The following is a 56,394-nucleotide window of genomic DNA, read 5'->3' on the forward strand; positions in this document are numbered from 1 at the left end:
CGGGAGTGTCCATGCCACTCGCGCCCGGGTGGGGCCGGAGTGGGGCTTGGGGTGGGGACACGCCGGAGTGTCCCCGCAGGACGAGCGCGCAACCACCTGGAACATGTCGAAGCACGCCTTCGTGCGCGAGCCGAGGAGACACTCCGGCGGGGCACCGCCCCAAGCCCCGCTCCGGCCCCACCCGGAGGACACCCCCCAGCCCGCCGGCGTTTGAGGCGAACCACACCCCGCCCGGGGAACGGGGCCCGCCCCGGAGAACACCACCCCAGCCCGCCGGCGATTGAGGCGAACCACGCCCCGCCCGGGGGACCGGGGCCCCGCCCCGGAAAACACCACCCCAGACCCGCCGGCGAGTGAGGCGAATCGGGACCCCGCCTCCTAGCCCCGGTACTGCTCCAGCAGCCGCAGCCAGACCTCGCTGATCGTGGGAAAGGCCGGCACCGCATGCCACAACCGCTCGATCGGAACCTCCCCCGCGACCGCGATCGTGGCCGAGTGGAGCAGCTCGGCGGCGCCCGGGCCGACGAAGGTCGCGCCGAGCAGGACCTCGCGGTCCACGTCGACGACCATCCGGGCCCGGCCCCGGTAGCCGTCGGCGTACAGCCCGGCGCCCGACACCTTGGCCAGGTCGTAGTCGACGGCGCGCACCCGGTGGCCGGCCCGTTCCGCCTCGGCCAGGGACAGACCGACGGCCGCCGCCTCCGGGTCGGTGAAGACCACCTGCGGCAGGGCCCGCGTGTCGGCGGTCGCCGCGTACGGGCCCCAGCGGTCCGTGCCGGTTTCGGTGTCCGCCGAGCCGGTGGCGGCCGCCCGGGCGGCGATGGCGGCGCCCGCGATGCGGGCCTGGTACTTGCCCTGGTGGGTGAGGAGCGCGCGGTGGTTGACGTCCCCGACGGCGTACAGCCAGTCGTGCCCCGGCACCCGGCAGCTCTCGTCGACCCCGATCCACTCGCCCGGGGCGAGGCCCACCGTGTCCAGCCCGATGTCCTCGGTCCGCGGCGACCGGCCCGTCGCCATCAGCAGCTCGTCGCCCACCAGGGTCTCGCCGCCCTCCAGCACCACGGTGACGGGCCCGGTCGAGCCGTCCCGTACGACCGCCTCGACGCTCACCCCCGTACGGACCACGGCGCCGGCCTCGCGCAGCGCGTCGGCGACCAGCTCGCCCGCGAAGGGCTCCATCCGGGGCAGCAGCCGCGAGCCGCGCACGAGGACGGTGACCTGCGATCCGAGTCCCTGCCAGGCGGTCGCCATCTCGGCGGCGACGACCGAGCCGCCCACGATCAGCAGGCGGCCGGGCACCTCCTGGGCGGAGGTCGCCTCACGGCTGGTCCAGGGGCGGGCCCCGGCGATGCCGGGCAGCTCGGGGATCACGGCGCGGGAGCCGGTGGCGACCACCACCGCGTGCCGGGCCGACAGTACGTGGTGCTCGCCCTCGGGGCTGGTCACGGCGACCTTGCGGATCCCGTAGAGGCGGCCGTGGCCGCGGTACAGGTGGGCGCCGATCGAGTCGAGCCAGTCGGCCTGGCCGTCGTCCTTCCAGCTGCCGGTCCAGTAGTCGCGGTGCGCGAACACCGCCGCCGTGTCCAGGGCGCCCCGGTTGGCGTCGGCCAGGCCCGGCACCCGGCGGGAGTCGGCCCGGGCCAGCACGGGCCGCAGCAGCGCCTTGCTGGGGACGCAGGCCCAGTACGAGCACTCGCCGCCCACGAGTTCGCTCTCCACCAGGGCCGTGCTCAGCCCGGCGGCGCGGGTCCGGTCGGCGATGTTCTCGCCGGCCGGCCCCCCCACCGAGCACCACGACGTCGTACTCCACGGCTTCGGTCATACGGCCCAGTGTCACCGCCCGGCCGCGCCCGCGTCACGCACTCAGGCCTCCGGCGTGCCGGGCCCCGTGCCGGACTCCCCCGCCGTCTGCTGCCCGGCGGCGATCCTCGCGCGCACCTCGTCCATGTCGATCGCCCGGGCCTGCCCGATGAGGTCGGTCAGCGCGGCCTCCGGCAGCGCCCCGGGCTGGGCGAAGATGGCCACCTGGTCCCGGACGATCATCAGGGTCGGGATCGAGGTGATCTGGAAGGCCCCGGCCAGCTCCTGCTGCGCCTCGGTGTCGACCTTCGCGAAGACCAGGTCGGGATGGGCCTCCGAAGCCTTTTCGTAGACCGGCGCGAACTGCAGGCACGGCCGGCACCAGCCCGCCCAGAAGTCGATCAGCACGAACGGGTTCTCGCTGACCGTCTGGTCGAAGTTTTCCTTGGTGAGCTCGACTGTAGCCACGGTGTCCAGACCTCCTGATTGAGCCGTCTGCTCCTTGAACGAACGACCTGCCCGCATCATTCCGGGAAGGACCGGTACGCCCCTAGAAGGGGTGGTCGGCGGGGGTGGTGCGAGCCGTGGTCCAGCGCAGCTCCGTGAAGGCGTCCAGGTTCGCCTCGCCGCCGAAGCGGGCGCCCGTACCGGAGACGCCGACCCCGCCGAAGGGGGCGACGGCCTCGTCGTTGACGGTCTGGTCGTTGACGTGCGCGATCCCGGTGGGGATCCGCTCGGCCAGGTCCAGCCCGCGCCCCGCGTCACGCGTCACGATCCCGAGGGAGAGCCCGTACGGGCCCGCCGAGGCGAGCTCGACCGCCTCCTCCTCCGTCGCGAAGGACCGTACGGGCGCGACCGGGCCGAAGACCTCCTGCGCGTAGGCGGGGGTGTCGTCGGCGACCGCCGCCAGCACGGTCGGCCGGTAGAAGAGGTCCCGGTGGGTGCCGCCGGCGACGAGTTTGGCGCCCTGCTCGGTGCTCGCCTCGACGAGGGCGTGTACGCGCTCCAGCTGGCCGCGGTCGATCAGCGGGCCCAGGTGGACCTGCTCGCGGTACGGGTCCCCCACCACCAGGGCCTCGGCCCGCGCGGCGAGCCGTTCCACGTACTCGTCGTACAGCGAGGCGTGCACGAGGTGGCGGCCGGCGGTCATGCAGATCTGGCCCTGGTGGAAGAAGGTGCCCCAGGAGGCCTGGGCGACGGCGGCCCCGACATCGGCGTCCCGGAGCACGACGAGGGCGGAGTTGCCACCCAACTCCAGGTGTGCGCGCTTGAGGTGACGGCCTGCCAGTTCGCCGACCGCGCGGCCGCTGGCGGTGGATCCCGTGAAGGACACCACCCGGACGCGCGGGTCGGCGACCAACGCGGCACCGGTCTCGGCGTCCCCGGGCAGGACCTGCAGCAGCCCGCCCGGCAGACCGGCGGCGGCGAGGACCGCGGCGAGGGCGAGCCCGCCGCAGACGGCGGTACGGCGGTCCGGCTTGAGCAGCACCGCGTTGCCGAGCGCCAGCGCCGGCGCGACCGAGCGGATCGAGAGGATCAGCGGGGCGTTGAACGGGGCCACGACCCCGACCACCCCGGCCGGCACCCGGCGCGTGAAGGACAGCCGGGGCGCCTCGCTGGGCAGCACCTGCCCGGTGGGTCGTGAGGCGAGCGCGGCGGCCTCGTAGCACTCCTGCGCGGCGACGTGCAGCTCGAAGGCCGCCTTGCCGGGTATCGCCCCGGACTCGCGGACCAGCCATTCGCGCAGCTCGTCGGCGTGCGCCGCGAACAGGTCCCCGGCGCGGCGCAGCACGGCCGCCCGCTCCAAGTGGGTGGCGCGCGCCCAGTCACGCTGGGCGGCCCGGGCCCGTACGGCGGCCTCCGCGACATCGGCGGGCGCGGCCAGGTCGATGGTGGCGAGGGTACGGCCGGTGGCGGGTTCGACGACCGGGGCGGCGCCGCCGGTGAGGGTGGGTCCGTCCTGCCAGAACGTCGGGTCGAGGAGCGGCATGACGCGGGGCCTCCGGGTGGGGATGGGCGTGGCGGGGGGCGGCAGCACGCGCCATCGTGCCAGACCGAAGGCACCACTTCTGTTCAGTTATTGGGCAGTTGACAAGCGGAAGTGACCGGAAACGATCGACGCCCTCCCTGTCGCTGCCGTTCGCCCCCTGAGGAGCGGCTCAGCGCTCCAGGACGAGCGCGATGCCCTGCCCGACGCCGATGCACAGCGCCGCCATGCCGGTACCGGAACCCGCCGCGGCCAGCTGGTGCGCCACCGCCCCGGCCAGCCGGGCCCCGGAGGCGCCCAGCGGGTGGCCGATCGCGATGGCGCCGCCGCGCGGGTTGACCACGGCCGGATCGAGCTCCGGCCAGGCGGCCAGACAGCCCAACGCCTGGGCGGCAAAAGCCTCGTTGAGTTCGAAGGCGGCCAGGTCGCCGAGCGAGCGCCCGGCCTTGTCCAGGGCGCGCTGGACGGCGTCCACCGGGCCCAGGCCGAACAGCTGCGGCTCGATCCCGGTGACGGCCGAGGCGCTGATCCGGGCGAGCGGCTCCCGGCCCGTGGCTGCCAGCCCCGCCTCGTCGGTCAACAGCAGGGCGGCGGCCCCGTCGTTGAGCGGGGAGGCGTTGCCGGCCGTCACCGTGCCGCTGCCGTCCGTCCGGAAGGCGGGCTTGAGGCGCGCCAGGGCCTCGGGGGTGGATCCCTCGCGGATGCACTCGTCGCGGCCCAGGTCCACCCCGGGGTACGGCACGACCTCGTCGTCGTAGAGCCCCGCGGCCCAGGCGGCCGCCGCCTTGTGGTGGCTCTGCAGGGCGAAGGCGTCCTGCGCCTCGCGCGTGATCGCGTGCTTGTCGGCGATGAGTTCGGCGCCCTCGCCGAGCGAGCCGGTCCACTCCGCGGGCATGCGCGGGTTGGTCATCCGCCAGCCGAGGGTGGTGGACCACATCTGCTGGTGGCCCGCGGGGAAGGCCCGTTCGGGCTTCTGCACCACCCAGGGGGCGCGGCTCATCGACTCGACGCCCCCCGCGATGGCGACGGAGGCGTCGCCGAGGGCGATGGCACGGGCCGCCTGGACCACGGCTTCCAGGCCGGAGCCGCAGAGCCGGTTGACGGTGACCCCGGGGACGCTCACCGGAAGCCCGGCCAGCAGCACGGCCATGCGGGCGACGTCGCGGTTGTCCTCGCCCGCGCCGTTGGCGTCGCCGAAGACCACGTCGTCGATGCGCGCGGGATCGAGGGCCGGCGTACGGTCCACCAGCGCGCGCACCACGTGTGCGGCGAGGTCGTCCGGCCGGACCCCGGCCAAGGCCCCGCCGAACTTGCCGATCGGGGTGCGGACGGCGTCGACGACGTACACGTCGCGGACGGTGCGGATGCTCATGGGGTCTCTCCTGCGCGGATCCGTACGGGCGGTGGCGCACCGGTGCCGATGTGCGCACCGGGAGACGCCGCCGGAAGCGCCCGGTGGGGCGCGCCCGCAGTCTCCGTCCGCACGTCGCCGCCTGTCAACGGCCCCCGGGGCGCCGGCGCCGTGGGAGCACCGGCTCAAGGCCCGGGCGAGGCACTCGGAAAACGGCCGCGGCGCCGGGGCCGGGGCCGGGCGCCGGGGCACCTGAGCCGAACCGCGACCCCCCGGACCGGCCCCCGGCCGTATCAGGTCGACTCGCGGCCGATGGCGGTGGCCGCCATCAGGTCGTGCCGTTCCGTGACCTGCGAGGGCTCGCGCACCGCGTGGTCCACCAGCGACGCCAGGTGGTCACCCGTCGGCAGCTCGATCTGCACCGTGCTCAGGCGCGGCCGCAGCAGCCGGCCGAGGAGCAGGTCGTCGGCCCCGATGACGGCCACGTCCTCGGGGACGCGCAGCCCCTCGTCCTGGAGGGCCCGCATCAGCAGCATCGCGTACTCGTCGTTGTACGCGAAGGCCGCGTCCAGTCCCAGCCCGCGCCAGCGGGCAGCGAGCGCCGCGGCCGACTCCTCCGAGTACGCCAGCGGCAGCGCCTCGACCTCGGCGCCGGGCACCGAGCGGGCACCCGCCAGCCGGGGCGCGGAGAACAGCTCCAGCCCCTCCTCCTCCGGCACGACCACGCCGATCCGCCGCCGGCCGCGCTCGACCAGGTGGGCGGCGGCCCGTACGCCGACCTCCTCCTGGTTCATGACCAGCGCGTGCGCCCCCGGGACGCCGACCGGACCCATGGTGATGACCGCGCGGGCCCCGGCCCGCTTGAGGGTGGCGACGTGCTGCGCGGAGAGCGTGATCTGGCCGAGGGAGATCACCGCCACCGGTCGCAGCTCCGCCCAGGCCCGGGCGGCCTCGTCACCGGTGAGTCCGAGGCTCCCGTACTGCACCACCGTGTAGCCGAGGCGGCGCAGGGCCCGCTCGAGCTCGTTGAGGAAGCTGCCGTACAGCGGCCCGATCGGCACATGCGAGGTGGGCAGCAGCACGATCCGGGTGTGCCCGGCGCGCAGACTGCGGGCGGCCGCGTGCGGGACGTACCCGAGCTCCTCGGCGGCCTCGCGGACCTTGCGCCGGGTCGGCTCGCTGATGCGGACCGCCTCCGCGTTGTTCAGGACGTACGAGACCGTGGCGCGCGATACGCCCGCCAGTCGGGCCACGTCGGCGCTGGTGGGCACCGGGGGCGGCGGTGCGGCGGTCCCGGAGGCCGGTGCGGGCGACTTCGTCGATTTCGATGACTGAGACATTGCCGTGGCATCTTTCCAGACCGGTTGCGCCCGGGGGCTAGCGGATGGCCGGAAACGGGTGCTACACAGTGGTTACACGATTCATTGACACGTGTCACCACGGCGTCACCACCTCCGCATCCGGGGTCGCCGCACGTGTCCCGTCGTGCGCCGCCCTGTCGCGCTCCGTCGCACCCCCGCCGTCGCGACAGGGCGGCGTGCACCCTCCCGCCGGTCCGCCGGCCCTGCCAGTCCGTACCTCCCGCACCTCCCCCGCAGGCACCCCTCATCCGCACGCACCCGCCCAGGAGGGCACCGTGGCCCTTTCCTCCCCCGGCACCGGCAACGCCACCGCCGCCACCACCGACGCGACCGCGCGGTCCGGCCCCGGACGCGGGCTGCTCCCGCTGCTGCTGGTCGGCAATTCCGCGATGTACGCGCTCTACGTGGGCGTCGCCGGCGTCCTGCTCGCGCTCCAGGTGGAAGACATCGATCCCGCGAACAAGGTGTCGAACTTCGGCGTGATCGCAGGGGTGTCGGCGATCTTCGCGACGGTCTTCAACCCGGTCGCCGGGGCCCTGTCCGACCGCAGCGGACGGCGCAACCCCTGGATCCTCGGCGGCGGTCTCGCCGCCGTCCCGGCGATGTTCCTGCTCGGCTTCGCCGACACGGTCCTGCTGATCACGATCGCCTGGTGCCTCGGCCAGGCCGTCATGAACGTCTACCAGGCCGCCATCACCTCCGTGGTGCCCGACCGGGTGCCGATGAGCGCCCGCGGCAAGGCCTCCGCGGCGGTCGGCCTGGGCCTGCCGTTCGGTTCCACCCTGGGTGCGCTGATCGGTGCGGCCTTCTCCGAGGACTACCGCACCGGCTACCTCGTCTTCGGCGCGCTCGTGGCGGGGGCCGCGGTCCTGTTCACCACCTGCACCCGCGAGCAGCGCCTCCCGGCCCGCGCGCCCCTGCCCGTCAAGGCCCAACTCGCCGCCTTCGCAAGCGCATTGCGCGACCACGACTTCCGCTGGGCCTTCATCGGGCGGGCGCTCCTGGTCCTCGGCTACTTCGCCGTGAGCGGGTACCAGCTGTACATCCTCCAGGACCACACCCTGCTGCCCGACGGCATGGAGCCGGAGGCCGCGGTCGCGGTGATGATGCCGCTGACCAGCGTGGCGATGGTGGTCTCCACCGTCCTCGGCGGTTACCTCTCCGACCGGTTCGACCGCCGCAAGCTCTTCGTCGGCGCCTCCGCCCTGCTGTCCGCGGTGGCGCTGGTGATCCCGGCCGTGTCGACCGGCTGGAGCGCGATGCTGGTCTTCTCGGTGGTCAACGGGCTCGCGTTCGGCTGCTACATGGCCGTGGACACGGCGCTGGTGACGATGGTGCTCCCCAAGGCCGAGGACGCGGCACGTGACATGGGCGTGCTCAACATCGCCAACGCCGGGCCGCAGATCATCGCTCCGTTCATCGCCTCGGTCGTCGTCTCGCTCAGCGGCGGGTACACCGCCCTGTTCGTGGTCGCGGCCGTACTGGCGGTGGCGGGCGCCCTGGCCGTGAAGCCCATCCGCGGCGTCCGCTGACGCGGGCCGCCGCCGCCTCCGAACCCGCCGAACCGACCACACCGACAGCTCAGACAACACCGACAGCACCGACAGCACCGACAGCACCGACAGCACCGACAGAGCAGAGAAGGGCACCACCGTGCAGCTGCACACCCACACCTGGGGCGAGGGCGACCGCATCGCCCTGCTGATCCACGGCATCATGGCCGACCACCGGACCTGGCGCCGGGTCGGTCCCGCCCTCGCCGACCGCGGCTACCGCGTCATCGCCGTGGACCTGCGGGGCCACGGGGCCAGCGGCCGCGGTGAGTACGGCCCGGAGATCTACGCCGACGACGTGGTCGACACGCTGCCCGTCGGTGCCGAGCTCGCCCTCGGCCATTCCCTGGGCGGGCTGACCCTGTCGCTCGCGGTGGACCGGCTGAAGCCGAAGCGGGCGGTGTTCTCCGACCCGGCCTGGTACCTCGCAGCTCCCGCCGAGGGCTTCGGGCCGGAGTTGTTCGCCCGGTTCAAGGCGGCGCCCAAGGAGCAGATCCAGGCGATGAACCCGCGCTGGGAGGAAGCGGACGTCGACATCGAGCTGGAAACCCTGGCGGTGTGGGACGAGACGACGGCACTGGGCCTCACCGCGCTGATGGGATCGGACCTGATGCCGGCCGCGCCGGTGGTCCCCTCGCTGGTGCAGCTCGCCGATCCGAGCCACCTGATCACGCGGGAGCGGGCGGAGATCCTCAAGGACCGCGGTTTCGAGGTGCGTTCGGTCGCCGGTGCCGGACACACCATCCACCGCGATGACTTCGACGGGTTCATGTCCTCTCTCGAGGGCTGGATCTAGGTCGGGCAACCCTGGTCACTCGCGGCCACTCCCCATTACGGTTTAGCTACCAAGCGGTAACCGGTCATGGGGAGTGGTCGCGGTGTCGGATTCTTCGGTGAGGGCAACGACGTCGGCGGCCGGGACGGCGGCGGCCGGCGCCGACGGGCCGGACGGCCTGGTCGAGATGGCCGCCGCACTGGCCGAAGGCCTCGTTTCGTCACGGCAGTTGACGGAGCGCTCGCTGCGCCGGATCGCGGCCGCGCAGCCGGAGCTCAACGCCTTCCGTACCGTGCGCGCCGAGGCCGCCCTGGCGGAGGCGGACGCGGCGGACCGGCGGCTGGCGGCCGGGGAGCGGCGGCCGCTGCTGGGCGTCCCGCTCGCCGTCAAGGACGACATGGACGTGACCGGTGAGCCGACCGCCTTCGGCTGCGCGGGGGACTTCGCCCCGAAGACCGCCGACAGCGAGGCGGTCCGCAGGCTGCGCGCGGCCGGCGCCGTGATCGTCGGCAAGACCCAGACCCCGGAGCTGGGGCAGTGGCCCTTCACCGAGGGCGGGGCCTTCGGCGAGACCCGCAATCCGTGGAACCCGGCCCACACGCCCGGCGGTTCGTCGGGCGGCTCCGCGGCCGCCGTGGCGGCGGGGCTGGTGCCGGCGGCGCTCGGTTCGGACGGAGCGGGATCGGTACGGATCCCCGCGGCCTGGACCCACCTGATAGGCGTGAAGCCGCACCGCGGGCGCATCTCCACCTGGCCCGAGCCGGAGTCGTTCCACGGGCTCACCGTCAACGGGGTGCTGGCCCGCACGGTCGCCGACGCGGCGCTGCTGCTGGACGCCGCGAGCGGCCCGCACCCCGAGGACCTGCACCGGCCGGCCCGCATCTGCGCGGTCGAGGCGGCCGGACGCGCCCCGCGCCGGCTGAGGATCGCCCTCTCCTTCGCGATGCCGTTCACGGCGACGGCCAAATCCCTGGACCCGGAGGTCCGTTCGGCAGTGGAGCGGCTGGCCGGGCGGCTGGAGTCGCTGGGCCACGAGGTGGTACCGCGGGACCCCCGTTACGGCCCCATCGGCCTGACCTTCGTCCCCCGCGCGACGACGGGCGTACGGGACTGGGCGTCCCGGGTGCCGGATCGGGCGCTGCTGGACCCGCGTACGCACGAGGCCGTGCGGACGGGCCGGATCCTGGGCGGTCTGCCGCTGCGGGTGTCCCGCCGGGCGGAGTCGGTGCTGCGGCGGCGGGTCGGCGAGATCTTCGGCCGTTTCGACGTGGTCCTGACTCCGACGACGGCCACTCCCCCGCTGCGGATCGGCGCGCTGGCCGGTCTCGGGGCGATGGCCACGGACCGGGCGATGATCGCCGCCTGCCCGTACGCCTGGGCGTGGAACGTCCTGGGCTGGCCGGGGGTGAACATCCCGGCGGGATTCACCAGGTCCGGACTTCCCCTGGGCGCCCAGCTGTTGGGGCCGGGCGAGTCGGAGCCGACGCTGCTGGCGCTGGCCGCACAGGTGGAGGCGGTGGAGGGCTGGGCGGCGAAGCGGCCGGGCTGAGGTCCGTCAGCCGCCGATCAGGCGCACCGGGTCGCCGACGCGGACCCGTCCCGGGCGGGTGACCGTGGCCAGGGCGTCCAGCCGCGTGTCGTGCGCCCGCGCGATGGCGCGCAGGATGAGCGGGGAGTGCGGCAGGCCGGGCTGGGCCTCGTTCGTCATCACGCACCGCTCGCTGGAGCGCTCGAACCGCACCCGCAGGTCCTCGCCGATGCGCGCAGCGCTGCCGAACCATTCGTCCTCCACGAACGGCCGCGTGCCCGGCGGTGTCCGCACCAGCAGGTTGGGCCGGAAGCGGCGCTCGTCGACGGGCACGCCGGGCACGGCGGTACGGACCCAGTCGAGGGTGGCGGTGGTCAACAGGCTCAGCGGGAGCTGGTCGAAGTGCGAGACGGCGCCCTCGCGGGCCAGTTCGACGTCCTCGCGTCCGAGGTGGCGCCGCAGGTGGGCGGTGGGGTCGGGAACCGGCTCTCCGTCCGGGTCCAGCAGCTCGGGTGCCTCCCCTTGCCCGCGGTACCGGGACGCCAGTCGCAACAGGCCCGGCATCCGCCGGAACCGGCGCGTGTTCTTCCCCGACCCGAACCTGCCGTCGCCGTCGCGCACCGCGTAGAGGCGGTCGCCGACGAGACCCCGGCGGTCGACGGCGGCCTCCTCCAGCCGCTCGCCGCCGGTGGACTTGATGGGGTACCGCCAGATCCGCTCGATGGTGCCGAGCACCGTACCGCCCGTGTCCGCCATGTTCCTCAGTCCGTGACGAGGGCCATGACGAGGCCGTCGTACCCCTTGCTGCCGACGGTCTGCAGGGCGGTGGCCGTCAGCCGGGGGTGCTCGGCGATCAGCTCGGTGAAGCGGCGCACGCCCCGCACCCGGGGGTCGTCACTGGCGCCGTCGACCACGGCTCCCTCACGGACGACGTTGTCGCCGATGATGACGCTGCCGGGCCGGGTGAGTTCCAGGGCCCAGCGGAGGTACTCGGGGTTGGACGGCTTGTCGGCGTCGATGAAGACCAGGTCGAACGGCGCGATCTCCGTGAGCCCCGGCAGAACGTCGACGGCCCGGCCGCGGCGGATGTCGACGACGTGGTCCAGGCCGGCGCGGGCGATGTTCGCGGCGGCGACGTCGGCACAGTGGTCGTCGACCTCCAGCGTGACCAGTCGCCCGCCCTCGGGCAGGGCACGGGCGAGCCAGATGGTGCTGTAACCGCCGAGGGTGCCGATCTCCAGGATGGAACGCGCCCCGCGGATGCGGGCCAGGAGGTTCAGCAGCTTGCCCTGGTTCGGGGCGACCTGATGGGGCGGCAGTCCTGCGGCTTCGCTGTCCCGCGCGGCGGCCGTCAGGGCCTCGTCCTCCTCGACGAGCAGCCCGTCGAAGTAGGCGTCGACAGCCGTCCACGTCTGCTGACCCATGTCCGTACCCCTCCCCAACAGGTGAGTTTTCAAAGAAAACTTACTACAGAGCGCGTTCGTCCGACAGACGGCCCGCGCTCCGCGGACGGATCCCGTCCTGTGGGGCCCCGGGCCGGTAACCTCACCCGGATGACGGCACTTTCCCCCCATGGCAACACCCCTCTCGGCCGGCCCGGACGTGACGGGGCCACCGCAACCACCGAGGCCGATCCGCACGCCATCGGCCCGGTGCGGACCGAGTACGCACCTGACCCCGACGGGGACCCGGACCCGGGCGAGATCGTCTGGACCTGGGTGCCGTACGAGGAGAACGACGGCCGCGGCAAGGACCGGCCCGTGCTGGTGGTGGCCCGGGAGGCGGGCGGGAGCACGCTGCTCGCCGTCCAGCTGTCGAGCAAGCGCCACGACGCCGACCGGGAGTGGGTGCCGCTCGGCTCCGGCCCCTGGGACTCGGCGGGCCGGGAGTCCTGGGTGGACCTGGATCGGGTGCTGCGCGTACACGAGTCGGGGATGCGCCGCGAGGCGTGCGCCCTGGACCGCGCCCGCTTCCGTATGGTGACCGACCGCCTCAGGCAGCGCTACGGCTGGCACTGACCCGCACGCACCGCCCGGGCGGCCGGGGCCCTGTCACCGCGCCCGCCCGGGCCCAGCCCGCACCGGCGCCGCCTGCCGCGGTGGCGGAGGGCCGTGGCCGGCCCTCAGGCCGGGAAGGCCCGCTCGAAGGGCTCGCGCATGCGCGGGTCGCGGTCGAGGATGCCGAACACGACCCGCTCGAAGACCCCCGCGAAGCGGCCCGTCAGGAGCACCCGGAAGGCGTCCGCGACCACCGCCGGGTCGTTGCGGAACACCCCGCACCCCCAGGCGCCCAGTACCAGCCGCCGGTAGCCGCCCAGGACCGCCACCTCCAGGACGCGTTCCCCGCGCCGCAGCAGCACCCCCGGGATCTCGGCCGCCCGCTGCGGCTCCTCCCGCCCGATCGTGCCCGCGTTCGGCGCCGGGGAGGTGAGGAAGCCGGCCCGGAAGGGGCTCTCCAGCAGTTCGCCGTCGTCGTCGCGGAAAACGGGCACCCCGGGTGAGTGAATCACCCGGTCGGTGTAGAAGGCGCTGCGTCCCGCGCGGTGGACCTCGTAGTACTCCGGAGCCTCCAGCAGCGTCTCGTACAGGGCCGAGGCGCGGCACAGGGCCTCCTCCTGGGCATTGGCCCCGCGGACGTAGCCACCTCCGGGATTCCAGGCCGACGCGAAGTTCAGCACGCCCACCCGGGCCACCCCCTCGGGCTGGTCCAAGCCCTCGGCCGCCAGTCTGCGTGCCGCGACGGTGCTGCTCTCGCCCGTCACCTCGAAGGCGGTCCGGGCGGATCCACGGATGATCTGTTCGTCTGGAACGACCTGGTTTGGTCCATATACCCTGGTTCCTGCCTTGGCCTCCGCCAGGGCGGCGGCCAGGGAGACCTGCCGTCCCGACCGCGTCCGGTAGCCACCGGCCGCGAGGATGTCCGCGTTCTCCCGCGCGATCTCACGCAATCTGCTTCGCACACCGCCATCATCCACCCGGATCTCCGGCGGCAAGGGCATTGTTGACCGAGAGACGGGTAAGGACGGGTGATGTCACGGCCGACGACGGGAGACAGGACCCGCTCATGTCACAGGCACACGACCCACCCCCGCCCTCACTCACCGAAACCCAGGCCGAGGACCTGATCCACGGCATCTGTTTCAAGACCGGCCCGCCCCGCCTCCTCGGAGCGGAGCTCGAATGGCTGGTCGTGGACGCCGAACGACCCGAGGAACCCGTTCCCCCCGAGCGGCTGCGCGCCGCGCACGCCGCCGCCCGCGCGCTTCCCCTGAACTCCCGGGTGACCGTGGAACCGGGCGGCCAGCTGGAGCTCAGCTCGGCCCCCGCCGGCTCCCTCACCGGCTGCGTGGACGGGCTACAGGCAGATCTCACCGCCGTACGGGCCGCGCTCGCCGCCCAGGGCCTGGCCCTGCACGGCGCCGGCCAGGACCCCCGCGTCCCGTACCGCCGGCTGCTGACCAGCCCGCGGTACGACGCGATGGAGGCCTACTTCGACCGCACCGGCCCGGCCGGGCGCGCCATGATGTGCGGCTCCGCGTCCGTGCAGGTCTGCGTGGACGCCGGGCACGAGGAACCGGGGGCGCTCGGTCACGGCCGGCGCTGGCGGCTGGCCCACCTGCTGGGCGCGGTCCTCGTGGCCGCCTTCGCCAACTCCCCCGGCCGCGAAGGCCCGTACGCCGGTTGGCGCAGCGCCCGCCAGGGGTACTGGGCGGACATCGACAGCCGCCGCGCGCTCGCCCCGCCGCTGGACGCCGCGCCGCGCACCGGCTGGACCCGGCAGGCGCTGGACACCGAGGTGCTGTGCGTACGGTCCTACGACGGCGGGCCGTGGGCGGCGCCCCGGGGCATGACCTTCCGCGACTGGCTGCGCGGCAGCGGCCCGGCCGCCGCGGGCGGGTTGCGACCCCCGACCGCGGAGGACCTGGACTACCACCTCACCACGCTGTTCCCCCCGGTCCGGCCGCGCGGCCACCTGGAGCTGCGGATGATCGATGCGCAGCCCGGCGTCGACGGCTGGCTGGTCCCGGTCGCCGTGGTGCACGCGCTGTTCGACGATCCGGAGGCCGCCGAGACCGGGTACCGGGTGGCCAAGGCGCTGGCCGACACGTACGGGACCCGGTCCGCGCCGCGCAATCCGCTCTGGCGGGCGGCGGCCCGGCACGGGCCGGCCGACCCGGAACTGCGGGCGGCCGCCAGGACCTGCTTCCGTGCCGTCGCTGAGGCGCTGCCGCGGCTCGGCGCGAGCACGCACGTCCGGGACACGGTGGGCTCCTTCACCGAGCGGTACGTGCTGCGCGGCCGCTGCCCGGCCGACGACCCGCCCGAGCGGCGCTCCGAGCGGCGCTCCGAGCCGCGGTCCGAGCCGTCGGGGCGGCCGTCCGAGCCGCGTCCCGACCAGTTGCCCGAGCGCCACGCCCGCCACCGCTCCCACCGCCCGGCCACCGGGAAGGAGGCCCGCCCGTGACCACCACGCCCCCACCCGCCCTGCGGGACCGGGCGGTCGCCGCCCTGACCGCCGCACGCGCCCGTACCGCCGTGCTCACCGACGCCGTGACCGACGAGGACCTCACCGCGCAGCACTCCCCCCTCATGTCCCCGCTGGTCTGGGACCTGGCGCACATCGGGAACCAGGAGGAGCTCTGGCTGCTGCGCCGCGTCGCCGGACGCGACTTCATGCGCCCCGAGATCAACACCCTCTACGACGCCTTCCAGCACCCCCGCTCCGAGCGGCCGAAGCTGCCGCTGCTCGGCCCCGCCGAGGCCCGCCGCTACGCCGCCGAGGTACGCGGCCGGGTCTTCGACCTGCTGGAGCACACCCCGCTGGAGGGCACCGCGCTCCTCGACGACGGCTTCGCCTTCGGCATGATCGCCCAGCACGAACAGCAGCACGATGAGACGATGCTGATCACCCATCAGCTCCGGCGCGGGGCGGCGGTCCTGACCGCCCCCGACCCGGACGCCCCGTACGACCCGCCGCCCACGGCCGAAGTCCTCGTCCCGGGCGGCCCGTTCACGATGGGAACGTCCACCGAGCCGTGGGCGCTGGACAACGAGCGGCCGGCCCACACCCGGGAGACGGCGCCGTTCTGGATCGACACGGCGCCGGTGACGAACGCCGCCTACCAGGCCTTCATCGCCGACGGCGGCTACCGCGACGAGCGCTGGTGGACGCCGGCGGGCTGGGACCAGATCCGCCAACACGGCATCGGGGCACCGCTGTTCTGGCACCGCGAGGCCGGCCAGTGGCTGCGCCGCCGCTTCGGGGTGACCGAACCGGTGCCGGACGGGGAACCGGTGGTGCACGTCAGCTGGTACGAGGCCGACGCCTACGCGCGCTGGGCGGGACGCCGGCTGCCCACGGAGGCGGAGTGGGAGAAGGCGGCCCGGCACGACCCGGTGAGCGGCCGCTCGACCCGCTACCCGTGGGGCGAGGCCGACCCGACCCCCGCGCACGCCAACCTGGGCCAGCGCCACCTGCGCCCGGCCCGCGCGGGCAGCTATCCGGCCGGGGCCTCCCCGCTGGGGGTGCGCCAGCTCATCGGCGACGTATGGGAGTGGACGGCCTCCGATTTCCTGCCGTATCCGGGATTCCGCGCTTTCCCGTACCGCGAGTACTCGGAGGTGTTCTTCGGCCCGGAGCACAAGGTCCTGCGCGGCGGTTCCTTCGCGGTGGACCCGGTGGCCTGCCGGGGCACCTTCCGCAACTGGGACCTGCCCGTCCGGCGGCAGATCTTCTCCGGATTCCGCACTGCGAGGGATGTCTGATGTGCCGTCATCTCGCCTACCTGGGCGATGAGATACCCCTCGGGAGGCTGCTGAGCGAGCCCGAGCATTCGCTGGTGCGCCAGGCCTGGGAGCCGCGCCGCCAGCGCAGCGGAACGGTCAACGCCGACGGCTTCGGGGTCGGCTGGTACGCGGAGGGCGATCCCGTTCCCGCGCGCTACCGCCGGTCCGGGCCCATCTGGGCGGACCTGACCTTCACCGATCTCGCCCGCGTGGTGCGCAGCGGGGCCGCGCTGGCCGCCGTACGCGACAGCACGCGGCCGGGCGCCGACGGGGAGGCCGCGGCGGCGCCGTTCGCGGAGGGGCCGTGGCTGTTCAGCCACAACGGCTCGGTGCGGGACTGGCCGGACTCGGCGGCTCCGCTCGCGGTCGGCCTGCCGCCCGCGGAGCTGCTGCGGCTGGCGGCGCGCACGGATTCGGCTCTGGTCTGGGCGCTGGTCCTGCACCGGCTGCGCGCCGGGGACGATTCCGGGACGGCGCTGGCCGAGACGGTCCGGGAAGTGGCCGAGGCGGCCCCCGGTTCCCGGCTGAACCTGCTGCTGACGGACGGGGTCACGATCGCCGCGACGGCCTGGGGCGATTCGCTCTGGTACCTGGCCGATGCGGAGGCGCACCGCGTGGTGGTGGCGTCCGAGCCTTACGACGCGGATCCCCGCTGGTTCGAAGTGCCCGACCTGACCCTGCTGACCGCCACCCGTGACCGGGTCGACCTGACCCCGCTCAAGGAGACCCCGCTGAGGGAGAAGGAGCGCCCGTGAGTGACTTCCAGTTGACCCGGACCCTCGACGAGCACGCCGCCGAGACCGCGCTGCGCGCGGACGTGCTGCACGGGATGACGCACACGCCCAAGGTGCTGCCCCCGAAGTGGTTCTACGATGCGCGGGGCAGTGAACTCTTCGAGGAGATCACCCGGTTGCCCGAGTACTACCCCACGCGCGCGGAGCGCGAGATCCTGCTGGAGCGGGCGCAGGAGATCGCCTCGGCGAGCGGGGCCCGGACCCTGGTGGAGCTGGGGTCCGGTTCCTCGGAGAAGACCCGGCACCTGATCGAGGCCCTGCCGGCGCTGGACACCTACATCCCGGTGGATGTCAGCGAGAGCGCCTTGCGCGGTGCGGCGCAGACCCTGCTGGAGGCGCACCCCGGGCTGCGGGTGCACGCGCTGCTCGCCGACTTCACCGCCGCCCTGCACCTTCCGGAGTCCCCGGGGCCCCGGCTGGTGGTGTTCCTGGGTGGCACGATCGGGAATCTGCTGCCGCCGGAGCGGGCGGTGTTCCTGGCGTCCGTACGGGCGATGCTGTCGCCCGGGGACGCGCTGCTGATCGGTACGGACCTGGTCAAGGACGAGGACGTGCTGGTGGCGGCGTACGACGACGCGCAGGGCGTGACGGCCGAGTTCAACAAGAACGTGCTGGCCGTCATCGACCGGGAGCTGGGCGCGGACTTCCACACCGCCGACTTCGCACACGTGGCGGTGTGGAACCGGGAGCAGGAGTGGATCGAGATGCGGCTGCGGGCCCGGTCGGAGGTGCTGGTGAAGATCCGGGCGCTGGATCTGGTGGTGCCGTTCGAGGAAGGTGAGGAGATCCTCACGGAGGTGTCCGCGAAGTTCCGTCAGGAGGGCCTGCGCAAGGAACTGGCTGCTGCCGGACTTGAGTTGACCCAGTGGTGGACGGATGCGGCGGGCCGCTTCGCGCTGTCCCTCTCGGTCGCCGACGGCGGCGCCGACCCCGACGGCCCGGCAGGCTGAGCGGGCGTGCCCCGCAGCGGCGGTGAGGTGACGGCGCCGGCGACGGCCTGCTGAGCCGCGGCCGCGAGGTCCCGCCGGTCCGCGTACCGGCCCGGCGGGATCCGCGGCAGCAGCCTGACCTCGGCCCGCACCCCCCGAGCCCGTGCGATGCGCCAGAGCGAGGCGGTCAGCGGGTCGTCCCCGACGAAGGCCGGCTCCCCGGCGGTGTCCCCCTCGCCCCGCAGGTACGCGAGGCGTACGGGCTGTACGGCCACCCGCGCGTCCAGAGCCGACTGGAAGGCGGCCCGCCGGAAGGGGCCCCGGGCGCGCCCGCACCACGTGGAGCCCTCGGGGAAGACGGTGACGCGGTCGCCTGCCAGCAGCGCACGGGTGACGGTGGCGACGGTTTCGGGCAGGGCCCGGATCCGGTCGCGTTCGATGAACAGGGTCCCGGCGCGCCCGGCGAGCCGGCCGAGGAGCGGCCAGCTCCGGATGTCGCTCTTGGCCAGCATCCGGCAGGGCAGGACGGCGACGACGAGCGGGACGTCCAGCCAGGAGATGTGGTTGGCGACGATCAGGCGGCCGCCGTCGGGGCCGGGGCTGCCGTGCACGGTGATCCGTATCCCGAAGGCCCGTACGAGCGCGGCCGACCAGGCCCGTACCACCGCGTGGCGGGGGCGGGCCGGCAGCATCCGGACGGGCGGGGCGCCCAGGATCCCGGCGAGGAGCAGGGCGACGGCGGCGGTCAGCCGGAGCACCGCGTGCGGGACGCTCGCGGTGCCGCCTTCGTGGCCGGCGCAGCCCTCGGGGGTGCACGGCGAGGTGGGCAGCCAGACGCTCATGCGCCCGGGGCGAGCGAGAGGAAGTGCTTGAGGTAGCGGGGGTTCGTGCGGCGCAGGGAGAGCAGCACGTACAGGTCCGCGCAGCCGAACCCGGCGTCGAGGGCGGGCTCTCCGCAGACCCAGGCGCCGAGGCGCAGGTAGCCGCGCAGCAGCGGGGGCAGTTCCATGCGGGCGGGGAAGGCGATCCCCTCGGGGTTCCAGGGCAGGTGCGGGGTGACCCGGTACTCCTTCGGGGCGAGGGCGCGGGCCAGGGCGGCCTCGCGGGTGGCGGCGGCCAGTACTCCGCCGTCGGCGAGCGGTATCGAGCAGCAGCCGGCGAGCCAGTTGTGGCCGGAGCGGTCCATGTAGCGGGCGAGGCCGGCCCAGATGAGGGCGATGACGGCGCCGTTGCGGTGGTCGGGGTGGACGCAGGAGCGGCCGACCTCGACGAGGTCGGGGCGGATGGGGGCGAGGGCGGAGAGGTCGAACTCGCCCTCGGAGTAGAGCCGTCCGGCGACGGCGGCGCGCTCGGGGGGCAGCAGCCGGTAGGTGCCGACGACCTGCTCGGTCTCCTCCTCGACGACGAGGAGGTGGTCGCAGTACGCGTCGAAGGCGTCGGAGTCGAGGCCGGGCTCCGGCCCGTCGAGGCGGGCGCCCAGCTCGCCGGCGAAGACCTGGTGGCGCAGGCGCTGGGCGGCGCGGACCTCGGCCTCGTCGCGGGCGATGCGGACGGCGTAGCGGGGGCCCTGGGCCGGGGCGGTGGCCGGGGCCGGGATCGCCTCGGGGGTGGGGACCGGGGCGGTGGGGGGAAGCGGGGACGGGGACAGGGGTGCGATGGTCATGGCGGCTCCTGAACCGGGCACGGTGGGCCAGGCCGGCAGGTGCGTGGCCTGGCTCCTTTACTTCTTCCGTGACCGGCTGGATTCGACATGACCGCTCAGCGGCCCGCGGATGTGCGGACGCTGAACAAGACGCCCCCGGTTCGGGCAGGGGGCAGGGCCGGGTCAGCGGTCGCCGCTGAGCACCGTGCCGATCGTCTCGGAGGCCGTGCGGGCCGCCTGTCGGGGGTCCTGGCCGGTGAGGACGGCCGTCATGTAGGGCTTGATCGGGTTCTTGGCCTCGATCTCGGCCCAGCGGGCGGAGTTCGGCGTGGCCCGGCCCTGGGCGGCTCCGGGGGCCATGCTCGCGGCGCCCTCGTTGCCCTCGACGACGTGGGCGAGGCTGGTCTTGTTCGGTACGTAGCTCATCGTGCGGGCGAGTTCGGTCTGCCACTTCTCACTGACCAGGGCGGTGATCACGTCGACCGCGTTCTTACGCTGCTTCGTGCGCTCGGGGATGATCAGGTCCGAGCCGCCGGTGAGCACGGAACCGACCTTGTCGGGGGTCTTGCCGGGGATCGGGAAGAAGCCCAGCCGGCCCTTGAGGGCGGGGTTGGCCTCCTCGATCGCGGCGGCCTGGCCGGGCGGGGCGATGATCTGGGCGACCCGGCCGCGGGCGAAGACCTCGGACTGCGGGGGCGTCTCCTCGTCGGCGCCCTTGGGGCCGTCGCCGAGGGCCTGGAGCTGCTTGTAGAACTCCATGCCGGCCAGGGCCTTGTCGTCGTCGAGGGTGCCGATCCACTGGCCGTTGGTCTCGACGGCGAGCTCGCCGCCCTCGTCCCAGATGAAGCCGGCGAGGACGTACCAGTTCTGGCCGGCGAGGTAGATGCCCTGCTGGTCGCCCTTGTCGAGCTTCTGGGTGGTCTGGATCCACTCGGCGCGGCTCTTGGGCACGGACTTGATCCCGGCGTTCGCGAAGAGGTCCTTGTTGTAGATCACGACCCGGTTCGCGGCGTACCACGGCACCCCGTACTGTGCGCCGTTGACGCTTCCGGGGTCGGAAAGGCCTCGGAGCCAGTCCTTGTTGCCCCACTGGCGCAGGCCTTCGAGCGTCAGTTCGGAGAGGCCGCCGGTCTCGATGTACTGGGCGACCTGGGTGTTGCCGACCTCGATGACGTCGGCACTCTCCTCGCCGGTGCCCTTCAGCACGGCGTTGACCTTCTCGCCGATGCCCGTCCACTCCTGGATCCTGACGTCCAGGTCGACGCCGGGGTGTTCCTTCTCGAAGGTGTCGGTGAACCGGTCGATGAAGTCCTCCGAGGCGCTGCCCTTCATCAGCCAGAGCGTCACCTTCTGCGTACCCCCGCCCTGGCCGGCCAACGGGCTGCATCCCGTCAGGGCGGTCGCGGCCGCGAGGGCGGTGCACACGGCGAGGAAGCGCATCTTCACGAAGGTCACCTTCTGGTGGGTCGATGTCAGATGGCTTGAAATTGGCATAGACCAATGGGCCGGTCAAGGGACTTTGGCGCCGGATTGTTCACGCAAAGTTCGCGGAGCGGGACTTACTGGGGCACCGTAGATCCTGGCCCTAGCCACCCACTGTCGGGAGACCTCCATGTCCAATCACACCTACCGGGTGACCGAGATCGTCGGCACCTCCCACGAGGGCATCGATCAGGCCATTCGCAACGGGATCGCCCGGGCGGGGCAGACCGTGCGGAACCTGGACTGGTTCGAGGTCGTCCAGGTGCGCGGGCACATCGAGAACGGGGCGATCGCCCACTACCAGGTGGGGCTGAAGGTCGGCTTCCGCCTGGAGGGCGAGGACTGAGCAGGCCCCCGGGCTCCCGTCCCCTCTCCCCCGTCGTCGCCGCCCGTCGGCCGTCGCCGCGCCGTGGGCCGTCACCGTCCCCTCCTCCATGGCTGTCGGGGTGCCCCCGGTCCTTCGGTCCCCGGTCCGCCGCGCTCAGGTCCGGCCTTCGGCCTCCTGGGCTTCCTTGAGCTCGGGTGCCTCCGCCGCCCAGTCCGCCAGGACCACGCGGAAGCCCGCCGCGCGCGCCGCCTGGACGACCAGCTCGTCGTCGTCCACCAGCACGCGCACCTCCCGGCCCCGGGCGATCCGCTGGAGCACCTCCAGCTTGGTCGTCCGGGCCGGCCTCCGGTCCTGGTTCCCCCGCATCCACACCCGGCCCGTGGGCAGGCCGTGCCGGGCGAGCCACTCCACCGTGTCCGCGCGGCACCGCTCCGGGCGGCCGGTCAGGTACACCACCTCGCAGTCGGCCGCGCTCTCCACCGCCAGCTCCACCCCGCGTCCGAGCGGCGGATCGGCGGGGGCGGCGCCGAAGAAGCCGGCCCAGTCGCGCGGGCGGCGCTCCAGGAAGTGCTGGCGGTGACCGGTGTCCGCGAGGGTGTTGTCGATGTCGAAAACGGCCAGCGGCCGGTGCGTGTTCTCGCTCATCCGGCAACCGTAGTGCCGGGGCCGGGAATCCTGACGGTCCCCTGGCGTTGAGAGCTGTGTGATCCGCAGACTCTCCATACTCGACCGGTCGCGCACCCGAGAGGGGCACGAGGCCGCGCAGGCCCTGCGCGACACCGTGGAGCTGGCCCGCCTGGCCGAGGACCTCGGCTACCACCGGTTCTGGGTGTCGGAGCACCACAGCGTGCCGGGGGTCGCCGGCTCCGCACCCACCGTATTGGCCGCTGCCGTCGCCGGAGCCACCCGGCGCATCCGCGTCGGCACGGGCGGGGTCATGCTGCCCAACCACCAGCCGCTGGTGGTCGCGGAGCAGTTCGGGGTCCTGGAGGCGCTGTTCCCCGGCCGGATCGACATGGGGCTCGGCCGTTCGGTCGGCTTCACCAACGGCATCCGGCGCGCCCTGGGCCGCGACACCGGGGACGCCGACCGGTTCGAGGAGCAGCTGGCCGAGCTGCTGGGCTGGCTCGACGGGAGCCAGCGGGCCCATCCGCAGGTGCACGCCCGGCCCGCCGAGGGGCTGCGGATACCGGCCTACGTACTGGCCACCGGCGAGGGGGCCGGGATCGCCGCCCGGGCCGGTCTGCCGCTGGTGGTGGGGGACCTGCGGGCCCGCGGCAGGGTCACCGAGGCCGTCGAGAGGTACCGCGAGGAGTTCCGGCCTTCGGCGTGGGGCGCGGAGCCCTACGTGGTGGTCTCCGGCACGGTGGCGGTGGCCGGCACCCCGGAGGAGGCCCGGCGGATCCTGCTCCCCGAGGCGTGGTCCGTCGCCCACTCGCGCACCCGCGGCAGTTTCCCGCCGCTCCGCCCGGCCGAGGAGGTCGAGGCGCTGGCCATGACACCGAAGGAGCGGGAGCTGTACGAGGGGGCGCTGGCCGGGCACGTCCACGGCACCGAGGAGCAGGTCGCGGCCGAGCTGGCCGAGGTGGCCGGGCTGACCGGCGCGGACGAGCTGCTGGTCACCACCTCCACCTACGACCGGACGGCGCTGCTGGACTCGTACCGCAGGCTGGCTCGGATCACCGGCCTCTAAACTGGGACGAATGCACCACTCCCCCCGCCCCGACGGCCCCTGCCCCGACGACCCCTCTCCCGACGGCCCCTCCCGCACGGGCCCGTCCGCCGGTCACCGCGCCCCCGGTCGCCCCGAAGCCGGTCCCCCGTCGGCCCGGGACGCCTTCGTACGGGTCCGCGGTGCCCGGGAGCACAACCTGCGCGGCGTCGACGTGGACATCCCGCGCGACGCGCTGACCGTGTTCACCGGCGTCTCCGGCTCAGGGAAGAGCTCGCTCGCCTTCGGCACGCTCTACGCGGAGGCCCAGCGGCGGTACTTCGAGTCCGTGGCCCCGTACGCCCGCCGTCTCATCCACCAGATCGGCGCGCCGAAGGTGGACTCCGTGACGGGGCTGCCGCCGGCCGTGTCCCTGGAGCAGCGCCGCTCCTCCCCCGGTTCGCGCTCCTCCGTCGGCACGGTGACCCTGCTCTCCAACTCCCTGCGCATGCTGTACTCCCGGGCCGGCACCCATCCCCCGGGAGCGGAGCGGCTGGACTCCGACGCCTTCTCCCCCAACACGGCGGCCGGAGCCTGCCCTTCGTGCCACGGACTGGGCCGGATCCACCGCACCAGCGAGGAACTCCTCGTGCCGGATCCGCGGCTGTCCATCCGTCAGGGGGCCATCGCCGCCTGGCCGGGCGCCTGGCAGGGCAAGAACCTGCGGGACATCCTGGAGGCGCTGGGCCATGACGTGGACCGGCCCTGGCGGGAGCTGCCGGCGAAGGACCGCGAGTGGATCCTGTTCACCGAGGAGCAGCCGGTGGTCACCGTGCACCCGGTGCGGGAGGCCGAGCGGATCCAACGCCCCTACCAGGGCACGTACATGAGCGCCCACCGCTATGTGATGCGGACCTTCGCGGACAGCAAGAGCGCCACCCTGCGCGCCCGGGCCGAGAAGTTCCTCGCCGATTCGCCGTGTCCGGCGTGCGAGGGGCGGCGGCTGCGACCCGAGGCCCTGGCCGTGACCTTCGCGGGCCGCGGCATCGCCGAGCTGGCGGCACTGCCGCTGACCGCCCTGGACGGGGTACTCGCCGCGGCCCGCCCGGACGGGGAGGCTGCGCGGGTGCTCGCCGAGGACCTGCGCTCCAGGATCGGGCCGGTCGTCGAGCTCGGGCTCGGCTACCTGAGCCTGGACCGCGCCGCGCCGACCCTGTCCGCCGGGGAGCTCCAGCGGCTGCGGCTGGCCACCCAGCTGCGGTCGGGGCTGTTCGGGGTGGTGTACGTCCTGGACGAACCGTCGGCGGGGCTGCACCCGGCCGACACCGAGGCGCTGCTCGGCGTACTGGACCGGCTGAAGGAAACCGGGAACACGGTCTTCGTCGTGGAGCACCACCTGGACGTGGTGCGGCACGCGGACTGGCTGGTGGACGTGGGGCCGATGGCCGGGGAGCACGGCGGGCAGGTGCTGTACAGCGGGCCGCCGCAAGGGCTGGCCCGCGTGACGGAGTCGGCGACGGCGCGGCACCTCTTCTCGGCGGGCGAGGTGCCGGCGCCGGCGGCCGGGCCCGTACGCAAGGCGACGGGAGCGGTGCGGCTCACCGGGGTCGACCGGCACAACCTGCGGGATGTGGACGCGGAGTTCCCGCTCGGGGTGTTCACGGCGGTGACCGGGGTGTCGGGGTCGGGGAAGTCGACGCTGGTGGGGCAGGCGCTGGCGCGGGAGGTGGGCGAGCGGCTCGCGGAGCCGGACTTTCCGGTGCGCCGGCTGGTGGAGGTGGACCAGAAGCCGATCGGCCGGACCCCGCGCTCCAACCTGGCCACCTACACCGGTCTGTTCGACGTGGTGCGCAGGCTGTTCACCTCGGCGCCGGAGTCCCGGGCGCGGGGCTGGAAGGCGGGGCGGTTCTCCTTCAACGTGGCGGGCGGCCGGTGCGAGACCTGCCAGGGCGAGGGCTTCGTCTCCGTGGAGCTGCTGTTCCTGCCCAGTACGTACGCGCCCTGCCCGGAGTGCGGGGGCGCCCGGTACAACGCCGAGACCCTGGAGGTCCGTTACGAGGGGCTGAACATCGCCGAGGTGCTGGGCCTGACGGTGGAGTCGGCGGCCCGGTTCTTCGCGGAGGTCCCGGCGGCGGCGCGCAGCCTGCGGGCGCTGGAGGAAATCGGGCTGGGCTACCTGCGGCTGGGGCAGCCGGCGACCGAGCTGTCGGGCGGCGAGGCACAGCGGATCAAGCTGGCCACGGAACTCCAGCGGCTCCGCCGGGACCACACGCTGTACCTGCTGGACGAGCCGACGACCGGGCTGCATCCGGCCGATGTACGGGTGTTGCTGCGGCAGTTGCACGGGCTGGTGGACGCCGGGCACTCGGTGGTGGTCGTGGAGCACGACATGGAGGTGGTGGCCGGCGCGGACTGGGTCATCGACCTGGGCCCGGGCGGGGGCGCGGACGGAGGCCGGGTGGTCGCGGCGGGCACGCCGAGGGAGGTGGCCGGCGCCCCGGGCGGCCACAGCCGTACGGCGGGCTACCTGGCGCGGGCCCTCGGGGCCGCCGGGGCGCGGCACGGGTAGGGCCAGGCCGCGCCGGGGTTCAGGCGTCGCCGGGGAGCAGGTGCTGGGGCAGTTCCCGGAAGCTCCACTGGCCCTGGCGGCGGGTGAACGTCCAGATGAGGTCGTGGCGGTCCGGCCAGGTCGCGGGGACGCCGAGGACCCGGTCGGCGCCGAGGGCGCGGACCAGGCGGGGGACGCCGGTGTGCTCCCAGCAGACGAGTACGGGCATGGGCGCGGCCAGGACGGCGCGCACGAGGGCCGGTTCGGCGCCGAGGGCGAACTCGGTGCGGACCGGGGTGCGCAGGGCCGCGGCCAGCGCCGCCACGGTCTGCCTGCAGCGGGCGGGGGCCGCGCGGCCCTTGCCGCCGGCCGCGAAGACCGCGGCGGGGCGGGGCAGCGAGGAGCCGCGGGCCGGCAGGAAGAGCCGCGGCAGCTCCCCGGCCCGGCGCCAGCCGCGCCCGGCGAGCGAGCCGGGGTCGTCCTCGCCCTCCTCGTCCGAGCCGGTGTCGCCGGCGTACGGCTTCTCCGCGTGCCGGATCACCATGACCAGGGCGTCCGGGCCGTGCTGCGGGCCCGGGGCCGGGGTGCGGGGCTCCTCGTCCGCCGAGCAGCCGGTCGCCGCGAGGGGGGCCAGGGCCGCCGCCAGCACGCTGCGGCGGCGCGGTCCGGACCCTGCGGAGGCATGTGGCATGCCGCCACTGTTCCGCACGCGCCGCGGGGCGCCGGGCCGCGGCGCGGCGTACGGCCCGTACGAGCGCCCGGTCGGCGGATCGGGTCAGCCGATCGGCCCAGGCGGCCGGCGCCGGCGCCGGGGCGGCCGGCGCGGCTGGGTGGCCTGCCTGGCCGGGGTCAGCCCTTGCGGACCGCCCGCAGCCACTCCTTGTTCATGGCGGCGATGGACGGCAGCGGGATGCCCTTCGGGCAGGCCGTGGCGCATTCGCCGGTCAGGGTGCAGCCGCCGAAGCCCTCCTCGTCCATCCGGGCCACCATGTCCAGCACGCGGCTCTCGCGCTCGGGCGAGCCCTGCGGGAGGACGTTGAGGTGGTTGACCTTGGCGGAGGTGAAGAGCATCGCCGAGCCGTTGGGGCAGGCCGCCACGCACGCGCCGCAGCCGATGCACTCGGCGTGCTCGAAGGCGTGGTCGGCGTCGGCCTTGGGCACGGCGGTGGCGTGCGCCTCGGGCGCGGACCCGGTCGGCGCGGTGATGTAGCCGCCGGCCTGGATGATCCGGTCGAAGGCGCCACGGTCCACGACGAGGTCCTTGACCACCGGGAACGCCGAGGCGCGCCAGGGTTCGACGTCGATGGTGTCGCCGTCGTCGAAGGACCGCATGTGGAGCTGGCAGGTGGTGGTGCGCTCCGGGCCGTGGGCATCGCCGTTGATGACGAGGCTGCACGCGCCGCAGATGCCCTCGCGGCAGTCGTGGTCGAAGGCGACCGGGTCCTCGCCGCGGACGATGAGGTCCTCGTTGAGGGTGTCGAGCATCTCCAGGAAGGACATGTCCTTCGAGATTCCGTCGACCTCGTAGGTGGCCATGGCGCCGGGGGCGTCGGGGTTCTTCTGGCGCCAGACGCGCAGGGTGAGCTTCATGCGTAGCTCCGCTGGGTGGGGTGGACGTACTCGAAGACGAGGTCTTCCTTGTGCAGGACGGGTGCGGCGCCGGTACCGCCGAACTCCCAGGCGGCGGCGTACGAGAACTCCTCGTCGCGCCGCTCGGCCTCGCCGTCCGGGGTCTGGGACTCCTCGCGGAAGTGCCCGCCGCAGGATTCGGCGCGGGCGAGCGCGTCGAGGCACATCAGTTCGGCGAGTTCCAGGTAGTCGACGATGCGGTTGGCCTTCTCCAGCGACTGGTTGAACTCCTCGCCGCTGCCCGGGACCTTGATCCGCCGCCAGAACTCGGCGCGGATCTCGGGGATCCGGTCGAGCGCCTTGCGCAGGCCCTCCTCGGTGCGGGCCATTCCGCAGTACTCCCACATCAGTTCACCGATCTCGCGGTGGAAGGAGTCGGGGGTGCGGTCGCCGTCGACTGCGAGCAGCTTCGCCAGCCGCTCGCGGGTCTCGCGCACGGCGGCCACCGCCTCGGGGTGGCTGTCGTCCACGCTCTCCCGGTGCGGGTGGCGGGCGAGGTAGTCGTTGATCGTGGACGGGAGCACGAAGTACCCGTCGGCGAGGCCCTGCATCAGGGCGGAGGCGCCGAGGCGGTTGGCCCCGTGGTCGGAAAAGTTGGCCTCGCCGATCGCGAAGAGGCCGGGGACGGTGGTCTGGAGGTCGTAGTCCACCCACAGGCCGCCCATCGTGTAGTGCACGGCGGGGTAGATCCGCATGGGGACCTCGTACGGGTTCTCCGCGGTGATCCGCTCGTACATCTCGAAGAGGTTGCCGTACTTCTCGGCGACCTTGTCCTTGCCCATGCGGCGGATGGCGTCGGCGAAGTCGAGGTAGACGCCCTGGCCGCCGGGGCCGACGCCGCGGCCCTCGTCGCAGACGTTCTTGGCGGCGCGGGAGGCGATGTCGCGGGGCACGAGGTTGCCGAAGGAGGGGTAGATCCGCTCCAGGTAGTAGTCGCGCTCCGCCTCGGGGATCTCGGCCGCGGGGCGGTTGTCGCCCTTGGCCTTGGGGACCCAGATACGGCCGTCGTTGCGCAGGGACTCGCTCATCAGGGTGAGCTTGGACTGGTGGTCGCCGGTGCGCGGGATGCAGGTGGGGTGGATCTGGGTGAAGCAGGGGTTGGCGAAGTACGCGCCGCGCCGGTGCGCCCGCCAGACGGCGGTCGCGTTGGAGTTCATGGCGTTGGTGGAGAGGTAGAAGACGTTGCCGTAGCCGCCGCTCGCGAGCACCACCGCGTCGGCGTAGTGGGTGGAGATCTCGCCGCTGATCAGGTCCCGGGCCACGATGCCGCGGGCCACTCCGTCGACGACGATCAGGTCGAGCATCTCGGTGCGGGCGTGCATGTCGACGTTGCCGGCGGCGATCTGCCGGGAGAGGGCCTGGTAGGCGCCGAGGAGCAGCTGCTGGCCCGTCTGGCCGCGGGCGTAGAAGGTGCGGGAGACCTGGACTCCGCCGAAGGAGCGGGTGTCGAGGAGACCGCCGTACTCGCGGGCGAACGGGACGCCCTGGGCCACGCACTGGTCGATGATCTCGACGGAGATCTGGGCGAGGCGGTGGACGTTGGACTCGCGGGCGCGGAAGTCCCCGCCCTTGACGGTGTCGTAGAAGAGGCGGTGCACCGAGTCACCGTCGTTGCGGTAGTTCTTGGCGGCGTTGATGCCGCCCTGGGCGGCGATGGAGTGGGCGCGGCGCGGCGAATCCGAGAAGCAGAACTGGACGACGTGGTAGCCCTGCTCGGCGAGGGTCGCGCCGGCGGCACCGCCCGCCAGGCCGGTGCCGACGACGATGATGGTGTGCTTGCGGCGGTTGGCCGGGTTGACGAGCTTGGCCTCGAAACGGCGGCGGTCCCAGCGGTCCGCGATCGGGCCTTCGGGGGCCTTGGTGTCGGCGATGGGCTCGCCGGTGGTGTAGCGGCTGTAGTCGCTCACGAGGGTGTCGTTCATGGTCAGTTCACCACTCCGGTCATGACGGCCACGGGGACGGAGACGAAGCCCGCGAAGAGGACGAGGGCCAGGGCGTTGGCCAGGAACTTCAGCGTCCGCTCGCGCCGGGCGTTGCCCGCGCCGAGGGTCTGGGCCGCGCTCCAGAAGCCGTGCCGGACGTGCAGGCCGAGGGCGGCCATCGCGATGATGTAGATCGTGTTCCCGTACCAGGTGGAGAAGGTGGCGAGGACGTTCTCGTACGGGTGGCCCGCCCAGGCCCGCTCGTTCACGGTGAGCGTGGTGAGGTCGAGCAGGTGCCAGACGATGAAGAGGCCGAGGATGATGCCGCCCCAGCGCATGGTGCGGGTGGCGTAGTCGGCGCGGCGGCGCTTGCGGGCGTACTTCACCGGGCGGGCGCGCCGGGCGCGGCGGCTGAGCTGGTAGGCGGACACGGCGTGGGCGACGACCGCGGCGAGGAGCACCACGCGGAAGATCCACAGGGCCCACTCGTGGTGGAGGAACGGCGAACCGAGGGTGCGCAGCCAGTGGGCGTAGCCGTTGAACTCGTCCGCCCCGAAGAAGATCTTGAGGTTGCCGAGCATGTGCACGACCAGGTAGCCGAGCATGATCAGACCGGAGACGGCCATCACGGACTTCTTGCCGACGGAGGAGTCCCAGATCGTGCGCGTGGTGGACGGCCGTCGACCCGTCCGCGTTGCCAAAGCCATGTCATCGACCGTAAGGACCAAAGTCCCGACAGGTCCAAGACATGATGGAGCTGATCTCGATAGGTGCTTCCTATCGTGACCTATTCTGGGCTGATGCAGTTCCAACAGCTTCTGTATTTCGTGGCCGTCGCCGAGACCCGGCACTTCACCCGGGCCGCGGAGCGGGTGCACGTGGCACAGCCCTCGCTGTCCCAGCAGATCAAGGCGCTCGAGCGGGAGCTGGGGGCCGAGCTCTTCAGCCGGGCCCGGGGCAACATCGCGCTGACCGACGCGGGGGAGGCGCTGCTTCCACTGGCCCGCCGGATCCTGGCGGACGCGGACACGGCGCGCCTGGAGGTACAGGAGTTGGCGCAACTGCGGCGCGGGCGGGTCCGGCTGGGGGCCACGCCCAGCGTGTGCACGGGTCTGCTGCCGGACGTGCTGCGCGCCTTCCACGCCGCGCATCCGGGGATCGAGCTGCTGATCGAGGAGAGCGGTTCGCTGGACCTCGTACGGGAGCTGGCGCGCGGGGCGCTGGACCTGGCGCTGATCGCGCTGCCGCTGCCGCCCTCGGCCCCGGCGCTGACCACGGTGGAGCTGCTGACGGAGGACTTGGTGGTGGTCTCTTCCGCGGAGCGGCCGGCGCCCGGTGGGGGCGGGGAGCTGGCCATCTCCGGGCTGCGCGACGAGCCGATGGTGATGTTCCGGCACGGATACGACCTGCGGGAGCTGACCGTGGCGGCATGCCGCGCGGAGGGTTTCGAGCCGGTGTTCACGGTGGAGGGCGGCGAGATGGACGCCGTCCTCGGTTTCGTGCGGGCGGGGCTGGGCGTCGCGGTGGTCCCGGCGATGGTGGTGGACCGGGCCGGGCCCGGTCTGCGCGCCACCCGCCTCGCCGGCTCCCCGCTGCGCCGGACGATCGCCCTGGCCCACCGCACGGACGTCGCTCCCCCGCGCGCGGCGCGGGAGCTGAAGCGGATGCTGGTGGGCTGACCCGCACGGCCGGGCCGACCCGGCCGGTGCGGCCGGCGCCCCGGCACGGTCAGGCGGTGCGTATGGGCAGGACCCGGTCGAGGCCGTGGGCGAGCATCCCGAACGCCGTGTCGGCGTCGGCCACGGCCGCGGGGTGGGCCGCGTCGGCGCTCTGGCCGGCCTCGATCCGCCTGAAGTTCTCCCGGCCCAGCTCGTGGCGGACGGCGATCAGGTGCAGCGCCGCGAGCCGGGCGCTGAGCGGCGGCGCGGACTCCGCCTCGAGCGCCGCGGCGAGGAGGTCGACCTCGCGGGCACTGTAGAGGGCGATGCGGGACTCCAGGCTCGCGGTGGAGTAGAGCAGCCGCTGGAAGGCGACGACTTCCGGGTGGTCACAGAGCCCGGTGATCGGGTCTCGCCGGCCGAGGGCCTCCACGAAGTGCGCGTGCACAGCGCCGACCGGGCCCTGACCCTCGGGCCGGTCGCGCACGATCCGCGCCGCTTCGTCCTGATGATCGGCGAAGCGGTCCAGGACCAGGTCCTCCTTGCTGGGGAAGTACCGGAACAGCGTGGGTTTGGAGACCTCGGCCGCGGCGGCGACGTCCGCCACCGACACGGCATCGAAGCCCCGCTCCAGGAAGAGTTCCAGCGCCGTGGCCGCCAGCAGGCGGCGCGTACGGAGCTTCTTGTTCTCGCGCAGACCCGTCGTGTTGTCCATGCGTACACCCTACCACGGATTCGTGACCGAGTTATTTTTTTAACCGGGTTGCTTTTTCGCGGCTGAGCCGCTTTCCTGGAGTCACACCGCGACGAGAGGACTTCCGATGACCGACGTACTGATCGTGGGCTCCGGCCCCACCGGACTGACCCTGGCGTGTGACCTCGCCCTGCGCGGCGTCGCCGTCCGGATCCTCGAGGGGCGCTCCGGCCCGCACCGGGAGTCCCGGGGCAAGGGACTCGACCGCTCCAGCCTGGAGGTCTTCGCCCGGCTCGGCGTCGCGGAGCGGATCTCCGCCACCGGCACCAGGGGCCTGGTCCTGCGCAAGTACTTCGACGGCGTCCCCATCAGGGACACGCCCGCCGGCGACGGCCTCGTCATCGGCCAGTGGCAGGTCGAGGAGGTGCTCCGCGAGCGACTGGCCGGCCTCGGGGTGGCCGTCGAGTACGGGGTCCGGGTCGTCGGGCTCGAGCAGGACTCGACGGGGGTCACCGCGCGGCTGGCGGACGGCCGTTCAGTCCGCGCCGGCTACGCGGCCGGATGCGACGGCGGCCACAGCACCGTCCGCAAGGTCCTCGGGATCCCCTTCGAAGGACACACCGCGGAGACGGAGTCGATGACGCTCGGGGATGTGACGGCCCCAGGACTCAGCCGTGACTACTGGCACCAGTGGTTCACCTCGGACGGCGGCGGGATCCTGCTCTGCCCGATACCGGGAACCGAGGTCTTCCAGCTCCAGGCCTCCCCGGAGCTCGACGAGCGGGGAGAGCCGCTGCCGCCCTCCCTGGAAGGCTTCCAGCGGCTCTTCGACCGCCACGCGCGGATGCCGGGGATCCGGCTGGCCGAGCCGACGTGGCTGTCGGCCTGGCGGCTCAACGTCCGCATGGCCGCCCGGATACGCGAGGGCCGCGCCTTCCTGGCCGGGGACGCGGCACACGTCCACCCCATCGCCGGCGGGCTGGGCATGAACACCGGAATCCGGGACGCGGCAGCCCTCGCCCGGACCCTGGCCGCCGCACTTTCCGGGGCCGCGGAGGAGGACGTGCTCGACGGGTACGAGGCGGAGCGCCTGCCGGTGGCCGCCGACCTGCTGGCCGACACCTCCCGGCGGATGGAGCGGGTCCTGGCGGCGGTCCGCGAACCGGGCAACGGAACGGAGGCGGGCATGGATTCGGCCCTGGGCTGACCCGACCACAGTGCGACGGGGCGGACCGAGCGGCGGCTGACCGACCGAGCGGCGGCTGACCCGCCCGTGCGGCACCGACCGGACCGAGGCGAAGCGGGCCGAGACCGGCCGGCCGGGTGGCGGGCCGCCCGCCGGGCCGGCGGGCCGGCGGGCGGCCCGGGTCGGGCTCACCTCAGGAGGCGGTGGGAACCGCGTCCGAGAGGGAGAGCGCGTGGATGCGGTCGGGGGCGCCGGGGCGGGCGTAGTACCAGCCCTGGGCGGTGTCGCAGCCGAGGTCGCGCAGCTGGGCGGCCTGGGCGCCGGTCTCCACGCCCTCGACGGTGACGGCGAGTTCGAGGCTGTGGGCCAGGGCGACGATCCCCTCCACGATCTTGACGTCCACCGGGTTGGCCGGGCTCTGCTGCATCCCCTTGGTGAAGGAGCGGTCCAGCTTCAGGACGCTGACGGGGAGGCGGCGCAGGTTGGCGAGGTTCGAGTAGCCGGTGCCGAAGTCGTCGAGCGCGATGTCGACGCCCAGCGCGGCGAGCCGGCGCAGCGGTTCGAGGAGTTCGTCGTCGGCGCCTATCAGCGCCGACTCGGTGACCTCCAGGCACAGCGCGCCGGGGGCGAGGCCCGACTTCTCCAGCACGGCGACCGTGTCGGCGACCAGGCCGGGGTGGTGCAGCTGGGTCGGCGAGAGGTTGACGTTGATCCGCAGGGAGGAACCGCCGTGCTGGCGCTGCCAGTTGCGGGCCTGGCGGACGGCCTCCTCCAGGACCCAGCGGCCGAGGGGCACGATCAGCCCGGTGCGTTCGGCGAGCGGAATGAAGCGGTCCGGCCCGAGGACCCCGTACTGCGGGTGCGACCAGCGCACCAGCGCCTCGGCGCCGTGGACGCTGCCGTCGTGCATGTGGACCAGCGGCTGGTACTCGATGAAGAACTCGCCGCGCTCCAGCGCCGCCGGCAGGGCGTTGGTCAGCCCGTGCCGGGTGATGGCCCGGGCGTCGGCCTCGGCGTCGGCGAATTCGAAGCGGTTTCCGCCGGCCGCCTTGGCCCGGTACATGGTGATGTCGGCGCTGCGCAGCACCTCCGCCGGGGTGCGTTCGCCGGCCGGGCCTTCCACGATGCCGATGCTGCCCCGGACCGTCAGCTCACGGCCCTCCAGCCGGATCGGTGTGGACAGTGCGGACAGGATGCGGACCGCGAGGTCGGCCGCCTTCTGCTCGGTGTCTGCGCCGGTGGTCAGGGCGACGAACTCGTCGCCCCCGAGCCGGGCGACGACCTCGCCCGGTCCGGTCGCGCAGCTCTGCAGCCGGTCGGCGACCTCGACCAGCAGTCGGTCCCCCGCCGAGTGGCCGAGGCTGTCGTTGACCGTCTTGAACCCGTCGAGATCCAGGTAGCACAGGCCGAAGCGGCTGCCTCCCGCCCCGCTCAGGGCCTTCTCCAGCCGCTCGAAGAAGAGCGTCCGGTTGGGCAGGCCGGTCAGGGCGTCGTGGGTGGCCTCGTACCGCAGGCGCAGGTTCAGCAGCCGGCGTTCGGTGGTGTCCTCCATCAGGGCCAGCTGGTACTGCGGCATGCCCTCGGCGTCACGGAGCAGCGACACCGTCAGGTTGGTCCACAGCACGGTGCCGTCGTGGCGGTAGTACGGCTTCTCCACGCGGTAGCTCTCCCGCTCCCCGCGCACGAGTTCGCCGTACATCCGCCAGACGTGCGGTGTGTCGTCGGGGTGCCCCCACTCGCTGACCTTGCGGCCCCGGACGTGTCCCTCCAGGCCGCCGAACATCTGGAGCAGCGCGTCGTTGACCTCCAGGATGTTGCCTTCGAGGTCGGCGATCCCGATGCCGATGGCCGCCCCCTCGAAGACCGCCCGGAAGCGCTCCTCACTCGCGTGCAGAGCCTGCTGGGCATCACTGCGGGCGGTGAGCGCGGAGCGGGCGATGGCCTCCTGCTCCTTGAGGGTGCGCTCGCGCAGGGCGCGGGCGAACCCCGCGGCGATCCCGTGCTGGAGCCGGGCGCAGCGGGCCCGGTACTCCTCGGTGCCCTGCGCCCCGGAACCGCAGTAGAGCACCAGGTACGACTCGACCACGCCGAGGGTGCCCGCGAGGGCCTCGGGGTCGGTGCAGTGCACGGCGACGAGCTCGGCGCCGACCCGCTGGCCGACGGCGGCGTCGAACGGCCGGGCGTGCAGGGCCTCGACGAGGGTCCGGGTGAGCGGCACGAGGTGCCGCTCGAACTCGGGGCGCGTCAGCGAGGTCGCCGTGACGGGGAAGATCGCCCGCCCCCAGATGGTCGCGAAGCGGGCGATCCGGTCCTCCAGGCCGCCCTGCGGGGCCGCCGCGGGATCCGGCGCCGGTGGGGCGCCCGGGGACGCCTCCGGTCCGGGGTCGGGCGCGGCGGAGGGAGCGGCGGCGTCCGGAGCGCCCGCCGTCTGTGCCGGGAGTCTCACGCCTTGCGTCCCACGCCGCCGAAGCCCGAGAAGGCGTAGGGGTCCTCCTGCGCCTCTCCGTCCTCCGCTCCGTCGGCGCGGTCCGGGCGCCACTCGGGCATGGACACCAGCCCGGGCTCCAGCAGCTCGAACCCGTCAAAGAAGCCGCGGATCTGCTCCGCGGTGCGCATGACGAGGGGGTTGCGGATGTCCCGGTAGACGCCGACGGCCCCGCCCGCGACCTCCTCCGAGAGCGGGATCCCCTCGTAGGAGGCGTGGGTGAGGATCAGCAGGCTGCCCGGGGCCAGCGCGTCGCGCAGCTGGGCCACGGCGGCGTACGGCTCGTCCGCGTCCTCCACGAAGTGCAGGACGGCGACGAGCAGCAGGGCCACCGGGCGGTCGAGGTCGAGCAGCCGGCCGACCTCGGGGTCGGACAGGATGTCGCGCGGCTTGCGCAGGTCGGCGGCGACGACTCCGGTGTGCTCGTCGCCCTCCAGGACGGCCTTGCTGTGCGCGACGGCCACCGGGTCGTGGTCGACGTAGACCACGCGTGCCTCGGGGCTGGCGCCCTGGGCGATCTCGTGGACATTGCCGAAGGTGGGGATGCCGGAGCCGATGTCGAGGAACTGCGTGACGCCCTCGGCGACGGCGTGCCGGACGGTGCGGCGCATGAATGCCCGGTTGGCCTGCATGATCTTGGGCAGGCCCGGCATGAATTCCATGGCGCGGCGGGCCGTCTGCCGGTCGACCTCGAAATTGTGGGAGCCGCCCAGGTAGTAATCGTAGATGCGGGACACGCTCGGCACCGATATGTCGATGCCTGGCGGGGCCCAGGCGGGGCGCTCCATCGGGGTCTCCAAGCGTTGTTCCTACGGTGGTCCGTGCGGGGTCGGACTCCTGTCCGAGCCGAATGTACTGATCATTGCCCAACGGGGCGAGCAAAAGCGGAAATTGCCGATCCGTTCTTCGTCACACACCAAAGGCGCGGGACCCCTCCGGCGGGGGGATTGATCGGTACCGACCAATCCCCTTTGGGAATTGCCCGGCGGGTGACCGGAGTCGCCGCGCGATCGACCCACGACTGGCTCAAACCTCTACGGTCGGCACTCCATCCGTTCAGGCGAACCGGGGCCGACCCCCGCGCGCCCGGCCGCCCCGGGGCCCATGATCCCCGGGTGAACAAAGCCTGTGACAGGCGCCTGCTGGTGATTCCGGTCCTGCTGTGGGCGGCCCTGTCCGCCAGCCCGGCCGTGGCTGATAGCTGCGCCTACGCGACGACCGGCTCCGGCGACGGCGCGGCCGCCGCCACAGCGGTCGCGGTGGCCGGCAGCGGGGGCCGCGGAAGCGGTCCGGGTGGCGGACATCACGGCGGCCACCACGGCAGCGGGCCCGGAGGAGGGCACGGCGGCGGCCACGGAGGAGGGCACGGCGGGGGCCATCACGGGGGGCACCACTGTCCGCCCCCGCCTCCCCCGCCCTGTCCACCGAAGCCGACCCCGACCCCGACACCCACCCCACCGCCGCCCAAGCCGACACCACCGCCGCCCAAGCCCACGCCACCACCCCCACCTACTCCGCCACCACCGCCGCCACCCCCACCGGCGCCGAAACCCGTCCCGAAGCCGGTACGGCCCGCCCCGGCCCCGCCGAAGCCGGTGCCCGCGCCTCCCCGGGCGGTCGAGCCGCCCCTGCCACCGCCACCGCCCGCCCCCGTCGTGGCGCCGCCGAAACCGGTGGCCCGTCCGGCGTACCACGCCCCCACCCGCAAGCCGGTCGAGCACCACATCTCACCGGTGACCTTCACCCTGCTCACTGCGGCTCCGGCGGTGCTCGCGATCGTCGCGCTGCGCCCCCGCTAGCCGGACACACCCAGGGGTGTCCGGCCGGCACGTCCGCCCACCTGTGACCGATTGGGAGTCATCTTGTCGGAATGGCTCGTCCTGTCCCTCGCGATGGCCGCGGCCTGTGCCGTGGTGCTGACCATCGCCTTCTTCAACCACCGCAGGATCGGCGAGGACGACGATCCGAACGAAACCCCGGACGTCATCGAGTACATGACGATGATGATCGGCGTGATCTACGCGATCGTGCTGGGCCTGGCGATCGCCGGCGTCTGGGAGGGCCGCGGCGCCGCCCAGGAGTACGTGCGCCAGGAGGCGCAGGCCCTGCACGAGATCAGCACGCGCTCCCAGGTGTACCCGGCCGAGGTGCGGCAGAAGATCCGGGCGGATGTCGACGCGTACGTGACGTACGTGGTGGACACGGAGTGGACGGTGATGGCCGACCACGGCGATCTCACGGACCGCGGCGGGGAGCTGCTGGAACGTATCCGCCGGGACGTCACCGACTACGAGCCGAAGACCGACCACGAGGGCCAGGCCTACCAGCCGCTGGTCGACCAGGTCGCGGTGGTGGACGACGCCCGCAGTGCGCGCGGGCTGAGCGCCGGGGCCACCATGCCGGGGGTGGTGTGGTTCGGGCTGATCACCGGCGCCCTGGTGACCGTGGGCCTGATCTTCACCCTCCAGATCCGGCGGTCTTTCCGGGAGTTGCTGCTGGCGGGGCTGTTCAGCGCGCTGATCGCCTTCCTGCTGTTCCTCATCTGGGACTTCGACGCGCCCTTCGGGCGCGGCATCGCGGCCACCGCCGAACCCTTCTTCGCACAGTTCCCGCATCTGGGCCTGGACGACTGACGGCGGGGCGGCGGCGCCGGGCGACCAGGCGCACCGGGCCCGACCCAGGCGCACCGGGCGCACGGGGTGCACCGGTCGGACCCGGTGCACCGGGCAACCGGCCAAACCGGGGGCGGGCCTCCCGTCCCCGGTTCGGCCCACTGCCGTGCCCCATTCGGCCGCTCCTGATCGCGGGCCGCCGCACCCCCACCTAGCGTGGCGGACATCGAGGCGCACGACCCCCCACGTGCGGAACCGTTCCGCGGCTGCTCCTCGGAGATCCGGAGAACCAACCATGGGTGCGATACGTTCCTCCGCCACAGCCCTTCTGAGCGCCGGCGTCGCCACGGGCGCCGTCATCGCGCTCGGCGCCCTCGGCACGCCCGCCGCGACCCACGCGACCGCGGCCGAGGCCAAGCAGGTCACCTCTTTCGGCTTCGCCGTCACCCCCTCCACGGTCGCCCCGGGCGGCCAGACGCTGCTGTCCGTCAGCGGCTGCAACGCGGCCTATGCCAGCGCCTCCTCCGGGGTGTTCGACACCGTGAGCATCTTCCGCGGCCAGAGCGTGCGGGTCACGGTGGACCGGGACGCCCGGATCGGCGCCGTGTACTCCGTCTCCTTCACCTGCGGCGGGGAGACCGGCTCGGCCGACCTGACGATCGCCGGCGGCTCGTCCCGGCCCACCACGAGTTCGACGCTGGGGGCCACCGCCCCTCCGCGGGCGGTCAGCACCTCCGCCTCCACCCTCGGCGTCCGCGGCGGACTCGGCGGCAGCGTGGCGGGCATGGACCCCGTCGAACTCGTCGCGGGCGTCGGCCTCTTCCTCGCGGCGGCGGCCGGTACGGCGTACACGCTGCGGCGCCGTGGAAGCGGCCGCGGCCATTGAGCCGCCGCCGCCCTTCCCCCCGAACCGAGCCCGGTGCCCCCGCCACCCCGCCTTCCCAACCGCCGGTCGCCCCGAGTCCTGGCGAGGACTTGGGGCGACCGGCGGTTTTCCGTGCCTGACCGGGGAGGCCGGCCGGTCAGGCGCGACCGCGGAGCGGACGGCGGCGGCGCACCACGTGGGCGCCCGCGCCGAGGGCCGCCGCGCCGACCAGCCCCGCGCCGATGGCCGTCTCGGCGGTGGACGGGCCGAAGGAGCCTCCGATGCCGCCCTGCGCGGGGTTGCCCGGGAGGATCGTGAAGCGGTGCGTGGCGACCAGGCTGTTGTCGTTGCACTTGACCGACAGCGTGTGGGGGCCGGGCGAGGCGTGGTTGAAGATCCGGACGGTCGCGAAGCCGATCGAACCGGCGGAGAGGTTGGCCGGCGGAAAGTTGCCGGGCGAGGTGACGGTGCCGCCGTGTCCGCAGCCCGCGGCGCTCACCTGCATCGTGGCTCCCTGGTGCACGGCGTACGGGTTGACCGAGATGTTGCTGGGTCCGCCGCCCCCGCCCATCGGGGTGTTCGCGGAGGCGAAGGGGACACTGAGGCCGATCGCGGCGCAGGCTGCCGCCGTCATGGTGAGAGCGCGAAAAACACGCATGGTGGAACCTCCAGCGGAAAGCGCCCCGGAGCGTCGGCCCCGGATGATCGACGAGAACGCCTCCCACGTCGAACCCTCGGGTCGGCCCGCAAGCTCCGCATTTCCGCCTTTGGGCCGCCCGGTTGAGCGACACGCCGAAGAGCGGGCGGCACAACTGACGGATCCGCAGGTCACGACCCGTCAGGCATTTATGTGACGATTACCTGGATGGGCGCACCCCTTCCGGCCCCTTCCGGGCCCCGCCACCCGTTCGCCCCTCCCCTCTCGCCGTCCTGCCGGTGCAGCCTTAGCGTGCGTGAAGTAGGGCGTACAGGGGTGGGGACAGGAACGCGGGTCGGGACCCCCGCGTCGGGAAGGGAGAACGATGGGCGAGGACGAGACCGGGCAGTCACGCAGACGCTCACCGTGGGGCGTCATCGCCCTGGTCATGCTCACCGGCCTCGCGATGGTGCGGAACGGTGTGGACATCGACGACGGGCCGCCCCAGCCCACCGCGGCCTCGCGCGTCGCGGTGACCGCCGACCAGCTTCCGGCGAACCCACCCTCGCCGCCCACGGACATGGAGGTGCTGGAGCACTCGTCGGTGCAGCGCATCCGGATCCCCACCATCAACGTGGACGCTCCGGTGATGACCGTCGGGCTGGACGCGGAGGGCTGGATCGACGCCCCGCCGCCGCAGGACCGGAACCTCGCGGGCTGGTACCTCAACGGCATCTCGCCCGGCCAGCGGGGTTCGGCGGTCATCGTGGGCCACGTGGACAACGCGCAGGGCCCGGCGGTCTTCTACGGGCTGGGCTCGGTGAAGCCGGGCAACCACATCGAGGTGGAGCGGTACGACGGGCGCACGGCGGTGTTCGAGGTGTACGGCGTGGAGGTGTTCTCCAAGGACGCCTTCCCCGGAGCCCGGGTGTACGGGGACACCGGGCACCCGGAGCTCCGGGTGATCACGTGCGGCGGCGGCTACTCGAAGGGCCGCGGCTACGACGGCAACGTGGTCGTCTTCGCCCGGATGGTGGAGGCCCGCTGAACCCGGATGGTGGAGGTCCGCTGAACCGGGGCCGGCGGGCCCGCCGCGGCACGCCCCCGCGCTTCCGCGGCGCGCCCCCGCCCCTGCCCCGGCAAACCCCCGCCGTGCCGCGGCCACACCCGCGCCCGGGGCGCGGCCCGGGCCACGGTGGCGGCCGCGCTCAGCGCGGCGGCAGCACCGGGAGGGTCATCCGGTAACCCCGCGCGAGCAGTTGGGGCAGGTAGGAGGAGATCGCCTGGACGCTCTGCGACCGGTTGCCGCCCGCGTCGTGCGAGAGGATGATCACGCCCGACCCGGCGCCCGACAGGACCCGGGAGACGATCGTCGTGGTGCCCGGCTCCTTCCAGTCCAGGGTGTCCACGGTCCAGGCGAGCGGCTCCATGCCCAGCTCCGCGCCGATCTCGAAGGCGGCCCGGTTCCATGCCCCGTACGGCGCCCGGAACCACACCGGCGCCTCGCCCACGGCCTGCTGTACGACCTCGCTCGTGCGGCCGATCTCGGAGGTGAGGCCGGGCCGGCTGAGCGTGGGGATGAGGGGGTGGGTCCAGGTGTGGTTGCCGATGACGTGGCCTTCGGCGGCCATCCGGCGCAGCAGGTCGCGGTTCTCGGCGGCCATCTCCCCGCAGACGAAGAACATGGCGCGCACCCCGTACCGGGCGAGGATGTCGAGGATCCCCGGGGTGTAGCGGGGGTCGGGGCCGTCGTCGAAGGTGAGGACCATGGCGCCCGCGCTCGCGCCGGCCGGGAGCTCCAGGATGGGCCGGGTCCGCACGGCCGGCTTCCCGGCGGACGGACGGCCGGGGGCCTCGGCGGTCATCGGCCGCAGCCGGTACGACTTCTCGGCGGCCAGCTCGTGGATCCTGCTGCCGGGCGGCCCCGCCGCCGGGTTCGGGCCGGGGGCACCGCCGGGGGCCCCCGGCGCGCCGGGGCGGCCCGCCACCCCGCCCTCGTCGCCCGCGTTGATCAGTCCGGCGGCGGCCGCGACTCCGAGGAAGACGGCGGTACGCAGGAGCACGCGTCGCCCTACTGTCGGCTCGTCATTTTTCATTATTACTACGTATCAACGACATCGCCGGAGGTGTCGAGAGGCGCGGACGGACCCCCTCCCCGTCACCCGCTCGGCCCAGCCCGGGGACCGCTCAGCCGCGTCGCACCAGGGGGAACGGGAGCGTCTCACGGATGGTCAGGCCGGTGAGGAACATGACGAGCCGGTCCACGCCGATGCCCAGGCCGCCGGTCGGCGGCATCGCGTATTCCAGGGCGTCCAGGAAGTCGTCGTCGATTTCCATCGCCTCCGGGTCGCCGCCCGCAGCGAGCAGGGACTGCGCGGTGAGCCGGCGCCGCTGCTCGACCGGATCGGTCAGCTCCGAGTAGGCGGTGCCCAGTTCGGTGCCGAAGGCCACCAGGTCCCAGCGCTCCGCGAGCCGAGGGTCCTTGCGGTGCTGCCGGGTCAGCGGGGAGACGTCCGTCGGGAAGTCCTTGTAGAAGGTGGGCAGCTCGGTCCGCTCCTCCACAAGCCGCTCGTACATCTCCAGGACCACGTCGCCGCGGGTGTCCTCGGGAGCGTGCGGCACCGCCGCCCGGTCGCACAGCCCGCGCAGCACGTGCTCCTCGGTGTCGGCGTCGACCGCCTCGCCGAGGGCCTCGCTGATCGCCCCGTAGACCGTCTTCACCGGCCAGGGCCCGGAGATGTCGTGGAGGACGAGCTTCCCGTCGGCTCCCGCCTTGTGCGCGACGGGCGAGCCGAAGGCCGCCTGCGCCGCGCCCTGGATCAGCTCGCGGGTGAGGTCGAGCATGACGTCGTAGTCGGCGAAGGCCTGGTAGGCCTCCAGCATCGTGAACTCGGGATTGTGCTTGTAGGAGACGCCCTCGTTGCGGAAGGTGCGGCCCATCTCGAAGACCTTCTCCATGCCGCCGACGCACAGCCGCTTCAGGTACAGCTCGGGTGCGATGCGCAGGTACAGGTCGAGGTCGTAGGCGTTGATGTGGGTGCGGAACGGCCGGGCGTTGGCGCCGCCGTGGATCTGCTGGAGCATCGGGGTCTCGACCTCCAGGTACCCGCGGTCCAGCAGGCCCTGGCGCAGGGCCTGTACCGCGCTGGAGCGGGCCCGTACGACGTCCCGGGCGCCGGGGCTCGCGACGAGGTCGAGGTAGCGGCGCCGGACGCGGGCCTCCGGGTCGGCGAGCCCCTTGCGCTTGTCGGGGAGGGGGCGCAGGCACTTGCCGGTGAGCTGCCAGTCCCGCACGACCAGGGACAGCTCGCCGCTCTCGCTCGCGCCGACCTCGCCGCTCGCGACGACGTGGTCGCCGAAGTCGACCTGGGAGGTGAAGGAGTCCATGACACCGGCGCCGGTCTCGTCGCGCGTCAGCATCAGCTGTACGTCCCCGGACCAGTCGCGCAGGACGGCGAAGAGCACGCCGCCGAGGTCGCGTACGACCATGACGCGCCCGGCGAGGGTGGCCTCCTCGCCGGAGCGGGCGCCGGGCGGGTGGATGGGGTGCGCGGCCTTCAGCTCGGCCACGGTGTGGGTGCGCTGCCGGATGCCGACCGGGTACGGGTCGGTGCCGCCGGCGCGGATGCGCTCCAGCTTGTCGTGGCGGACGCGCACCTGCTCGGGCAGCCGCCCGGCCCGCGGGACCGCCTCGGCCTCCTCCCCTGCGGTGTCCAGGCCCAGGGAGGCGATGGAGGGCAGCCCCTCGGTGGACGCGGGGGCGGTGAGGCCCTTGGGATGGCCGTTTCCCCACAGGGTGCGCAGGCTGGGTACGGAGACGAAGCCCTCGGCGATGCCGGAGGCGAGGCTGACCCGGGCGAGCGAGCCGGCGTCCTGGTAGCAGAGGAACCGCGGGTACCACTCGGGGCCGTACTTGACGTTCGAGCGGTACAGCGCCTCCAGCTGCCACCAGCGGGAGAAGAACAGCAGCAGCTTGCGCCACAGCTTGAGGACGGGGCCGGCGCCGATCCGGCCGCCCTCCTCGAAGGCGGAGCGGAAGACGGCGAAGTTGAGGGAGATCCGGCGTACGCCCAGGCCGGGGGCGGCGGCGCAGAGCTGGGCGACCATGAACTCCATGACCCCGTTGGGGGCGGTGCGGTCACGGCGCATGAGGTCGAGGGAGATGCCGTCCTTGCCCCAGGGAACGAAGGAGAGCAGGGCGATCAGCTCTCCCTGGGCGTCGAGGGCCTCCACCAGGAGGCAGTCCCCGTCGGCGCGGTCGCCGAGCCGGTCCAGGGCCATGGAGAAGCCGCGCTCGGTCTCGGTGTCGCGCCAGCGGTCGGCCCGGTCCACGATCATCTGCATCTCGTCCTCGGAGAGGGCGGAGTGGCGGCGGATGAGCGTGGTGGCCCCGGTGCGCTTGACCCGGTTGACGGCCTGCCGGGTGACGCGCATGTCACGGCCGTCGAGGTCGAAGTGGGCCACGTGGAGGATGGCCTCGTCTCCGAGCTGGAGGGCGCCGAGGCCGGAGCGGGCGTAGGCGTTGGCACCGTTCTCGGAGGCGCCCATGACGGCGGGCTGCCAGCCGTAGCGGCGGGCGACGGCGAGCCAGGCGTCGATGGCGGGGGTCCAGGCCGCGGGGTCCCCGACCGGGTCGCCGCTGGCGAGGCAGACGCCGGCTTCGACGCGGTAGGTGACGGCGGCCTTGCCGTTGGGGGCGAAGACCACGGCCTTGTCGCGGCGGGTGGCGAAGTAGCCGAGGGAGTCGCTGCGCCCGTAGGCGCCGAGGAGGGCCCGGATGCGCAGCTCCTCGTCCCCGTGCAGCGCGGCGGTCAGGCGCTGGGAGCGGAAGAGGGTGGCGGCGGCGTTCAGCAGGGCGACGGCGCCGAAGAGGCCGAGCAGGAAGTACAGCGGCCGGGGCGGGCGGCCGTCGAACTCCCGGGCGGAGAAGAGGCCGCCGAAGACCTGCTTGGCGGCCCAGTCCAGCCACTGCCCCCGGGGCAGGCTGCCGGGAAAGAGGCCGACGAGCCCCCAGCCGACGAGGACGGCGGCGAGCAGGCCGGTGCCGAGGACGATCAGGGCCCGCCAGAGCGCGCCGGGCCGGGAGGCGGCGTAGAACTCGCTGCGGGCGGCGATCAGCAGGGCCAGCGCGGCGATGGCGACGGCCATGGAGGGGACGCCGATCCAGTAGTCGCCTTCGGCCATGCTCAGCACGTCGGCGAGGATCAGCAGGGCCAGATAGGTGACGACGATCCACCAGGCGACCTTCTTGCGGGTGCCGAGGGCCGCGGCGAGGAGGAAGAGGAAGACGGCGTAGGCGAGGTTGGCGCTGACCGGGACGACGATGAGGTCCAGGAAGTGCACGATGGGCCGCAGCAGCCTGCGCAGTGTCGGGGAGAGCGACAGCAGGGCGCACAGCAGGCCGAGCGCTCCGAAGAACGCGCCGAATCCGTCGGGAACCCGGTTCAGGAAGCGGTTCCGGGTTCCGCGCGTCTCCTCCACGGTGGCACTCATGGTTCGCACTGTAGGGACGGCGGCGGTCGTCCGCTCGGCGAGGCGGATACGCTCGGGAGGGTGACGGAGCACGTGAACACGGGATTCGAGCGCGGTACCGACGGCCCGAAGGTGATCCTGGCCGGGGTCGACGGGTCGGAGTCCTCCCTCCGGGCCGCGGCCTACGCGGCGGGGCTGGCCCGGCGGCAGAACGCACTGCTGGCGCTGGTGTACGTCCAGCCGGTGATGGCGGCCGGGGCCTCGCTGGGCGCGCCGGTGGCCGACACCACCGGGGAGATCGCGGAGGGGCTGGTGGCGGAGATCCGCGAGTCGGCGGAGCGCCTCAAGGGCATCTACGAGGTCCGCTGGCAGTTCCACACCTTCCGCGGCGACCCCTACGCGGGCCTGGTGAGCGCGGCGGAGGAGCTGACGGCCGACGCGGTGGTGGTCGGAGCGTCCGAACAGGCCGGGCACCGCTTCGTGGGCTCGGTGGCGATCCGCCTGGTCAAGGCGGGCCGCTGGCCGGTGACGGTGGTCCCGTAGGCCGCAGGCGCGGGCCGTGCGGCCGGGCCCGGGGTGCTACTTCGCCATGGTGAGGCCGTCCTTGGCGGCTCCGCGGCTGAGGACGGCTTCGCTGATGGCGTCCTGGGCGCGCTCGTAGTCGTCGCGGTCGGGGTCCTTGGCCAGGGTGGCGGGGAGGTTGACGACCCTGCCGCTGGACAGGTCCATCATCTGGGGGACGAACTCGGCCTTGGTCACCTGCCAGCGCTGCCCGGCCGCGGCCGGCGGGGCGAAGGTGAAGCGGCCGATCGAGCCGTAGTTGCCGCGCATGTCGCGGGCCCCGGTGTAGTTGAACATCTCCCCGGCCACCTGGTCGCCCATGCCGTAGATGATCCAGGTCCCGTTGACCTTCTCGTAGGGCTGCGGGATGTGCGCGTGCGTGCCCAGGATCAGGTCGATGTCGGGGCGCCCGCCGGTCTGCGAGGCGGTCAGCGCCCTGCCCAGCGTCAGCTGCGTCTCGTCCGGTTCGGTCTGCCACTCCGTGCCCCAGTGCAGACTGACCAGGACCACGTCCGCGCCCGACTTCCGGGCGGCCCGCGCATCCGCGATGATCTTGTCCTGTTCCATGAGGTTGACCGCCCACGGCTGCCCCTCGGGCAGCGGGTAGCCGTTGGTGTCGTAGGTGTACGCGAGGTGCGCGACCTTGGCGGAGCCCGCCGTGTAGGTGGTCACCGTGGCCGCCTCGGCCGCCGTACGGGCCGAGCCGGCGTGTTTCAGGCCGACCTTGTCGAAGCGGTCGAGGGTGCGGCGCAGCCCGTCGGCGCCGTCGTCGAGGGTGTGGTTCGAGGCCGTGGAGCAGCCGTCGTATCCGGCGTCCTTGAGCCCGTCGGCCACCTCTTGCGGGGACTTGAAGGCGGGATAGCCGGAGAAGGGGCCGCCTTCCTCGCCGTAGATGGTCTCCATGTGGCACAGGGCCAGGTCGGCCGCGGAGACCAGGGGTTTGACGCCGGAGAACATGGGCCTGAAGTCGTACCCGTCGCCGTCCGCGTCGTCGGCCGCGCGCTGGATGACCGAGGTGTGCGGGAGGACGTCGCCGCTCGCGACCAGGGTGAATCCCCCGGCTGCCGGGGAGCCCTCGGCGCTGGTGGGGGTCCGCTTGCCGGGTTCGGCGAGGCGGGCCGGTGCCGGGCCCGCTGCCGAGCCCCCCGCGGCCGAGCAGCCGGCGGCCGCCGAGAGCAGGAGGGCCGAGAGGACGGAGACGGCCTGTCGGGTGCGCTTGGTCATCTATCCCGGCTCTCATTGGTAGGACTATCTGATCACCTGCAATCCATATAACGAGACGCCCCAAGTCAAGGACCGGATCCGGCCGGGGGGCACCGGCTCACCCGGACGGCGGCCTCCGGAGGCTCCGGGGGCCGCCGGGAGCGAAGACCCCGGGTGGCCGCCGGGGGTGCTGCCGTGAGCGCCGTCCGGGCCGGCGCCGCGACCGCTGCCGTTCGGCGCGCCGTTCGACCGTTCACCGCCCGGCCCGGCCGCCCACCGGATGACCCGGGTGCTTGGGCGCACCACCCCGACCGGACGGTTCCCGGGCGGCTCCGTGCAGGTCAGGGTTGAGGTGTCGCCCTCGGTCACGGACCCACGGACCCCGGAAGGAGCCCCTCGTGCCGCCCTCCCCCACCCTTTCGCACACCGATCCCGAGGCCCTGGCCGAACTCCAGCGCGACCACGGGCGGGCGCTGTTCGGTTTCCTCGTCGGGCTGACCGCCGGGGACGCCCAGCGCGCCGAGGACCTCGTACAGGAGACGCTCGTACGGGCCTGGCAGCACCCGGAGGTCCTCGCGAGCGGACACGAGTCCATGCGGCCCTGGCTGTTCACGGTGGCCCGGCGCCTCGCGATCGACGCGCGGCGGGCCCGTCTGTCCCGGCCGCAGGAGGTGGACGCGGAGGGGCTCGAGCAGGCACCGGCGCCCGAGGATCCAGTGGCCGGTTCGGTCACGGCGATCGACGTGCGGCGGGCCGTGGGCTCCCTGGGGCCGGAGCACCGCGAGGTGCTGCTGCAGGTCTACTTCCGGGACCGCTCGGTGGCCGAGGCCGCCGCCGAACTCGGCATTCCGGCCGGAACCGTCAAATCCCGTACGCACTACGCCCTGCGGGCCCTGAAGAAGGGCCTCCAGGGGTACGGGTACGGCCTCGGCGCCTGAGGAAGGGCGCACGGGGAAGGGTCGGAGAACGCCTCGAACGGGCGCGGACCGGACATGAACCGCACGAAATGAGGCATCAGACCGTGCAAGTTGAGTAAACATCCCCCGCTCCGCGAGCCGCTCGGTGAAGGCTCGGGGCTGACGACGGGACGCTCGACGCGCGGGAGAAGGTGGAACGGTGCAGCCCGAGGGTATGAACGGCACCAGTGACGGCGGGCTCGCGGTGCCCATGGCGTGGCTCTACGCCGAGTACATCGCGGACGAACTGCTGCGCACCGGCCGGCTGATCCCGGTCAGCACCCTGGAGTTCCGGGCCGGGCGCGACACCCTCGCGCTGACGATCTACCTCTCGGACGCGGCCGGGGAGCTCTCCGGGATCCGGGTGGTCTCCCAGCTCGACGAGTGGCTCTCGCTGACGGCGTACGGTCATCCCTGGCGCGACTGGGTCCACACCCGGTTCCTCGCGCTGGGCGAGGAAGCCAGCGAGCGCGGCCGGGCCGGGGAGCCGGACCTGGAACTGGCCCGGGCGGCGTGGCGCTGGCTGGACCGCACCGAACTGTTCGCCACCAATCTGGACCCGGGCCGGAACGGCCACGCCGGCACCTCGCCCGGCCTGGACGAGAACGCCCGGGTCTGGACCCCAGCCTGGCAACTCGGCCTGCCGCTGGGCCATTTGGCCATGCACCTCTTCTGAGCGGCCCTCTCGCCTACCCGCGGCGGCGGGCGGGGCCCGGCGCCTGTGCCGGGTCCGTCACCAGGCCCGTGAAATCGGCCTCGTTGCGCTCGGCCCGGGCGACGTACCACCGGGCGATCAGCCACATCAGCGGATACACCAGCACGCCCAGAGCGGCCCACATCAGCGGCCCCGACCCGGCGCGCGGCAGCACCGATACCAGCGGGAGCGTCCCGACCAGCAGCGCCAGCGCGGCCAGCGCCCCCAGCGCGGCACGCAGCTGACTGCGCATCAGGGCCCGTACGTAGGTCGCGCCCAGGGTGGTCTGTTCGGAGATCTCGGAGCGCGCCGGGGTGTGCGCGGGCGGCCGGCGGCGGACGCTCCGGGGCACCCCGGTGACGACCTCGCGCCGGGGCGGCGACTGCGGCTGCTCCTCGGCCATGGTGCCGGAGTCTACGCAGCGCCCGGCTATTTGAGGAGGCGCGAGAGCCGCCGGTCGGCGAGCGGCTTGCCGCCGGTCTGGCAGGTGGGGCAGTACTCCAGGGAGGAGTCGGCGAAGGAGACCGAGCGGACGGTGTCCCCGCACACCGGGCACGGCTCCCCGGCCCGGCCGTGCACCCGCAGGCCGCTCTTCTTCTCGGCCTTGAGCCGGCCCGCGGCCACCCCGTGCGCCCGCTCGACCGCCTCGCCCAGGGTGTCACGGACGGCCTCGTACAGCCGGGTGGTCTGCTCCTCGTCGAAGGAGGCGGCCAGTTTGAAGGGCGAGACCTTGGCCCGGTGCAGGATCTCGTCGCTGTACGCGTTGCCGATCCCGGCGATGACGCCCTGGTCGCGCAGGACGCCCTTGATCTGGCGCCGCTCCCCGGCGAGCAGCGCGGCGAAGGCGTCCCGGTCGAAGGCCTCGGCGAGCGGGTCGGGGCCGAGGCGGGCGATGCCGGGGACGTCCTGCGGGTCGTGGACCACGTACACGGCGAGGCGCTTTTGGGTCCCGGCCTCGGTGAGGTCGAAGCCGCCGCCGCCTTCGAGTACGACGCGCAGGGCGAGCGGGCCCTTGCCGGGGCGCGGCGGCTGCGCGGGCAGGGTGTCCTGCCAGCGCAGCCAGCCGGCCCGGGCCAGGTGGGTGACGAGGTGGAGCTCGCCGATTGGCACCGCCAGGAACTTGCCGTACCGGGCGGTGGCTCCGGCGCTCTGCCCTTCGAGGGCGGTCAGCGGCGGGTCGTACGTCTTGAGCACGCTCACGGCGAGCGGGAGGACGCGCTCGACCACCCGCCCGGTGAGGTGCTCGTCGAGGTACTCCCGCAGGGCCTCGACCTCGGGCAGCTCGGGCATGGGTCCAGCCTGCCGCCCTCCCGGACGAAACGCGAGCCGGCCGCGGGCCCCGCGGCTCCCGGTGACGCGACCGCCGGCCGGCCGGCCGGCCGACCCGGTGCGAGCCCCCGTAAGACAACCCCTACGTCATCACGAACTCGCACCACACGCATTTGCCGCTGCCCCGCGACTCCACGCCCCAGACGTCCGCCAGCCGGTCCACCAGCATCAGGCCGCGCCCCGAGACCCCCGCGTCGCCCGCCTCGCGCCGGCGCGGGAGCGCGCTGGAGCGGTCCTCGACCTCCACGCGGAGGCGGCGGTCGCTGCCCGACAGGATCCGCAGGGTGACGATCGCGGGGCCGTCCGTGTGCATCAGGGCGTTCACGATCAGCTCGTCTGCGACCAGCTCGATCTCGTCGGCCCTGTCCCCGGCGCCCCATGCGCGCACCGCCGCCCCGATCATGTGGCGGGCCGCCACCAGGGCCTCCGGGTCGCCCGGCGCCACGTGCTGCTGGAGCCGGCCGCCGCCCTGGGGCCCGGCCGGCACCTGTCGGCGCAGCAGGAGCAGCGCCATGTCGTCGTCCCCGCCGCGTTCGTCGACGACCCCGCAGAGGCGGTCCGCGAGGAGCTGGAGGTCTGCGGGTCCGCTGCGGACCAGCGAGGTCAGGTGCCGTATCCCGTCGTCGAGGTCGGCGCCGGGCTGTTCGACGAGGCCGTCCGTGCACAGCAGGATCGTTTCCCCCGGGTCCAGTTCCACCGTGGTGACCGGGTAGTCGAGCCGGCCGAACTCCGCCGAGAGGCCCAGCGGCATCCCGCCCGCCACCGGCAGCCTGCGGCAGTCCCCGTTCCGGGTGCGCAGCAGCGGGTCGATGTGACCGGCCCGGACCAGCTGGAGCACCCCCGTCGTCAGGTCGGCCTCCACGTACGTGCAGGTCGCGAAGCGGTCGGTGTCCAGCTCGTGCAGGAAGACGGAGGCGCGGGCCATGACGGTGCCCGGCGAGTGGCCCTCGGCGGCGTAGGCCCGCAGCACGATCCGCAGCTGCCCCATGACCGCCGCCGCGTGCGTGTCGTGTCCCTGGACGTCGCCGATGACGGCACCGACCCTGCCGGCGCCGGACTCCGTCCGGGAGGTGCCCCCGGGCAGCGGGATCACGTCGTACCAGTCGCCGCCGATGTCCCGGCCCATCCGGGCGGATCGGTAGCGTACGGCGATCTCCGCGCCCGGCACGGACGGGATCCGCCTCGGCAGCATGGCCTGCTGGAGGCCCTCGGCGAGATCGTGCTCCTGCTCCAGCAGCATGGCCCGCTGGAGGCTCTGCGCGATGCTGCTGCCGAGTGCGACGAGCAGGTTCCGCTCGTCCTGGGTGAAGCCGTTCTTGTCCTGGTAGAGCAGGCCGATCGCGCCGATGGGGCGGGCCTGGGCGATCAGCGGCAGGTAGGCGGCCGCCGAGATCCGCATGGACGAGATCTTCGCCCAGAGGCCGGGATAGCCCAGGGCGAACTCCTGGGCCGAGTCCAGGAAGCGCGGCTGGAGCGAGCGGACGACCTCGCTCATCGGGTACTGCTCGTCGATGCGGGTGTAGCGGGTACCGGGGACGAAGCTGCCCACCGGCCCCTCCGCGACGAGGTGGATCCGGCCGGCCTCGACCAGGCCCATCACCATGCCCATCGAGCCGAGGCGCTCCAGCCCGTGCGCGTCGCCGAGGGCGTCGATGACGTCCTGCACGGTCCGCGCGTGCGCGAGGGCCGCGGTCGTGCTCTCGACGACCGAGGTCTGGCGGCGCCGTTCCTCGTCGAGGCCGAGGCGCTCCGCCGAGTGGCTGAGCTCCTCGGTCGCGTCGCGGACGATGCCGATGATCCGGTACGGGCGTCCGTCCGGGCCGCGCATGACGCGGCCCTGGGTGTGGGTCCAGCGCAGCAGTCCGTCGCGGCAGCGGATGCGGAAGTAGGCGCCGTAGTTGTCCTCACGGCTCTTGAGAGCGCTGGAGACGAGGGCGTCGAGCCGGGCGGCCTCGGCGGGCGGGACCCGCGGGGACAGGGATTCCGGCCGCCCGTCGTACTCCTCGGGTGTCGTGTCGAAGACCTCGAGGGCCGCTGAGTCCATGTGCATGAGACCGGTGACGAGGTCCCAGTCGAAACTGCCCATGCGGTTCAGCGCGAGCGACCGGTCCGGGTGCGCGGGCCAGTCGTCCGGCAGCGATACGGCGGTCGGCACCGATCCACCATGACACACGGGCCGGTCAGGCGCTCTCCAGTGAGTAGCCCTGGAGGGAGGGGTCGGTCAGCTGGTCCGGGACGGCGTACGGAGCGTTGGGGTCGTTCGGGTGGTCGGGATCGGCCGGGGCGAGGGGGCCGTACGGGTCGGGGGTGCCGTACGGGTCGTCGGGCGCGAGGGGGATCCCCGGATCGCTCTGCCCGGGCGCCTGCAGGTCGAAGGGAATGTCCGAGGGGACCTCGGAGGGAAGGTCCGACGGGAGGTCCGAGGGGACGTCGGCCGACGGCGGCTGCTGGGGCGGGGTGGCCGGATTCAGGGACCCGCCCGGGCTCCGCGGCGAGCTCGGGGACTGCGGCGGGGCCGGCGCGGTCTGCTCACCCTGCGGGCAGTCGGTGGCCCCGGGCGCCGGAGCGCTGGGGACGGCATCGGCGCCCGGGATGTCGGACGCACCGCTGCCGGACGGCGCGGGCACCGGCGGGTCGGTGCGGGCCAGGCTGTTGCTGTCGGGGGTGGGACACGGCTCCCCGGGCGTGGCACCGGGCGGGGTGACGGGCCCGTCGGGGATGCCCTCGGCCGGATCGTACGGGGGCGGCACCTGCGGGGCGCGGTCCTGGGCGCCGTCGTCGCCCCGCTTGCGCTCGATCCAGGTGTTGTCGGCGACGTTGACGATCAGCAGGTTGTTGATCACCTGGGTGGTGGGTTCGATGACGATGACCTGGTTGGGCTGGTAGCCGCTCCACGGTTCGCCCTTCTGCACCGGACTGCCCTTGGGTGCGCGCGGGGAGAGCAGTGGGTTGCCGCACGCGCAGCGGACCCGGGGCATCCCGTGTTCGTCGACGAGGACGGCGGTGCCGGCCTGCAGGACGGCCTGGAAGCCGTCGGCCGTGCCGTCGCGGAAGCCGTGGTTGGTGACGCGGGTGTCGGCGCGCAGGACCACGGGGGTCAGGCCGCGCAGGAAGTCGGGGAGCTTCGCCTGTTCGATGTTGGAGGCCTCGGCGAAGGCCCGGGCCTTGGCGTCGTCGCTGGTGAGGTAGCGGACCTGCTGTTCGATGTCGCAGCTGCCGAGCCGCTCGGTGCCGCCGTAGAGACCGGGCGTGGCCGCGTTGACGGTACGGATGCCCTCGCCGGTCGGGTTGGGCAGCGGCGGCTGCACGGGCGCGGACTCTCCGGTGGCCGAGGAGGCGGTGAAGGGGTGGGGACCGGCGGAGGCCACGGGCTGGAGGTGGACCTCCTGGCTCTCCGCTCCGGCGCTTCCGCGGTTCTCCTCGGCGCCGCCGCAGGCCGCGGCGAACAGCCCGAGGACGGCGAAGAGGGCGGCGCCGGCCGGTGCGTGACGGCGCGGCGCCTGACGAGGTGTCGGAGGTGTCGGTCGTCCGTGCACGTGGATCTCCCTTTTCGCCCCGGTTGCTCCCTCTTGTCTGCACCATCCCCGCGCGTGCCGCAACCGGAAGCGTTCTTGAACATGTTCAAGGAAACCCGTAGAGTCGCGATCGCGAGTTGAACGCGTTCAAAGCGTTCGGCCGTGACCGGGAGGGGAGTCCGCCGTGACCGTTTTGGTGAACATGATCGTCACCCTGGGCATGCTCTGGGTCGTGCCGGCCGGCCTGCGCCTGATCGACCCTGTCGGCCTGCGCCGGGCCGCCCGGCTCTGGCCGCTGCCGGCCGCCCTCGGGGCGGTCTGCCTGTGGCTGCCGCGCGGTGCACCGGCCACCTCGCTCACCGCACTCTACGCGGCGGCCTGTCTGGCCCTCGCGGCGAGGGCCCCGGCCGCACTGCTGAGGGGCCGCCCGCCCGGCCCCGCAGGCGTCGCGGTCGCCACCGCGCTGGTCTCCCCGTCGGTCGCCGCAACGGCCCTGGTCGCCGAGCGGGCCGGGTACCGGCTCTTCGGCTTCGACCTCGACATCCTCGCCCTCACCGTGCCCCACTTCCACTTCGCGGGCTTCACCGCCGCCCTGGTCGCAGGGCTGGTGTGCCGGGCCGCCGCGCCGGGACCAGGAGCACGCTGGGCCGCGTACAGCGTCCCGGCCGGCACGCTGCTCGTGCTCCTCGGCTACTTCGTCGGCGACTGGGCCGAGCTGGTGGGCGCGGTGGTCCTGACCGGCGGGATGTGGGCGGTGGCCCTGACCACCTGGCGCGAGATCCGGCCCGCCGGCCGCGACCGCACCACGCGGGCGCTGCTCGCCACCTCGGCGGCGGTACTGGTGGCCACGATGCTGCTCGCCCTGTGGTGGGCGGCCGGCGAGGCCACCGGGATCGTCCACCCGACCCTGACCTGGATGGCCGCGACCCACGGCCTCGGGAACGCCCTCGGCTTCGCCCTGTGCTCGGTGCTGGCCTGGCGCCGGCTGACCGCTGACAGGACCGGCGGCGCCACCGCTGCCCGCGCCACCACCGCCGGCCCCGGCATCGCCACCACCACGGCCACGGCCACGGCCGCAGCCGCCACCACCACGGCCACCGCCGCCCGACAGGAGATCACGCCATGACCCGCCTCATCAGCACCGGCCGGGACGCCCTCAGCTACCCCGACGAGGGGGCGACGGCCCATCGGCCGCTGCCGGCCGGCTACCACCACCTGCACCACCGCACCCGGATCGGCCGGGGCCGGGCCGCCTTCGAGGCGGCTGGGGTCGCGGTGACCACCTTCCACGCCCACCGGACCTCCGGGATGCGCGTCCGGGCCGATGCCGGGGCCGTCCGCGCCGGCGACCGCGTCGAGGTGGGGATCGGCTTGGGCCCGCTGCGGATCACCGCTCCGTGCCGGGTGATCTGGACGGCGTACGAACCCACCCGCGTCGGGTTCGCGTACGGAACGCTGACCGGTCACCCCGAGTCCGGGGAGGAGTCCTTCATCGTGGACCTGGACCCGGACGGCACGGTCTGGTTCACGGTGACCGCCTTCAGCCGCCCGGCGAGCTGGTACACCCGGCTCGGGGGGCCGCTGGTCCCCTTCCTCCAGCTGAGCTACGCGCGCTGGCTGGGCCGCCACCTGCGCGGACTGGCCGCCGCCGCCTGACCGGTCCGATACTGGAGGCGATGGACTGGTTCACGGCGCCCGGGTACTGGCTCGGCCGACTGGTCTTCCAGCGGGCCCTCGCCGGTGTCTACCTCTTCGCCTTCGTGGGGGCCGCCCTGCAGTTCCGGGCCCTGATCGGGGCGAAGGGCATGCTGCCCGTGCCGCGCTACGTGCGGTACGTGCCATTCCGGCGCGCCCCCAGCCTGTTCCAACTGCGCTATTCCGACCGCCTCTTCGCCGCGTGCGCCTGGGCCGGCGCGGCCCTCGCCGCGGCGCTGGCCGCCGGGGCCGGGGACGAGGTGCCGCTCGGCGCGGCGATGGGCATGTGGGCGGTGCTGTGGGCGCTCTACCTCTCCATCGTGAACGTGGGGCAGACCTGGTACTCCTTCGGCTGGGAGTCGCTGCTGCTGGAGGTCGGCTTCCTGGCCGTCTTCCTCGGCAACGCACGTGCCGGGCCGCCGGTGCTGGTGCTCTGGCTGCTGCGCTGGGTGCTCTTCCGGGTGGAGTTCGGGGCGGGGTTGATCAAGATCCGCGGGGACGCCTGCTGGCGGCGGCTGACCTGCCTGTACTACCACCACGAGACGCAGCCGATGCCGGGGCCGCTGAGCTGGTTCTTCCACCGTCTGCCGAAGCCGCTGCACCGGGTGGAGTGCGCGGCCAACCACGTGACGCAACTGGGCGTGCCCGTGCTGTTGTTCACTCCGCAGCCGGTGGCCTCGTACGCCGCGGGGATCATCGTGGCGACGCAGCTGTGGCTGGTGCTGTCGGGGAACTTCGCCTGGCTGAACTGGGTCACGATCACGGTGGCCCTGTCGGCGGTGGACTTCACCGGGCTCGCGGGCCCTCCTCCGGCCGCCGCCTCGAGGCCGGCGCCGGTGTGGTTCGTGGTCCTGGTCTGCGCGGTGACCGTGCTGGTGCTGGTGCTGAGCCGGCATCCGGTGCGGAACATGGTCTCGCGGCGCCAGGTGATGAACCGCTCCTTCGACTCGCTCCACCTGGTGAACACGTACGGTGCGTTCGGCACGGTGGGCCGGATCCGGGACGAGGTGGTGGTGGAGGGGACCTCCGACCGGCTGCCGCACGCGGACGGCGACTGGCGGGAGTACGGCTTCAAGGGAAAGCCGGGTGAACTGCGCAGGATTCCGCGCCAGTTCGCCCCGTACCATCTGCGGCTGGACTGGCTGATGTGGTTCGCGGCGCTCTCCCCCGGCTATGCGAGGGACTGGTTCGGCCCGTTCGTGGAGCGCCTGCTGGCGGGCGACCGGGACACGCTGCGGCTGATCCGCCACAACCCCTTCCCGGACGCGCCGCCCCGCTACGTCCGCGCCCGGCTGTACCGCTACCGGTTCACCACCTGGCGCGAGCTGCGCACGACGGGCGCCTGGTGGCACCGCAGGCTGGTGGGCGAGTACCTCCCGCCCACCCGCCTGGCGGAGGCCGCGTGGTCAGAGCCCGAGTAGCGCCGCCTCCCGCTCCGGGGAGATGCCCTTGGCCGACCGGTCCGGGCGCAGCGGGGCGACTCCGCCGAGCGAGCGGAGCCAGGCCCAGGTGTCGGCGACGGTCTCCTCGACCGGGCGGCACTCCAGTCCCGCCGCCAGGGCCTTGGACACGTTCGCGCCGTGCATGTAGTCGTGCGCCTCGCCCGCGGGGATCCACACCGGGAGCTCGGTCCAGGGCTCGACCCCGGCCTCCTCGAGCACGGCCGGATCGGTCCAGCGCAGCTCGGCGCCGGCCCCGGTGACCGCGGCGCAGGCCTCCAGCAGGCTGCCGATGGTGGCGTGGCCGGCCGGGGAGACCACGTCGTA

At 73.5% G+C, this 56,394-nt stretch carries 49 protein-coding genes and 2 pseudogenes (1 of these 51 only partly in view); 23 read left to right on the forward strand and 28 right to left on the reverse strand.

Annotation, left to right across the window (positions count from 1 at the left end):
* Nucleotides 1-378: 378 nt before the first annotated feature.
* The 5 genes and pseudogenes from ACIP5M_RS26840 to ACIP5M_RS26860 all read right to left on the reverse strand — a co-directional run bounded on the left by ACIP5M_RS26840 (nt 379) and on the right by ACIP5M_RS26860 (nt 6,478).
* Nucleotides 379-1,822: pseudogene (locus tag ACIP5M_RS26840) on the reverse strand (dihydrolipoyl dehydrogenase family protein).
* A gap of 41 nt (nt 1,823-1,863) precedes the next feature.
* Entirely contained in the window at nt 1,864-2,268 is a 405-nt protein-coding gene (locus ACIP5M_RS26845; RefSeq protein ID WP_401201506.1) for a thioredoxin family protein, read from the reverse strand.
* Between the two features lie 82 nt (nt 2,269-2,350).
* On the reverse strand, nt 2,351-3,790 hold the full coding sequence (locus ACIP5M_RS26850; protein WP_401201508.1) for an aldehyde dehydrogenase family protein: 1,440 nt from the start codon (nt 3,788-3,790) through the stop codon (nt 2,351-2,353).
* Nucleotides 3,791-3,959: 169 nt separating this feature from the next.
* Nucleotides 3,960-5,159: a thiolase family protein gene (locus ACIP5M_RS26855; RefSeq protein WP_401201509.1), complete on the reverse strand. Its 1,200-nt coding sequence runs from the start codon at nt 5,157-5,159 to the stop codon at nt 3,960-3,962.
* 272 nt (nt 5,160-5,431) lie between these two features.
* Nucleotides 5,432-6,478 (reverse strand): LacI family DNA-binding transcriptional regulator, encoded by a 1,047-nt coding sequence (locus tag ACIP5M_RS26860; RefSeq protein ID WP_401201511.1) that lies wholly within the window; start codon nt 6,476-6,478, stop codon nt 5,432-5,434.
* A gap of 296 nt (nt 6,479-6,774) precedes the next feature.
* On the opposite strand from ACIP5M_RS26860, the gene ACIP5M_RS26865 reads away from it, so the two are divergent.
* From ACIP5M_RS26865 to ACIP5M_RS26875, 3 genes are all read left to right on the forward strand, one after another.
* Nucleotides 6,775-8,031, forward strand: a complete 1,257-nt coding sequence (locus tag ACIP5M_RS26865) for an MFS transporter (RefSeq protein WP_401201513.1) — start codon at nt 6,775-6,777, stop codon at nt 8,029-8,031.
* Between the two features lie 121 nt (nt 8,032-8,152).
* Nucleotides 8,153-8,848: an alpha/beta fold hydrolase gene (locus ACIP5M_RS26870; RefSeq protein ID WP_401201515.1), complete on the forward strand. Its 696-nt coding sequence runs from the start codon at nt 8,153-8,155 to the stop codon at nt 8,846-8,848.
* A 97-nt stretch (nt 8,849-8,945) separates the two neighbouring features.
* Nucleotides 8,946-10,376 (forward strand): amidase, encoded by a 1,431-nt coding sequence (locus tag ACIP5M_RS26875; RefSeq protein WP_401201517.1) that lies wholly within the window; start codon nt 8,946-8,948, stop codon nt 10,374-10,376.
* 6 nt (nt 10,377-10,382) lie between these two features.
* Here the strand turns inward: ACIP5M_RS26875 and ACIP5M_RS26880 are convergent, their stop codons facing one another.
* The gene (locus tag ACIP5M_RS26880; RefSeq protein WP_401201518.1) at nt 10,383-11,111 is read right to left on the reverse strand and encodes an MOSC domain-containing protein; all 729 of its coding nucleotides are present in this window, start codon (nt 11,109-11,111) and stop codon (nt 10,383-10,385) included.
* A gap of 5 nt (nt 11,112-11,116) precedes the next feature.
* Nucleotides 11,117-11,779, reverse strand: a complete 663-nt coding sequence (locus tag ACIP5M_RS26885; protein WP_401201519.1) for an O-methyltransferase — start codon at nt 11,777-11,779, stop codon at nt 11,117-11,119.
* A 129-nt stretch (nt 11,780-11,908) separates the two neighbouring features.
* Between ACIP5M_RS26885 and ACIP5M_RS26890 the strand changes: the two genes are divergently transcribed.
* Entirely contained in the window at nt 11,909-12,373 is a 465-nt protein-coding gene (locus tag ACIP5M_RS26890; protein WP_401201521.1) for a type II toxin-antitoxin system PemK/MazF family toxin, read from the forward strand.
* Nucleotides 12,374-12,477: 104 nt separating this feature from the next.
* Here ACIP5M_RS26890 and ACIP5M_RS26895 read toward each other — a convergent pair whose 3' ends face one another.
* Nucleotides 12,478-13,314: a TIGR02452 family protein gene (locus tag ACIP5M_RS26895; protein ID WP_401201523.1), complete on the reverse strand. Its 837-nt coding sequence runs from the start codon at nt 13,312-13,314 to the stop codon at nt 12,478-12,480.
* A gap of 104 nt (nt 13,315-13,418) precedes the next feature.
* Between ACIP5M_RS26895 and egtA the strand changes: the two genes are divergently transcribed.
* The 4 genes from egtA to egtD are packed head-to-tail and all read left to right on the forward strand — an operon-like array spanning nt 13,419 to nt 17,885.
* Nucleotides 13,419-14,819, forward strand: a complete 1,401-nt coding sequence (gene egtA / locus ACIP5M_RS26900; RefSeq protein WP_401201524.1) for an ergothioneine biosynthesis glutamate--cysteine ligase EgtA — start codon at nt 13,419-13,421, stop codon at nt 14,817-14,819.
* The gene (egtB, locus tag ACIP5M_RS26905) at nt 14,816-16,120 is read left to right on the forward strand and encodes an ergothioneine biosynthesis protein EgtB (protein ID WP_401201525.1); all 1,305 of its coding nucleotides are present in this window, start codon (nt 14,816-14,818) and stop codon (nt 16,118-16,120) included. Before egtA ends, egtB begins: the two co-directional genes overlap by 4 nt.
* Nucleotides 16,120-16,896 (forward strand): ergothioneine biosynthesis protein EgtC, encoded by a 777-nt coding sequence (gene egtC / locus ACIP5M_RS26910; protein WP_401201526.1) that lies wholly within the window; start codon nt 16,120-16,122, stop codon nt 16,894-16,896. Before egtB ends, egtC begins: the two co-directional genes overlap by 1 nt.
* Nucleotides 16,893-17,885, forward strand: a complete 993-nt coding sequence (gene egtD, locus ACIP5M_RS26915; RefSeq protein WP_401201528.1) for an L-histidine N(alpha)-methyltransferase — start codon at nt 16,893-16,895, stop codon at nt 17,883-17,885. The genes egtC and egtD overlap by 4 nt, the downstream gene beginning before the upstream one ends.
* 293 nt (nt 17,886-18,178) lie before the next feature.
* Here egtD and ACIP5M_RS26920 read toward each other — a convergent pair.
* The 3 genes and pseudogenes from ACIP5M_RS26920 to ACIP5M_RS26930 form a co-directional block, all read right to left on the reverse strand.
* A pseudogene (locus ACIP5M_RS26920) lies at nt 18,179-18,706 on the reverse strand (lysophospholipid acyltransferase family protein); the annotation flags it as partial.
* Nucleotides 18,703-19,527, reverse strand: a complete 825-nt coding sequence (locus tag ACIP5M_RS26925; RefSeq protein ID WP_401201529.1) for a GNAT family N-acetyltransferase — start codon at nt 19,525-19,527, stop codon at nt 18,703-18,705. The pseudogene ACIP5M_RS26920 and the gene ACIP5M_RS26925, both read right to left, overlap by 4 nt.
* 162 nt (nt 19,528-19,689) lie before the next feature.
* Entirely contained in the window at nt 19,690-20,952 is a 1,263-nt protein-coding gene (locus ACIP5M_RS26930; RefSeq protein WP_401201530.1) for an extracellular solute-binding protein, read from the reverse strand.
* Nucleotides 20,953-21,118: 166 nt separating this feature from the next.
* On the opposite strand from ACIP5M_RS26930, the gene ACIP5M_RS26935 reads away from it, so the two are divergent.
* Nucleotides 21,119-21,334, forward strand: a complete 216-nt coding sequence (locus ACIP5M_RS26935; protein WP_069922859.1) for a dodecin — start codon at nt 21,119-21,121, stop codon at nt 21,332-21,334.
* Nucleotides 21,335-21,469: 135 nt separating this feature from the next.
* Here the strand turns inward: ACIP5M_RS26935 and ACIP5M_RS26940 are convergent, their stop codons facing one another.
* Nucleotides 21,470-21,961, reverse strand: coding sequence for a hypothetical protein (locus ACIP5M_RS26940; protein ID WP_401201532.1), 492 nt, complete (start codon nt 21,959-21,961; stop codon nt 21,470-21,472).
* A gap of 58 nt (nt 21,962-22,019) precedes the next feature.
* Between ACIP5M_RS26940 and ACIP5M_RS26945 the strand changes: the two genes are divergently transcribed.
* Together ACIP5M_RS26945 and ACIP5M_RS26950 are read left to right on the forward strand one after the other, a co-directional pair.
* Entirely contained in the window at nt 22,020-23,009 is a 990-nt protein-coding gene (locus ACIP5M_RS26945) for an LLM class flavin-dependent oxidoreductase (protein ID WP_401201533.1), read from the forward strand.
* Nucleotides 23,010-23,019: 10 nt separating this feature from the next.
* Complete coding sequence (locus ACIP5M_RS26950) at nt 23,020-25,536, forward strand: ABC transporter (RefSeq protein WP_401201534.1); 2,517 nt, start codon at nt 23,020-23,022, stop codon at nt 25,534-25,536.
* A gap of 19 nt (nt 25,537-25,555) precedes the next feature.
* Here the strand turns inward: ACIP5M_RS26950 and ACIP5M_RS26955 are convergent, their stop codons facing one another.
* The 4 genes from ACIP5M_RS26955 to ACIP5M_RS26970 all read right to left on the reverse strand — a co-directional run bounded on the left by ACIP5M_RS26955 (nt 25,556) and on the right by ACIP5M_RS26970 (nt 29,773).
* Complete coding sequence (locus tag ACIP5M_RS26955) at nt 25,556-26,206, reverse strand: hypothetical protein (protein WP_401201536.1); 651 nt, start codon at nt 26,204-26,206, stop codon at nt 25,556-25,558.
* Between the two features lie 158 nt (nt 26,207-26,364).
* On the reverse strand, nt 26,365-27,105 hold the full coding sequence (locus ACIP5M_RS26960) for a succinate dehydrogenase/fumarate reductase iron-sulfur subunit (protein ID WP_401201538.1): 741 nt from the start codon (nt 27,103-27,105) through the stop codon (nt 26,365-26,367).
* The gene (locus tag ACIP5M_RS26965; RefSeq protein WP_401201540.1) at nt 27,102-29,066 is read right to left on the reverse strand and encodes a fumarate reductase/succinate dehydrogenase flavoprotein subunit; all 1,965 of its coding nucleotides are present in this window, start codon (nt 29,064-29,066) and stop codon (nt 27,102-27,104) included. Before ACIP5M_RS26965 ends, ACIP5M_RS26960 begins: the two co-directional genes overlap by 4 nt.
* A gap of 2 nt (nt 29,067-29,068) precedes the next feature.
* A complete protein-coding gene (locus ACIP5M_RS26970; protein ID WP_401201542.1) occupies nt 29,069-29,773 on the reverse strand; it encodes a succinate dehydrogenase cytochrome b subunit in 705 nt (234 codons plus the stop codon).
* 93 nt (nt 29,774-29,866) lie between these two features.
* Here ACIP5M_RS26970 and ACIP5M_RS26975 point away from each other — a divergent pair, with 93 nt between their 5' ends.
* Nucleotides 29,867-30,745, forward strand: coding sequence for a LysR family transcriptional regulator (locus ACIP5M_RS26975; RefSeq protein WP_401201544.1), 879 nt, complete (start codon nt 29,867-29,869; stop codon nt 30,743-30,745).
* Between the two features lie 49 nt (nt 30,746-30,794).
* Here ACIP5M_RS26975 and ACIP5M_RS26980 read toward each other — a convergent pair whose 3' ends face one another.
* Nucleotides 30,795-31,439, reverse strand: coding sequence for a TetR/AcrR family transcriptional regulator (locus tag ACIP5M_RS26980; RefSeq protein ID WP_401201545.1), 645 nt, complete (start codon nt 31,437-31,439; stop codon nt 30,795-30,797).
* A 106-nt stretch (nt 31,440-31,545) separates the two neighbouring features.
* Here ACIP5M_RS26980 and ACIP5M_RS26985 point away from each other — a divergent pair, with 106 nt between their 5' ends.
* On the forward strand, nt 31,546-32,625 hold the full coding sequence (locus tag ACIP5M_RS26985) for an FAD-dependent monooxygenase (protein ID WP_401201547.1): 1,080 nt from the start codon (nt 31,546-31,548) through the stop codon (nt 32,623-32,625).
* 172 nt (nt 32,626-32,797) lie between these two features.
* On the opposite strand, the gene ACIP5M_RS26990 is transcribed toward ACIP5M_RS26985, so the two are convergent.
* On the reverse strand, nt 32,798-34,921 hold the full coding sequence (locus ACIP5M_RS26990) for a putative bifunctional diguanylate cyclase/phosphodiesterase (RefSeq protein ID WP_401201753.1): 2,124 nt from the start codon (nt 34,919-34,921) through the stop codon (nt 32,798-32,800).
* Between the two features lie 125 nt (nt 34,922-35,046).
* Entirely contained in the window at nt 35,047-35,877 is an 831-nt protein-coding gene (locus ACIP5M_RS26995; RefSeq protein WP_401201754.1) for an SAM-dependent methyltransferase, read from the reverse strand.
* Nucleotides 35,878-36,744: 867 nt separating this feature from the next.
* Between ACIP5M_RS26995 and ACIP5M_RS27000 the strand changes: the two genes are divergently transcribed.
* From ACIP5M_RS27000 to ACIP5M_RS27010, 3 genes are all read left to right on the forward strand, one after another.
* On the forward strand, nt 36,745-36,888 hold the full coding sequence (locus ACIP5M_RS27000; protein ID WP_401201549.1) for a hypothetical protein: 144 nt from the start codon (nt 36,745-36,747) through the stop codon (nt 36,886-36,888).
* Between the two features lie 63 nt (nt 36,889-36,951).
* Nucleotides 36,952-37,722 carry a hypothetical protein gene (locus ACIP5M_RS27005; protein WP_401201551.1) on the forward strand — a complete coding sequence of 257 codons (771 nt, stop codon included), beginning with the start codon at nt 36,952-36,954 and terminating at the stop codon, nt 37,720-37,722.
* Nucleotides 37,723-37,996: 274 nt separating this feature from the next.
* On the forward strand, nt 37,997-38,587 hold the full coding sequence (locus tag ACIP5M_RS27010; RefSeq protein ID WP_401201553.1) for a hypothetical protein: 591 nt from the start codon (nt 37,997-37,999) through the stop codon (nt 38,585-38,587).
* 136 nt (nt 38,588-38,723) lie between these two features.
* Here the strand turns inward: ACIP5M_RS27010 and ACIP5M_RS27015 are convergent, their stop codons facing one another.
* The gene (locus tag ACIP5M_RS27015) at nt 38,724-39,224 is read right to left on the reverse strand and encodes a hypothetical protein (protein WP_401201554.1); all 501 of its coding nucleotides are present in this window, start codon (nt 39,222-39,224) and stop codon (nt 38,724-38,726) included.
* 364 nt (nt 39,225-39,588) lie between these two features.
* Between ACIP5M_RS27015 and ACIP5M_RS27020 the strand changes: the two genes are divergently transcribed.
* Nucleotides 39,589-40,251, forward strand: coding sequence for a class F sortase (locus ACIP5M_RS27020; protein ID WP_401201556.1), 663 nt, complete (start codon nt 39,589-39,591; stop codon nt 40,249-40,251).
* A gap of 160 nt (nt 40,252-40,411) precedes the next feature.
* Here ACIP5M_RS27020 and ACIP5M_RS27025 read toward each other — a convergent pair whose 3' ends face one another.
* Nucleotides 40,412-41,299 carry a polysaccharide deacetylase family protein gene (locus ACIP5M_RS27025; protein ID WP_401201558.1) on the reverse strand — a complete coding sequence of 296 codons (888 nt, stop codon included), beginning with the start codon at nt 41,297-41,299 and terminating at the stop codon, nt 40,412-40,414.
* 91 nt (nt 41,300-41,390) lie between these two features.
* On the reverse strand, nt 41,391-44,696 hold the full coding sequence (gene lysX, locus ACIP5M_RS27030; protein ID WP_401201560.1) for a bifunctional lysylphosphatidylglycerol synthetase/lysine--tRNA ligase LysX: 3,306 nt from the start codon (nt 44,694-44,696) through the stop codon (nt 41,391-41,393).
* 60 nt (nt 44,697-44,756) lie between these two features.
* On the opposite strand from lysX, the gene ACIP5M_RS27035 reads away from it, so the two are divergent.
* Nucleotides 44,757-45,218 carry a universal stress protein gene (locus ACIP5M_RS27035; protein ID WP_401201562.1) on the forward strand — a complete coding sequence of 154 codons (462 nt, stop codon included), beginning with the start codon at nt 44,757-44,759 and terminating at the stop codon, nt 45,216-45,218.
* 36 nt (nt 45,219-45,254) lie between these two features.
* Here the strand turns inward: ACIP5M_RS27035 and ACIP5M_RS27040 are convergent, their stop codons facing one another.
* Nucleotides 45,255-46,460 carry a CapA family protein gene (locus tag ACIP5M_RS27040; RefSeq protein WP_401201563.1) on the reverse strand — a complete coding sequence of 402 codons (1,206 nt, stop codon included), beginning with the start codon at nt 46,458-46,460 and terminating at the stop codon, nt 45,255-45,257.
* 377 nt (nt 46,461-46,837) lie between these two features.
* Between ACIP5M_RS27040 and ACIP5M_RS27045 the strand changes: the two genes are divergently transcribed.
* On the forward strand, nt 46,838-47,377 hold the full coding sequence (locus ACIP5M_RS27045; protein ID WP_401201565.1) for a sigma-70 family RNA polymerase sigma factor: 540 nt from the start codon (nt 46,838-46,840) through the stop codon (nt 47,375-47,377).
* A 193-nt stretch (nt 47,378-47,570) separates the two neighbouring features.
* Nucleotides 47,571-48,071 (forward strand): hypothetical protein, encoded by a 501-nt coding sequence (locus tag ACIP5M_RS27050; RefSeq protein ID WP_401201567.1) that lies wholly within the window; start codon nt 47,571-47,573, stop codon nt 48,069-48,071.
* Nucleotides 48,072-48,084: 13 nt separating this feature from the next.
* Here ACIP5M_RS27050 and ACIP5M_RS27055 read toward each other — a convergent pair whose 3' ends face one another.
* The 4 genes from ACIP5M_RS27055 to ACIP5M_RS27070 all read right to left on the reverse strand — a co-directional run bounded on the left by ACIP5M_RS27055 (nt 48,085) and on the right by ACIP5M_RS27070 (nt 52,954).
* Entirely contained in the window at nt 48,085-48,492 is a 408-nt protein-coding gene (locus tag ACIP5M_RS27055) for a hypothetical protein (protein WP_401201569.1), read from the reverse strand.
* 26 nt (nt 48,493-48,518) lie between these two features.
* Entirely contained in the window at nt 48,519-49,379 is an 861-nt protein-coding gene (locus tag ACIP5M_RS27060; RefSeq protein ID WP_401201571.1) for an Fpg/Nei family DNA glycosylase, read from the reverse strand.
* Between the two features lie 121 nt (nt 49,380-49,500).
* Nucleotides 49,501-51,591, reverse strand: coding sequence for a SpoIIE family protein phosphatase (locus ACIP5M_RS27065; RefSeq protein ID WP_401201572.1), 2,091 nt, complete (start codon nt 51,589-51,591; stop codon nt 49,501-49,503).
* A 7-nt stretch (nt 51,592-51,598) separates the two neighbouring features.
* Nucleotides 51,599-52,954, reverse strand: a complete 1,356-nt coding sequence (locus ACIP5M_RS27070) for a DUF6777 domain-containing protein (RefSeq protein ID WP_401201573.1) — start codon at nt 52,952-52,954, stop codon at nt 51,599-51,601.
* A 163-nt stretch (nt 52,955-53,117) separates the two neighbouring features.
* Between ACIP5M_RS27070 and ACIP5M_RS27075 the strand changes: the two genes are divergently transcribed.
* Genes ACIP5M_RS27075 through ACIP5M_RS27085 form a run of 3 tightly spaced genes read left to right on the forward strand, consistent with a single transcriptional unit; the run spans nt 53,118 to nt 56,049 of the window.
* Nucleotides 53,118-54,059 carry a YndJ family protein gene (locus tag ACIP5M_RS27075; protein ID WP_401201574.1) on the forward strand — a complete coding sequence of 314 codons (942 nt, stop codon included), beginning with the start codon at nt 53,118-53,120 and terminating at the stop codon, nt 54,057-54,059.
* Complete coding sequence (locus tag ACIP5M_RS27080; RefSeq protein ID WP_401201575.1) at nt 54,056-54,589, forward strand: DUF1990 family protein; 534 nt, start codon at nt 54,056-54,058, stop codon at nt 54,587-54,589. The genes ACIP5M_RS27075 and ACIP5M_RS27080 overlap by 4 nt, the downstream gene beginning before the upstream one ends.
* 20 nt (nt 54,590-54,609) lie before the next feature.
* A complete protein-coding gene (locus tag ACIP5M_RS27085) occupies nt 54,610-56,049 on the forward strand; it encodes a lipase maturation factor family protein (RefSeq protein ID WP_401201577.1) in 1,440 nt (479 codons plus the stop codon).
* On the opposite strand, the gene ACIP5M_RS27090 is transcribed toward ACIP5M_RS27085, so the two are convergent.
* Nucleotides 56,035-56,394 carry the 3' end of an NAD-dependent epimerase/dehydratase family protein gene (locus tag ACIP5M_RS27090; RefSeq protein ID WP_401201578.1) on the reverse strand. The gene runs 624 nt beyond the window's last position, so only the last 360 of its 984 coding nucleotides appear in the window; the start codon falls outside the window, past its right edge; the stop codon is at nt 56,035-56,037. The genes ACIP5M_RS27085 and ACIP5M_RS27090 overlap by 15 nt on opposite strands.

The sequence above is a fragment of the Streptomyces sp. NPDC088762 genome (genome assembly GCF_044750905.1).
In the GTDB taxonomy this organism is placed as follows: Bacteria; Actinomycetota; Actinomycetes; order Streptomycetales; family Streptomycetaceae; genus Streptomyces.

Bases quoted from the DNA above. Each gene is read 5' to 3' on its own strand.
- ACIP5M_RS26940 (WP_401201532.1), bottom strand. From the start codon at position 21,961: ATGAGCGAGAACACGCACCGGCCGCTGGCCGTTTTCGACATCGACAAC.
- ACIP5M_RS26950 (WP_401201534.1), top strand. From the start codon at position 23,020: ATGCACCACTCCCCCCGCCCCGACGGCCCCTGCCCCGACGACCCCTCT.
- ACIP5M_RS27010 (WP_401201553.1), top strand. From the start codon at position 37,997: ATGGGTGCGATACGTTCCTCCGCCACAGCCCTTCTGAGCGCCGGCGTC.
- ACIP5M_RS26855 (WP_401201509.1), bottom strand. From the start codon at position 5,159: ATGAGCATCCGCACCGTCCGCGACGTGTACGTCGTCGACGCCGTCCGC.
- ACIP5M_RS26985 (WP_401201547.1), top strand. From the start codon at position 31,546: ATGACCGACGTACTGATCGTGGGCTCCGGCCCCACCGGACTGACCCTG.
- ACIP5M_RS26960 (WP_401201538.1), bottom strand. From the start codon at position 27,105: ATGAAGCTCACCCTGCGCGTCTGGCGCCAGAAGAACCCCGACGCCCCC.
- egtA (WP_401201524.1), top strand. From the start codon at position 13,419: ATGTCACAGGCACACGACCCACCCCCGCCCTCACTCACCGAAACCCAG.
- ACIP5M_RS26885 (WP_401201519.1), bottom strand. From the start codon at position 11,779: ATGGGTCAGCAGACGTGGACGGCTGTCGACGCCTACTTCGACGGGCTG.
- ACIP5M_RS26995 (WP_401201754.1), bottom strand. From the start codon at position 35,877: ATGGAGCGCCCCGCCTGGGCCCCGCCAGGCATCGACATATCGGTGCCG.
- ACIP5M_RS27020 (WP_401201556.1), top strand. From the start codon at position 39,589: ATGGGCGAGGACGAGACCGGGCAGTCACGCAGACGCTCACCGTGGGGC.
- ACIP5M_RS26975 (WP_401201544.1), top strand. From the start codon at position 29,867: ATGCAGTTCCAACAGCTTCTGTATTTCGTGGCCGTCGCCGAGACCCGG.
- ACIP5M_RS27085 (WP_401201577.1), top strand. From the start codon at position 54,610: ATGGACTGGTTCACGGCGCCCGGGTACTGGCTCGGCCGACTGGTCTTC.
- ACIP5M_RS27050 (WP_401201567.1), top strand. From the start codon at position 47,571: ATGAACGGCACCAGTGACGGCGGGCTCGCGGTGCCCATGGCGTGGCTC.
- egtC (WP_401201526.1), top strand. From the start codon at position 16,120: ATGTGCCGTCATCTCGCCTACCTGGGCGATGAGATACCCCTCGGGAGG.
- ACIP5M_RS27060 (WP_401201571.1), bottom strand. From the start codon at position 49,379: ATGCCCGAGCTGCCCGAGGTCGAGGCCCTGCGGGAGTACCTCGACGAG.
- ACIP5M_RS26850 (WP_401201508.1), bottom strand. From the start codon at position 3,790: ATGCCGCTCCTCGACCCGACGTTCTGGCAGGACGGACCCACCCTCACC.
- ACIP5M_RS27025 (WP_401201558.1), bottom strand. From the start codon at position 41,299: ATGAAAAATGACGAGCCGACAGTAGGGCGACGCGTGCTCCTGCGTACC.
- ACIP5M_RS26890 (WP_401201521.1), top strand. From the start codon at position 11,909: ATGACGGCACTTTCCCCCCATGGCAACACCCCTCTCGGCCGGCCCGGA.
- ACIP5M_RS26880 (WP_401201518.1), bottom strand. From the start codon at position 11,111: ATGGCGGACACGGGCGGTACGGTGCTCGGCACCATCGAGCGGATCTGG.
- ACIP5M_RS26980 (WP_401201545.1), bottom strand. From the start codon at position 31,439: ATGGACAACACGACGGGTCTGCGCGAGAACAAGAAGCTCCGTACGCGC.
- ACIP5M_RS26965 (WP_401201540.1), bottom strand. From the start codon at position 29,066: ATGAACGACACCCTCGTGAGCGACTACAGCCGCTACACCACCGGCGAG.
- ACIP5M_RS26925 (WP_401201529.1), bottom strand. From the start codon at position 19,527: ATGACCATCGCACCCCTGTCCCCGTCCCCGCTTCCCCCCACCGCCCCG.
- ACIP5M_RS27015 (WP_401201554.1), bottom strand. From the start codon at position 39,224: ATGCGTGTTTTTCGCGCTCTCACCATGACGGCGGCAGCCTGCGCCGCG.
- lysX (WP_401201560.1), bottom strand. From the start codon at position 44,696: ATGAGTGCCACCGTGGAGGAGACGCGCGGAACCCGGAACCGCTTCCTG.
- ACIP5M_RS26860 (WP_401201511.1), bottom strand. From the start codon at position 6,478: ATGTCTCAGTCATCGAAATCGACGAAGTCGCCCGCACCGGCCTCCGGG.
- ACIP5M_RS26955 (WP_401201536.1), bottom strand. From the start codon at position 26,206: ATGCCACATGCCTCCGCAGGGTCCGGACCGCGCCGCCGCAGCGTGCTG.
- ACIP5M_RS27055 (WP_401201569.1), bottom strand. From the start codon at position 48,492: ATGGCCGAGGAGCAGCCGCAGTCGCCGCCCCGGCGCGAGGTCGTCACC.
- ACIP5M_RS27080 (WP_401201575.1), top strand. From the start codon at position 54,056: ATGACCCGCCTCATCAGCACCGGCCGGGACGCCCTCAGCTACCCCGAC.
- ACIP5M_RS27040 (WP_401201563.1), bottom strand. From the start codon at position 46,460: ATGACCAAGCGCACCCGACAGGCCGTCTCCGTCCTCTCGGCCCTCCTG.
- ACIP5M_RS26935 (WP_069922859.1), top strand. From the start codon at position 21,119: ATGTCCAATCACACCTACCGGGTGACCGAGATCGTCGGCACCTCCCAC.
- ACIP5M_RS26970 (WP_401201542.1), bottom strand. From the start codon at position 29,773: ATGGCTTTGGCAACGCGGACGGGTCGACGGCCGTCCACCACGCGCACG.